Source organism: Burkholderia gladioli (assembly GCF_000959725.1).
In the GTDB taxonomy this organism is placed as follows: domain Bacteria; phylum Pseudomonadota; class Gammaproteobacteria; order Burkholderiales; family Burkholderiaceae; genus Burkholderia; species Burkholderia gladioli.
The window spans coordinates 509,316-564,088 of sequence record NZ_CP009323.1 but is presented as its reverse complement, the minus strand read 5'-3'; the positions used below and the strand labels follow the sequence as shown (position 1 = coordinate 564,088).

Sequence of the window (54,773 nt, the reverse complement as noted above, 5' to 3'; positions counted from 1 at the left end):
TTCGACCGAGCCGCCGGGCTGGGCGACTTCATAGGGGCTCATGGTGGCGTCGCCCACGAAGATCAGCTTGTAGTCGGCGCTGAACTTGTGGATCACGTCCCAGGTGGGCGTGCGCTCGGCGTGGCGACGCCGGTTGTTCTTCCACAGGTAGTCGTAGACGCAGTTGTGGAAGTAGTAGAACTCCAGGTGCTTGAACTCGGCCTTGGCCGCCGAGAACAGCTCCTCGGTGCGCGCGATGTGGTCGTCCATCGAGCCGCCCACGTCGAGCAGCATCAGCACCTTCACCCTGTTGTGCCGCTCGGGCACCATGCGCAGGTCGAGCCAGCCGGCATTGGCGGCCGTGCTGCGGATGGTGCCGGGCAGGTCGAGCTGGTCGGCCGCCCCCTCGCGCGCGAAGCGGCGCAGCCGGCGCAGCGCGACCTTGATGTTGCGGGTGCCGAGCTCGACCGAATCGTCGTAGTCGCGATAGGCGCGCGCCTCCCAGACCTTCAGCGCGGTGCGGTTGCCGTTGGACGGCCCGCCGATGCGGATTCCTTCAGGGTTGTAGCCGCCATGGCCGAACGGCGAGGTGCCGCCGGTGCCGATCCACTTGTTGCCGCCTTCGTGGCGCGCCTTCTGTTCGTCGAACAGCTCGCGCAGTCGCTCCATCAGCTTGTCCAGGCCGCCGAGCGCCTCGATCTGCGCCTTTTCCTCGGCCGTCAGTTCGCGCTGCAGCTTCTTCTCGAGCCAGTCGGCCGGGATCTCGAAGGCCTCGGCCGGCAGGGCCGCGACGCCGTGGAAGTAGCGGCCGAAGGCTTGGTCGAAGCGGTCGAAATACTGCTCGTCCTTCACCAGGGTCATGCGCGCGAGGTAGTAGAAGGCGTCGATCGACGGCGGGATCACCTCCTGGCGCAGCGCGTCGAGCAGCATCAGGTATTCCTTGACCGAGACCGGCAGCTTGGCCGCGCGCAGGGAATAGAAGAAGTCGATCAGCATCGGCGCGCTCCGGGTTCGGCCGCGCGCGCTGGCGCCCGGCCGGGAGAACCGGCCAGGCGGAGGAAGATGGAGCGGGGCGCGCGGGACATGAAGGGCTAGGGGCCGGGTTGGCGGGTTCAGCGATTGTGCCGGTTCATCTGCACCAGTCGCTCGAACAGGCTCAGATCCTGCTCGTTCTTGAGCAGCGCGCCGGCCAGCGGCGGCACCACCAGCTTGTGGTCGGTCGAGCGCAGCGCCTCGGGCGGGATGTCTTCGGCCAGCAGCAGCTTGAGCCAGTCGAGCAGTTCGGAGGTCGAAGGTTTCTTCTTGAGCCCCGACACGCCGCGCAGCTCGAAGAAGCTCTCGAGCGCGGTGCGCACCAGCGCCTGCTTGATGCCGGGGTAGTGGACCTCGATGATGCGCTGCATCGTCGAGGGATCGGGGAACTGGATGTAGTGGAAGAAGCAGCGGCGCAGGAAGGCGTCCGGCAGCTCCTTCTCGTTGTTCGAGGTGATGATCACCAGTGGCCGGTGCCTCGCCTTCACCAACTGGCGCGTTTCATACACATGGAATTCCATGCGGTCGAGCTCGCGCAGCAGGTCGTTGGGGAATTCGATGTCGGCCTTGTCGATCTCGTCGATCAGCAGCACGCAGGGCTCGTCGGCCTCGAAGGCCTGCCACAGCACGCCGCGCACGATGTAGTTGGCGATCTCCTTGACGCGCTCGTCGCCGAGCTGGGAATCGCGCAGCCGCGAAACCGCGTCGTATTCGTAGAGACCCTGCTGTGCCTTGGTGGTCGACTTGATGTGCCACTGCAGCAGCGGCATGCCGAGCGCGGCGGCCACTTCCTCGGCCAGCATGGTCTTGCCGGTGCCGGGCTCGCCCTTCACCAGCAGCGGGCGCTGCAGCGTCAGCGCGGCGTTGACGGCGAGCTTCAGATCGTCGGTGGCGACGTATTGCGAGGAACCTTCGAAGCGCATGGCGGCTTGTTTCCCGGCGAAAAATCCCAGTATAAGTCAAAGCCGCTGTTGCGTCGGCGCATCGCTTGGTACTGTAGCGGGCGCTGCGGCGGCGGCCTCCGGCGGGCCTTCGAGGGGTGTCCCGGGGCCGTCGCGGGGCAGGGCCGGCGCGGGTGGACTGCGTCGTCGGCAGCGCGGTACAATCGGGCCGACTTTCGGCCTGCGTGTCTCACCTATAAGCAAAATGACGCGGTCCGTTGCCTTACCGGGCGACAGGTTTTCCCCTCAAGCTAGGTACAAGCTATGAACAATTTCGTCGGCAAACAGGTCGTGGCCGCGGCGCTCATGGCGCTTCTGGCCACCGCATCGCAGGCGGCTGGGGCGGCGGGCAACCCGAAGGACGGGGCCAGCAAGGCTGCGATGTGCATCGGCTGTCATGGCATCGAAGACTACCGCACGGCGTATCCGGAGGTGTACCGGGTACCGCTGCTCGGCGGACAGAATCAGCAATACCTGGAAAACGCGCTCAAGGCGTATCGCAAGAAGGACCGGCATTTCGCGTCGATGAACGCCATCGCCGCCTCGCTGAGCGACCAGGACATCGCGGACCTCGCCGCGTACTACGCCTCCCAGAAGCCCGATTCGAAGATCAATCCCTACAAGTAAAGCCCGCGCTGGCGTTTGCTCAGCAGGACAGGAGCCCTCATGAACAAGCATCAACCGGCATTGCGCATTGCGGCGGCGTTCGCGCTGGCCGCCTGTTTCGCGACGGGCGCCGCGCATGCGGCCGACGCGGCTCGGGGCAAGCAGCTGGTCGAATCGCACAACTGCGCCGCGTGCCACGGCACCAAGTTCGACAATCCGATCAACGCCGAGTACCCGCGCCTGGCGGGCCAGCGCTCCGACTACCTGGTCTGGGCCATGCGCCAGTACCAGATGGGGCTCGACAACCCGCTGCTGGGGCGCGACAACGCCATCATGCGCGCCCAGGTGCAGAGCCTGTCGATCAGCGACATGCAGGACATCGCCGCCTACCTGGAGTCGCTGCCGGGCAGCCTGGTGTTCAAGAAGTGACGGCCTGAGCGGGCGCCTCGCGTTCGCGTCGTCGAGAGCCGCGGGCAGGGCGCGCGCGGCATGCCCCGCTTTGGCGGGGCATTTTTTTGCGTGGAGCCTGGCGCCGGCGCCGTGCGCAGGTCCGCGCCGGTGCCCGCCGGCCTCAGTCGCGCGAGGCGCGGCGCAGGATTCGTTGCAGGTAGGCGTCGGTGTCGGGCGGCGTATTGGTGCGCTGCGCTTCCCAGATCGTCTCGCCCAGGCAGTCCATGATCGCGTGCTGCGCGTCGTGCGCCGAGGGCAGCCGCGCGGCCAGCTTCTCGTGCGCGGCGCGAATGCCCGGCGGCTGGTCGATCGACAACTGCTCGCTGATCGCCAGGTGCATCGACAGGTGCAGGAACGGGTTGGTGCGGCCCGCCTCCGGCGAATACTCGCGCGAGGCGGCGCCTTCGCCCTCGTCGAGCTCGGCGTGGTATTCGGGATGCTCGACGATCCAGTCGGCGGCGATCGCTTCCAGCGGCGTGAGGATCTCGCCCTTGCGCTGCTTGCGGCGGGCGTCGATGAAGAAGCGACGGACTTCGTCGCGGCTCGGGTTGAACATGATTCGGGGGACGTTGGGGCGCGGCGGCGTGCTGCGGAAGCGGCCATTCTACGCCGGCCGGCGGGAGGCTGCCTCCGGGCGGGGCAGGCCGCGGGCGGGGCCGGGCAGGTGCCTGCCGCGTGGATCGGCATTGTTCCCGACTATCGGGGCGCGAGCGCGCTCGCTAGAATCGATCGCTTGCCGTTGCGCTGCCGCGGCTTCCCCTCATTTCGTTCGCTCAGGCCCATCCATGGTCACCGCCCTTGCCCAGGCCCCGTCGTCCGCTGCCGTTCGCGGCGCCCTGTTCGTCGCGCTGTCCGCCGTCGCATTCGGCGCGATGGCGATCTTCGGCCGCTACGCCTACGCGGCCGGCGTCGACGTGCTGGGGCTGCTGATCGTGCGCTTCGGCATCGGCGGCGCGCTGCTGGCGCTGATCGCGTGGCGGCGCGGCGTGGCCTGGCCCGGCGCACGCGCGCGAGTGCGCATCGCCGCGATGGGCGCGCTCGGCTACGTCGGCCAGTCGTTCTGCTATTTCACCGCGCTGCAGCATGCGCAGGCCAGCCTGGTGGCGCTGCTGCTCTACCTGTACCCGGCCTTTGTGACCCTGCTCGCGGCCTGGTGGCTCGGCGAGCGGCTGACCCGCGTCAAGGCGATGGCCCTGGTGCTGTGCGTGGCCGGCTCGGCGCTGATGGTGGGCGGCGGGCATGGCGAGCCGCTCGGCATCGCGCTGTCGCTGGCGGCGGCCGTGATCTATTCGCTCTACATCGTGGCGGGCACGCGCGCCACGCGCGGCGTGGACCCGCTCGCGACCACCGCGATCATCTGCATCGCCGCCACGCTGATGTTCACGCTGATCGCCCTGGCGCGCTGGGCTGCCTTCGGCGTCGCGCCGCAATGGCCGCAGGCGGGTTCGGGCTGGCTCGCGCTGGTGGCGATCGCCCTGGTGTCGACGGTCGGCGCGATGCTGGCCTTCTTCGCCGGGCTGTCGCTGCTGGGCGCGGCGCGCACCGCCATGCTCTCGACGCTGGAGCCGGTGGTCACGGTGGCGCTGGCCGCGCTGCTGTTCGGCGAGGCCTTGTCGCCGATGCAGTGGGCGGGCGGCGTGGCGATCCTGGTGGCCGTGCTGTGGCTGGTGAAGGCGGGCGGCAAGGCCGACGACGCGGCGACCGCCACCGCGAATGCCTGATCTGCGCGGCGGGCGGATTCTTTAACGATGCCGCGCAACGCATCGCAGTGCGAATCAATCGGCGCGGGGCGCGGCGAGGTCGGGCCGGCGTGATGCAGACTGGACGACGCGGTGCCCGGCAGGCGCGCACCGCGCCGGTCTCATTCGAGCGGCGCCGGCGTCTTGGGCTTGAAATCGCAGAGCGGTTCGATCGCGCAATGCCAGCATTCGGGCCGGCGCGCCTTGCAGACGTAGCGGCCGTGCAGGATCAGCCAGTGATGCGCATCCTGCAGGAATTCCGCCGGCGTGAATTTCTCCAGCGCGATCTCCACCGCGCGCACGTCCTTGCCCGGCGCGAGCCCGGTGCGATTGGCGACGCGGAAGATATGCGTGTCGACGGCGATGGTCGGATGGCCGAAGGCGGTATTGAGCACCACGTTCGCGGTCTTGCGACCGACCCCGGGCAGCGCCTCGAGCGCCTCGCGATCGGCCGGCACCTCGCCTGCATGCTGCTCCAGCAGGATCCGGCAGGTCGCGATCACGTTCTTCGCCTTGGTCTTGTAGAGCCCGATGGTCTTGATGTAGTCGGTCACGCCGGCCTCGCCGAGCGCGAGCACCTGGCTGGGCGTGTTCGCCACCGGGAACATGCGCCGCATCGCCTTGTTGACCGACACGTCGGTGGCCTGCGCCGACAGCATCACCGCGATCAGCAGCTCGAACGGCGTGCTGTATTCGAGCTCGGTGGTCGGGTTCGGATTGAGGCTGCGCAGCGTTTCGTAGATCGCGCGTCGTTTGGTGGCGTTCATGCGTTGCGTGGCGGTTTGGTCGGCGAATCGTCGCCGGGTTGGCCCTTCACGGGTTGGCCCTTCGATTCGTCGTCGGGTCGATCGCTGGCGCGCGGCGGCTCGCCACCTGTCTGTGCGGCCTGTTCGGCCGCGCGGCGTTCCTGCTCGATGCGCCGGCGACGTGCCTCGGCCGCGTCGATCTGCGCCTGCACGGCAGGGCTCACGTTCTCGGTGTTCTTCGGCGCCTCGCCGCTGGCGGCCAGTTCTTCCTTCTTCTTGCGCGCGCGCTCCATCGCCGCGGCGATGATCGCGCGTTTCTTCGCTTCGGGATCGTCGGCGGGCGCGGCGGGGCTCGATGCGGCCGGGGCAGATGCGGCGGCCGCGGCGGTTTGCGCGGCCTGCGCCGCGCTGGCCGCACGACGGGCGGCGGCGCGTGCCTCGGCGGCCTCGCGCTCGCGGCGCTGGCGCGCCACGTGGTGGTCGTGCCGCGCGCGCGCCGCGTCGGCCTGCTGCTGGGTCCAGGCATCCCAGCCGGTGTGCTCGCCGGTGACCGGGATCATCGCGATGCAGTCGACGGGGCAGGGCGCCACGCACAGGTCGCAACCGGTGCAGAGTTCAGCCACCACCGTGTGCATCTGTTTCGGAGCCCCGACGATCGCGTCGACCGGGCAGGCCTGGATGCACAGCGTGCAGCCGATGCAGAGCTGCTCGTCGATCACGGCCAGCGGCCGCGGGCGCTCCTCGCCATGCTCGACGGCCAGCGGGATCACCGGCTTGCCGAGCAGATTGGCGAGTCGCTCGATGCCTTCGTGGCCGCCGGGCGGGCATTGGTTGTAGTTGGCGCTGCCGTCGGCGATCGCCTCGGCATACGGACGGCAGCCATCGAAGCCGCACTTCGTGCATTGTGTCTGGGGCAGCAGATCTTCGATGCGATCCGCGAGTTTTCTGGTGTCGGTCACGGTGACGGCGGGGCTGGGCGCGCGCCAGGGCGGGGTGGATCGGCGCGGCCCGAATGGTTCGGCAAAGCGTAATTATCGCCGATTTCCCGCCTTGCGCTCGGCTGCGCCTGTGCGCATAATCAAGGCGCATTTTTTGCTCGACCGCAGCAGGTGCCGCCGCCTACCCGGCCGGTCGGCGCCCCCGGTGCCGGAGGCGTGTGAGGCGCGCCGGCAGTGCCGACAGGATCACGCGGGCCCAATTCATGAATCAGCCAAAAATCAAAAGAGATCCCGAAGGAACGCGGCGACGCATCCTGCAAGCCGCCGCCGAGGAATTCGCCAGCGGTGGCTTGTTCGGCGCGCGTGTCGACCAGATCGCCCGCCGCGCCGAAACCAACGAGCGGATGCTCTACTACTATTTCGGCAGCAAGGAACAGCTGTTCACGGCCGTGCTCGAGCAGGCCTTCTCCGCCCTGACCGAAGCCGAGCGCGTGCTCGATTTCGACGGCGTGCCGCCGGTCGAGGCCGTCACGCGGCTGGCTCATTTCATTTGGGATTACTACAGGGATCATCCCGAGCTGCTGCGGCTCATCAACAACGAAAACCTGCATGAAGCGCGCTACATTTTGAAGTCGCCGCGCACGCGCGAGATGATCTCGCCGCTGGTGCAGACGCTCGGCAACGTGCTGGCGCGCGGGCAGAGCGCCGGGCTGTTCCGCTCGGACGTCGATCCGTTGCGCTTCTACGTGACCTTGTCGGGCCTGGGCTACTACATCGTCTCGAACCGCTACACGCTGGCCGCGATGCTCGATCGCGACTTCAGCACGCCCGACGAGCGCGCCGAGATGGTGCGCATGAATACCGACATCCTGCTCGCCTACCTGCTGCGCCGCTGATGCCTCCCGGCGGCGCACCGCGCTTGCCGCGATTATCGTTTCCGAAAACAAGAACGCGCCGTTCGGCGGCATGAGCCGAACGGCGCGTTCTCGCGTCTGGCGACGCGGCTTGCCTCAGATCGTCTTGCGTGCGCGCGGCGCACGCGCCGGCGAAACCTTGGACGTGGCGGCGGGCTTCACCGTCTGCTTCGCGGATTTTTTCGCGGCGGCCGATTGACTGGCCGGCTGGGCGGCGGCGCGACGCGTGGCGGTCGAGCCGCGCTTGACCGCGGCGGCGCGTCCCGCGCTCGAGGCCGTATCGTGCGCGCTGGCGCCTGCCAGCGCTTCGGCCGCTGCCGGCGTGCCCTGGACACCGTTGCCGGTGCCATGGCCGCCGGCCGGATCGTCGCTGCCCGGCGTCACGGGTGCCGCATCGTCGGCGGTTTTCGCCGCCGGCTGATGCTCGCGGATGAATTCGCGCAACTGCGGGTAGATGATGGTGCGCCAGCGGCGGCCCGAGAAGATCCCGTAATGGCCGCATTTCTCGGCGGTCAGGCTGCGGCGATGCTCGCCGGGAATGCCGGTGCAGAGTTCCTGCGCGACGTGAGTCTGGCCGCTGCCGGAGATGTCGTCGAGTTCGCCCTCGATCGTCATCAGCGCGGTGGCCTTGATGTCGGCCGGCTTCACGCGCTCGCCGCGCACGTCCCAGGTGCCCTCGGCCAGGCCGAACTCCTGGAACACGATGCGGATGGTGTCCAGGTAGTACTCGGCGGCCATGTCGAGCACGGCGTTGTACTCGTCGTAGAAGCGGCGGTGCGCCTCGGCATCGTCCTCGTCGCCGCGCAGCAGGCTCTGGTAGAAATCCCAGTGCGATTGCGCGTGGCGTTCCGGGTTCATCGCCACGAAGCCGGTGTGCTGCAGGAAGCCCGGATAAACCTGGCGGCCCTCGCCCGGGTAGTTGGCCGGCACCGTGTGGATCACGTTGTTCTCGAACCAGGCCATCGAGTGATTGGTGGCCAGCGAGTTCACCGAGGTCGGGCTCTTGCGCGCGTCGATCGGGCCGCCCATCATCGTCATGGTGAGCGGGGTGTCCTCGCCGCGGCTGGCCATCAGCGAGATCGCCGCCAGCACCGGCACGGTGGGCTGGCACACCGAGATCACGTGCAGGTTGCGCGCGCCGATGTGGCGGATGAATTCCTGGATGTAGTCGACGTAGTCATCGAGATGGAACGCGCCCACCTCGACCGGCACCATGCGCGCGTCGATCCAGTCGGTGATGTAGACCTTGTGGTCCTGCAGCAGGGTGCGCACGGTGTCGCGCAGCAGCGTGGAATGGTGGCCCGACAGCGGCGCGCAGACCAGCACCACCGGCTCTTCCTTGAGCTGCCCCACCGCGGCGGAATCGTCCGCGTAGCGCTTGAAGCGCATCAGGCGGCAGAACGGCTTCTCGATGATGGTCTGCTCGACGATCGGGATCTGGTGGCCATCCTTCTCGATCTGGTGCAGGTCGAATTCGGGCTTCTCGTAATCCTTGCCGAGCCGGTACATCAATTCGTAGGCGGCGGCCCAGCGCGTGGCACCGGGCATCAGCGAGAGCGGGCTGGACGGATTCGCGAAGGATTTCGAGGCCGCCTGGGCCCAGGCGGTCAGCGGACTCAGCAGCGCCCGCTGGAACTCGTGCATTTGGTAAAGCATGAAGAAGGCTCCCGAGGGGAGGACGTCGCGGGGCATTGGAGGCCGCGGCGCGCGGTGGGGTCCGGGGCCGGACCGCGCGAGCGGCCGGCCAGTCGCGTCGATCATATCGGGTTCCATGTCATGCCGCAATGCAGCATTTTCCCCATGTCGGCCCGATCTTGCGAAGTTTGACGAATCGCGGTCTTGACTTCTTCTTGTCGCAAAACCCGCGGCCCAAACCCCTGCCGCGGCCTCAGCGGCCGTCGGTTTCGACCGCCACCGGCTGCCCGGCGGCCTGGGCCATTTCCTCCTCGTGGTGCATCAGGTTCATGGCCGTGTGGACCAGCGCGACGTGCGAGAAGGCCTGCGGGAAATTCCCGACCTGGCGGCCCTCGACGGGATCGTATTCCTCGGCCAGCAGGCCCAGGTCGTTGGCCAGCGACAGCAGGCGGCGGAACAGCCGATGCGCGTCGTCGATGCGCCCGAGCAGGGCGTAGTTGTCGACCAGCCAGAAGCTGCAGGCGAGGAAGGTGCCCTCGCCGGGCGGCAGGCCGTCGTCGAAATCGGTGGTGCGATAGCGCATCACCAGGCCGCCGTGCAGCAGCTCGCGCTCGATCGCCTCGACGGTGCCCACCACGCGCGGGTCGGACGGCGGCAGGAAGCCCACCAGCGGCAGCATCAGCACGCTGGCATCGAGTTCGTCGCTGCCGTAGCTCTGCGTGAAGGCCTGCTTGGCCTCGTTCCAGGCGTTGGTGCAGACGTCCTCGTGGATCGCCTCGCGCAGCGCGCGCCAGTGGTCGAGCGGCGCGGGCAGGCGGAACTGCTCGGCCGACTTGATGGCGCGGTCGAACGCGACCCAGGCCATGATCTTCGAGAAGGTGAAGTGCTTGCGGCCGCCGCGCGTCTCCCAGATGCCCTCGTCGGGCTCGCGCCAGATCTTCTCGAGATGGGTGAGCAGCGCGCACTGTACCGACCAGACCGTATCGTCGGCCTGCAGCCCGCCCACGCGCGCCAGGTGCAGCGCGGCCATCACCTCGCCGAACACGTCGAGCTGCAACTGGTTGGCGGCGTTGTTGCCGATCCGCACCGGCTTCGAATCCTGGTAGCCGGGCAGCCAGTCGAGCTCCATCTCGGGCAGGCGCCGCTCGCCGGCGATGCCGTACATGATCTGGATCTGCTCGGGCGAGCCGGCCATCACGCGGCCCAGCCAGGCGCGCCAGGCGCGCGCCTCGTCGTAGTAGCCGGCGCGCATCAGCGCGAGCAGGGTGATGGTGGCGTCGCGCAGCCAGCAGTAGCGGTAGTCCCAGTTGCGGGTGCCGCTGATGTGCTCGGGCAGCGAGGTGGTGGGCGCGGCCACGATGCCGCCAGTCGGCTCGTAGGCGAGCGCCTTCAGCGTGATCAGCGAGCGCCGCACCGCGTCGGCGTAGCGGCCCTGGATCGGGCAGCGCGAGGACCATTCGAGCCAGTGGTTCTCGGTGCGCGCCAGCATCGACAGCGGCTCGCGCGCCGGTGGCAGGCGCAGGTGCGAGGGCGCGTAGCCGAGCGAGAAGGGCACGCGTTCCTCGGCGTGCACGGTGAATTCGGCGACGGTGCGCAGGTTCTCGCCCGCGAGCGGCACCGGGGTGCGCAGCACCACCGTGTCGGGGCCGGCGATCGCCTTCATGCCGGCCTCGCGCGACAGGCGCGTGACCCAGGGGATCGAGAAGCCGTAGTCGAAGCGCAGCACCAGCTCCATCTGCATCGGCACGTGGCCGCGCTTGCCGATCACGATGCGCACCAGCTCGGACCAGCCGTTGCCGGGCGGCATGAAGTCGACCACGGTGACGGCGCCGGTCTCGCATTCGTAGTCGGTCTCGAGGATCAGCGTCTCGCCGCGATAGCGGCGCGAGCTGGCGGTGATGCGCGCCTCGGCGCTCGGGCGGATCAGCCAGCGGCCGTGATCGGGCGTGCCGACCAGGGCGGCGAAGCAGGCGCCCGAATCGAAGCGGGGCCAGCAGAGCCAGTCGACCGAGCCGTCGCGTGAAATGAGGGCAGCCGTGTGTCCGTCGCCGACGAGCGCGTAGTCTTCGATGAGGGCTGGCATGGTGGGCAAATTCTCCGTGATGCTGACGTTTGGCTTTCCGGGCCGGCGCCATCGGTCGACGGCGGCGCACATGGCCCCTTATACTGCGCACGGACGAGGCGGGCAGGGCCGCTCGCTTCGTCGGACAATCACAACACTTGAGGCGTTTCGGTGCAAGGAAGTTCCGACGGCCTGGCCGATCAGCACCGGCGCCGCGCCAAATTCGAGAGGTTCATGCGTATGTCATCGCTCAGGCTGGGTCACTGGATCAAGGGTTTCGCCGTGGTGCTGTCGCTGTCCGCGACGCACGCGTTTGCGCAGGATACCGCCAATGCGCCGAACGATGCCGTCTACAACCTGCTGGTCGGCACCTATACCGATTCCGGCAGCGACGGCATCTACGTCTACCGCTTCGATACGCGCACCGGCGACGTGTCGACGCCGATCAGCTCGATCAAGACGGTCAACCCCTCCTACCTGCTGCCGAGCCGCGACGGCCGCTTCGTCTATGCCGTCAACGAGCTGCCGGGCGACAACGGCCCGGCCAGCCAGCGCGGCGGCGTGAGCGCCTTCGGCTTCGACGCGAAGACGGGCGCGTTGAATTTCCTCGATCGCGTGTCCTCGGAAGGGAACGATCCCTGCTACCTGAGCCTGTCGCCGGACGGCAAGTACCTGGTGACCGCCAACTACTCGGTGGCGGCCGACCCGGGCGGCAGCTTCACGCTGTTCCCGATCGAGGCCGACGGCAAGGTGGGCGCCTCGGTGCTGAACGTGCATCACGAGGGCAGCGGCCCGGTGAAGGGCCGCCAGGACGGCGCGCACGTGCATTCGACGGTGTTCTCGCCCGACGGCAAGTACCTGTTCGTGCAGGACCTGGGCGCCGACAAGATCTTCGAATACCGCTACACGCCAGACGGCACGCGCGGCCTGATCGGGCCGACCGAGTCGCGCTACACCATCGTGCCGCCGGGCACCGGGCCGCGCCACATGGTGTTCTCGCGCAACGGCCGCTTCGCCTATGTGACCAACGAGCTGAAGGGCAGCGTCGACGTCTACGGCTATCACGACGGCAAGCTGAGCCACCTGCAGAACGTCAAGCTGTCCGCGCCGGATTTCCATGGCCAGGAAGGCGGCGGCGCGCTGCACCTGTCGCCGGACGGCCGCTTCCTCTACGCGACCAATCGCGGCGATGCCAACGAGATCGTCGCGTTCCGGATCGACGCGGCCAACGGCAAGCTCGCCTTCGCCAGCCGCCAGTCGACGCTGGGCAAGACGCCGCGCGAATTCCTGATCGATCCGACCGGCAAGTGGCTGATCGTCGGCAACCAGGAAAGCGGCAGCTTCTACGTGTTCCGGCGCGACGTGGCGAGCGGCAAGCTCGATCCGGATGCGCGCAAGGTGGCGCTGAGCAAGCCGGTCGATTTCAAGCTGGTGCCGGTGCAGCAGTAAGCGCGAGCGTCCCTGGACGAACGAAACGGGCGGGTCACCCTGGTGGGTGGCCCGCCCGTTTTTTTCATGGCTTGAGGGATCGCAAGGAAGGTTGCGGGCGCGAAGGTTGCGCGGGCAACGGTCGAGGGCGGTCGGTTGCCGACGATGCGCCGGAGCAATTCCGGTGCCTTGCCGGGCGCCTCGCGGCAAGGTCGGAATGGCCCGCTCGTCATCGCGGAACGGCGAGCGGAAGGCCGTCGACCGGACCGCTCGGCCCTTATTCCGGCTGCGGCGGCGCCAGCACCTCGCGGCTGCCGTTGATGCCCATCGGCGAGACCAGCCCCGCCGTTTCCATCTGCTCGACCAGCCGCGCGGCGCGGTTGTAGCCGATGCGCAACTGGCGCTGCACCGAGGAGATCGAGGCGCGCCGCGTGCGCACCACGAAGGCGACCGCCTCGTCGTAGAGCGGATCGGCCTCGGCGTCCGGCGCGTCGCCGAACAGGTCCTGCGCGCCGCCGCCATCCGAGGACGGGCCGTCGAGAATGCCTTCCTCGTATTGCGGCTCGCCGAACTGCTTCAGGTACTCGACGATCCGGTGCACTTCCTCGTCGGCCACGAAGGCGCCGTGCACGCGCTGGGGGTAACCGGTGCCGGGCGGCAGGAACAGCATGTCGCCCTGGCCGAGCAGCGACTCGGCGCCCATCTGGTCGAGAATCGTGCGCGAGTCGATCTTCGAGGACACCTGGAAGGCGACCCGGGTCGGGATATTGGCCTTGATCAGGCCGGTGATCACGTCCACCGAGGGGCGCTGGGTGGCGAGGATCAGGTGGATGCCGGCCGCGCGGGCCTTCTGCGCGAGCCGCGCGATCAGCTCCTCGATCTTCTTGCCGGCCACCATCATCAGGTCGGCCAGCTCGTCGATCACCACCACGATCAGCGGCAGCGGCGAGAGCGGCTCGGGATCCTCGGGCGTGAGCGAGAACGGGTTGCCGATCTTCTTTTCCTTGGCCGCGGCGTCGCGCAGCTTCTGGTTGAAGCTGGCGAGGTTGCGCACGCCCACCGCCGACATCAGCCGGTAGCGCTTCTCCATCTCGCCGACGCACCAGTTCAGCGCGTTGGCGGCCAGCTTCATGTCGGTGACGACCGGCGCGAGCAGGTGCGGGATGCCTTCGTAGACCGACAGCTCCAGCATCTTCGGGTCGATCATGATCAGGCGCACTTCCTCGGGCGTGGCCTTGTAGAGCAGCGAGGCGATCATCGCGTTGACCGCCACCGACTTGCCCGAGCCGGTGGTGCCGGCCACCAGCATGTGCGGCGCCTTGGCGAGGTCGGTGACCACCGGGTTGCCGACGATGTCCTTGCCCATCGCGATGGTCAGTTGCGAGGCCGAATGCTGGTACTGGCGCGAGGCGAGGATCTCGGACAGGCGGATCATCTGCCGCTTGGCATTGGGCAGCTCGAGGCCCATGCAGGTCTTGCCGGGGATGGTCTCGACCACGCGGATCGAGGTCAGGCCCAGGCCGCGCGAGAGATCCTTCATCAGGCCGACGATCTGGCTGCCGCGCACGCCGAGCGCGGGCTCGATCTCGAAGCGTGTGATCACCGGGCCGGCCGAGGCGCCGACCACCGTCACCGGCACCTTGAATTCCTGCAGGCGCTGCTCGATCACCTGGCCGGTCTGGGCCAGGTCGGCCTCGGAGATCGGCTGCATGTCGTCGGAGGCGGGCTCGAGCAGGTCCAGGCCGGGCAGCTCCACGTTCGAGGCGGCCGGGGCGCGGAACTCGAAGGCGTTCGGGTTCGGGGCGCGCGCCGCGGGTTGCGCGGGGGCGGGCGGGGCCGCCGGCGTTGCCTGGGCGGCGGCCGGCGCGGCGAAGGCGGAAGGCATGGCGAGCGGGGCTGCCGCGCCCGACGCGGGTTCGGTGCCGGTTGCGCCGGCGTTGCTTGGTGCCGGGGTGACGATGGTGAATTCGGACGTCGATGCCACCCAGGTATCGGTCGCGGTGCTGAAGCCCGACGGGCTCGCGATGATCGGCGCGGCCGGCGTCGCGCTGCCGGCGGGCGTGAAGATCGGCGCGCCGGCCGTGTAGGTGAAGCCGCCTTCGTCCGGGGCGGCTTCCTGCTCGATCGCAGGTTCGTCCGCCGGCGGTTGCGGCGCGGGGGACGGCGGCGTCGTGGCGAACGATGCGCTCGTCGTCATCGATGCCGTGGTGCCGGTCGGCGTGCTCGTGGCCGGGCTGATGACCGAGGACGTAGCCGGAGCGGTGGCTGCGGGCAGCGATTCCCATGGCGGGACCGCCGCGGCGTGTTGCGATGCCGACGACGACGTGGGGAGCGAAGGCGCATCCGGGGCGGAGGTTTCGCTCCGGTTGACCTGCGCCTGGGGCGTGTCGACAGCCTGCGGACTTGCCGATGCCGCGAACGGGGTCGACGCTGGCGCGGCGAAGGCCGGGCGCGCGGGGACCGGGATCGTCGCGGGCAGGATCGGGGCCGGCGTTGGCGTCGTAACGTGGACTTCCGTGGCAGCGGGCGCCGGTGCCGTCGTCGCGGTGGGTACCGCTGGGATGGGCTCGCTGGTGATGGCCGAAGCTTGCGTCGCCGTCGGTTCCGCTTCGGGCCTCGTCGCTGCGAACGGCCTTGCCGGCTCGGCCGGGATCGCCGGCGGCGAGGCCGTCGAAGCCGGCGAGTTGGGCGTCAGCGAAGCCGACGTCGATACCGCCGGCGCCGCGTTGCCGCTCGTCTCGGCCGGTGCCGTGCCGAAGGCGATCGGCGTTGCACGCGTGATGGACGCGTGGTCGGCGGGTTCGGTCGCCGGTTCGCTTGCAGCGGGCTCGGGCGGTGTCGTGCCAGGCGGCTTGTCTTCGAGCGACGCGAGCGGTTCGGCCGTCGTTTCGGCGATGACATCGGACGCGGAGGCGGCCCACGACGGCAGCGTCGGCGACAGCGCGTCGGCCGGCATGAAGGTGCTGATGTCGATCACCGCATCGCTGTCATCGGTCTGGTCGGCCGGGGCGGCGACGGGAGCCGCGGTGGCATCGGCCGATGTCGCCATCTCGAACGCGAGCGGTGTTTCAGCCAGCGGCGCCAGCGCGGTCGGAGCCTGTGCCGCTTCAGCGGCGGGCGCGGCCTCGAGCTCGGGCTGGGGCGCACGCGTGGTGAACATGCCGGCAGCCTGCGCGCTGCCCGCCGCGATTTCCGCGGCGGCGTCGCCGCGCGGTGCGACCGTGGTACCGGCCAGCGCGGCCCATTGCGCAGTGCTCGCGTCGATCGAGCGCAGCGTGTCCTGCAGGCTCGGCGAGGGTTCGACCGGCTGCACGGGTTTGTCGGTCCAGGCATAGAGCGGCGCGCGCGCCGGTTGCGCGACGCGCCGGCGCTGGGCGGCGTTGGCATTCTGCGTCGACGCGGCCGGACGCGCCGGCGTCCTGGCGGGCAGGTTCTGGGCCGCGGCGGGGCGGGCCGGCTGGGCGATCGGCGGCACCACCGGGCGGATCGGGGCGGCGGCCGGCGCGGCGCGGCGCGTGGACGGGTAGCGCTCCTGCAGCACCTTGACCGCCTGGGCGGCCTGCACCGCCGACGAGGCGAGATTGGGCGAAGCCGGCGGCATCGTCACCGAGGACGGCACGAAGGGCGGCGGCACGGGCGGCGCGGCCATGGCCGCGGCCGCGGAACCGGCGGTCGCGGCAGCCGAGGCGGCCTTGGCTGAGCTCGCGGCCGCCGCGCCCGCGGCGAGTCCGGCCGCGATGCCCGCCGTGCTGCCCGCCGTGCTGCCGCCGACGGTGCCGGAATTCTGCCGGCCGGCCTGGTTCAGCCAGCCTGCCGGCGCGGACGGCTCGACCATCGGCGCCCGCGTGGTGGGCGGCGGGGTCCAGCCACGCGGCTCCTCGCGGCGCGGCTCACGCCGCGCATCGCGCGCCGTGTCGCGCTTCGGATCGGGCCGCCACAGCGTCGGCCGCGCGAAGCGCCCGTTGCGCTTGGGCGCCATCGAGTTGATGGTGTTCGCCGTCGAGGGCTGCACGTCGCCGGCGCGCCGCACGCGGCGGTCCTCGTCGCGGTGCAGGGCGCTGCGCGGCAGGTCGGCCACCGAGCGCGGCTCGTCCTCGTCGCGCCGCGAGCCGCGGCCCAGGCGGAACCCGAAGGAGGCGTCGAGCCAGTCGTTGGTGGTGTGCCAGTCGAGCCCGAACAGCCAGGGCAGGCCGGCCACCAGCAACACCACCATCACCAGCGGCGTGCCGATATGGCCGAACACGTGCTCGAAGCCGGTGGCGAGCAACTGGCCGAAGCGGTCGGTGCCGGCGTCGCCGGGCAGGGCGGTGGCGAGCGTGCAGCTCGCGACGAACACGCTCGCGAAGCCGAGCCACAGACGGATCGAGCCGCCCTTGGCGCCACCCGGCAGCATGCCCTTGACGAGCCGCCAGACGAGGGGGATGAACCAGACGGCCGAAATACCGAACCAGCCGAAAACTACCGTATGCATACCTGGAAACGTGGGATCACGAAGACGGGCGCCGCGCGCGGCCCGTCGGGTTTGAGCGTCCGGTGCATCCGGCCCGCGCGCGCGGGCCGCGAGCCGGAAGGATCTTGTGCCTTGCCTGTTGTATTACCTGTTGCCGAGGCGCGTGATGCGGCCGCGCATCTCGACAGGATCACGGGGTGTCGCGACGGGAGAATGTCAGCGTCGCGCCATCCTGCGTGACCAGATAGAGCTGTTGCGGCGCCTGCATCTGCAGGCCGGCCTTGGTGACGTGCGCGAGCGCGTCGAGATACGGCGCCTCCAGCTTGCCGCCGGCGCTGTTCGGGCAGGCCATGCGCGTGCCGGCCAGCGGCCCGAAGCTGAGCAGCCCGTTCTTCACGGCATAGGTGCCGCCGAAGCGGTTGCAGCCCGAGAAGCCCGAGGCGCGGCGCACGCCGTCGGCGGTCGACAGCGTCAGCGTCGGCACGGCCGGCTGGCCGTTCGCGCCCTGATCCTGCGGCGGCAGCTCGCGCTGCGTGCCGTCGGCATTGCGCCAGCCCGCCAACTGCCAGCTGGTGTCGTCGATCAACTGGATCGCGGCGGGGTTGAACGGATCGGAGGGCGGGGCGGAGGAATCGGGGTGGGTCGGGATCGCGCAGGCGGCCAGCGCGGCCAGCGAGATCGCGGCCAGCGGCGCGCGCAGCGAACGGACGAAGCTGGGGCGCGTGCGCGCGGCCGCGGAAGGTTTATGCATGGCCTCGTTCCTCGAATTCATGGTGATGCTGGCAAAGGCGTAAGAGTAACGCAGTCGGAGCGCGCGAGGCGAGCCGACCATCGGCGGCGCGAAACGTTCTGTCGCCGGTTGCGTCGTCGCCTGCAGGCCGGTTCGCGCCGAAGCTGCGTGTTAACATCGCGCCTTGGTCGTATCCACGTCTTCACCCCAATCTTTTCAGCGGGAAATCTCATGCAGATCGGTCAGCGGCTCGGTACGCCGCTCTCGCCCTCCGCCACGCGCGTCATGCTGCTGGGCGCCGGCGAACTCGGCAAGGAAGTCATCATCGCGTTGCAGCGCCTCGGCGTCGAAGTGATCGCCGTCGATCGCTACGCGAACGCGCCTGGCCACCAGGTCGCGCATCGCGCGCACGTGATCGACATGACCGACGCGGCCGCGCTGCGCGCGCTGGTCGAGGCCGAGCAGCCGCACCTGATCGTGCCCGAGATCGAGGCGATCGCCACCGACGCGCTGGCCGCGATCGAGTCCGAGCGCCTCGCCGAGGTGATCCCGACCGCGCGCGCCACCCAGCTGACCATGAACCGCGAGGGCATCCGCCGCCTGGCGGCCGAGGAGCTCGGCCTGCCGACCTCGCCCTACGCGTTCGCGCAATCCATCGAGGAATTCCGCGCCGCGGTGGCCTCGATCGGTTTCCCCTGCGTGGTCAAGCCGGTGATGTCGTCCTCGGGCAAGGGGCAGTCGGTGCTGCGCGGCGAGGCCGATGTCGAGCCGGCCTGGCAGCATGCGATGGCAGGCGGGCGCGTGAACCACGGCCGCGTGATCGTCGAGGGTTTCATCGATTTCGACTACGAGATCACCCAGCTCACGGTGCGCGCGATCGACCCGGCCAGCAAGGAAACCCGGACCTATTTCTGCGACCCGGTCGGCCACCTGCAGGTCGCCGGCGACTACGTGGAATCCTGGCAGCCGCAGCCGATGAGCGCGATTGCCCGGGAACGTTCGCGCGAGATTGCACACCAAGTGACGACGGCCCTGGGCGGCCGCGGCCTGTTCGGCGTCGAGCTGTTCGTGCGCGGCGACGAGGTCTGGTTCTCCGAGGTCAGCCCGCGTCCGCACGACACGGGGCTGGTGACGCTGGCCTCGCAGCGGCAGTCGGAGTTCGAGCTGCATGCGCGTGCCATACTCGGCCTGCCGGTCGATCCGGCCCTCACGTCGCCGGCCGCCTCGGCGGTGATCTACGGCGGCCTGGACGAGGCCGGCATCGCCTTCGAGGGCGTGGCCGAGGCGCTGGCCGTGCCGGGCGTCGACCTGCGCCTGTTCGGCAAGCCCGAGAGCTTCACCAAGCGTCGCATGGGCGTGGCGGTGGCGATCGGCGCCGATGTCGACGAGGCGCGCGAGCGCGCCAAGCGGGCCGCCGCGGCGGTCCGGCCTGTGTCCGCGCGCTGAGGCGGCACGGCCGGGCTGGGGCGGGGCAGGTGCCGGCCCAGCCGGGCGAACGCGGGCGGTTAGCGTCGTCCCGTTGCCGGGAAGACGTCGTGGGATCCGGCCCGATTTCGCGCAAACCGTATCTAAGGCTGCGGCGGCCAAACGCTGCGGCCGAGGAGTCTCGAGATGAAATGGGTACTTATCGCGACGCTGTGCCTGGCGGTGTCGGGCTGCGGCCTGGCCGCGGCGCCGTGCCGGGTCGCGTCGGCCGGCCTCAAGATCGTGCCGGTGGTCGGCCATGTGGCGGCCGCGCCGACCGATGCCTGTGCCGACGTGATCGATCCCTGATCGAGTCGGCCAGGCATGGCAGCGCCCGGGCAGGGGCAAGGAGCACGCGCATGAAGCGCATCATTTTCGCCGCGGGCCTGCTGGTCGGCTTCGCGGGCATATCGGCGGCCCAGGCCGCGCAACTGACCGTCGAGGAAATCGATACCGACGCGCGCAGCTTCACCCGTTATCAGTGCGCGAACCAGGCGCGGCCGGTGCGGGTCGCCTACTGGCTGGCCCGCAACGGCCAGAGTTTCGCGCTGGTGCCGGTGAACGGCCGGCCGATGCTGTTCGTCGACACGCTGTCGGCCTCGGGCGCGCGCTACCAGGCTGGCCGCTACACCTGGTGGACCAAGGGGCCGGCCGCCACGCTGAGCGACGAGATCGCCGGCAGCTCGGCGCCGCCGCTGCTGGCGGACTGCCAGGAGATCCAGGGCCGCCGCAAGCGTCCCTGAGGCGCCGAGGGGTGCCGTCACGGGCCAGTGCTACAATACCGCCCTTTCCGTCGGCGTTCCGCCGCACGGGGCGGCGCGCCGGGTTCGACCCGGCGCCGTGGCGGCGTCGCGCGGCGCGTCGCAGCAGTTCCGTCATTCATTCCACCGTGTTGTTCGTGCGGCCACCGGCAATCGGCCCGGCCACACCCGAATTCCCGCCGCGCCACTTGAGCGAAACGCCAACCATGTCCGATTCAGCAGCCACGTCCGTCGACGCAACTTTCGATCAGTTCGGCCTCGCGCCCGACATTCTGAAGGCCATTGCGGAGCAGGGCTATACGACGCCGACGCCGATCCAGGCCAAGGCGATTCCGGTCGTGCTGTCCGGGCGCGACGTGATGGGCGCCGCGCAGACGGGCACCGGCAAGACCGCCAGCTTCTCGCTGCCGATCATCCAGCGCCTGTTGCCGCAGGCCAACAGCAGCGCCTCGCCGGCGCGCCACCCGGTGCGCGCATTGATCCTCACGCCGACGCGCGAGCTGGCCGACCAGGTGGCCGCCAACGTGCATGCCTACGCGAAGCACACGGCGCTGCGCAGCGCGGTGGTGTTCGGCGGCGTCGACATGAACCCGCAGATGGCCGAGCTGCGCCGCGGCGTCGAGATCCTGATCGCCACGCCGGGTCGCCTGCTCGACCACGTGCAGCAGAAGACGGCCAACCTCGGCCAGGTGCAGATGCTGGTGCTCGACGAGGCCGACCGGATGCTCGACATGGGCTTCCTGCCCGACCTGCAGCGGATCCTGAACCTGCTGCCCAAGCAGCGCCAGACCCTGCTGTTCTCGGCCACCTTCTCGCCCGAGATCAAGAAGCTGGCCTCGACCTACCTGAGCAACCCGCAGACCATCGAGGTGGCGCGCAGCAATGCGACGGCCACCAATGTCACGCAGGTGGTCTACGAGATCGCCGAGGGCGACAAGCAGGCCGCGGTGGTCAAGCTGATCCGCGATCGCTCGCTCAAGCAGGTGATCGTGTTCTGCAACAGCAAGATCGGTGCGAGCCGCCTGGCGCGCCAGCTCGAGCGCGACGGCGTGGTCGCCACGGCGATCCACGGCGACCGCTCCCAGAACGAACGGATGCAGGCCCTGGATGCCTTCAAGCGCGGCGAGGTCGAGGCGCTGGTCGCCACCGACGTGGCCGCACGCGGCCTGGACATCGCCGAGCTGCCGGCCGTGATCAACTTCGACCTGCCCTTCAACGCCGAGGATTACGTGCACCGCATCGGCCGGACCGGCCGCGCGGGCGCCTCGGGCGACGCGCTGTCGCTGTGCAGCCCGAACGAGCGCAAGCAACTGGCCGATATCGAGAAGCTGATCAAGCGCGACCTGCCGCTGCAGCCGCTCGCGGTCGACGCCCCGGTGCGCGCGCGCCAGGAACGTGGCGAACGCAGCGAGCGCAGCCGCGATCGCGACGAATCGCGCGGCCCGCGCCGTTCGCACGGGCACGGCGGCGAGCGCACGCATCACCATCATTCGCGTCGCGAGGCGCCGGTCGACGAGTTCTTCCTGAAGCCCTACGAGCCGTCGCCGAGCGCGCGCGAGCCCGAGGAGGCGACCAAGCAGCCGGCATCGAGCGAGAAAAAGTCGAAGCAGCCGCTGGCCGCGCTGCTGGGCGGCTTCGGCATGCCGCGCCGCACGTCGTCCTGAGCGGAATCCGGCCTGAAAGCCTGAAAACGGGCGGATGCGAGAGCATCCGCCCGTTTCCGTTTACCGGGAGAAAAACGCGGCGCGGCGTAAGGCGCGCTCAGCGCGCGCCGGGACCGAAACGAGCGGCCCAGGCGGCGGTGGCGGCCGAAAAGAAGACATCGCGCGAGGCACGCGCGGATGGCGCCAGCCCGAGCCCCAGGTGGTCTGCCGCGGCGTTCAGCGAGACCAGCGGCGCCGAGGCGTCGAGCGCGCTGGCGCCGGTCTGCTTGCTGAGCTTCTCGCCGTTCGCGTCGACCACCACGGGCACATGCAGATAGGCCGGCGTCGGCGCGCCGAGGCAGTGCTGGAGATGGATCTGCCGTGCCGTCGAATCGAGCAGGTCGACGCCGCGTACCACGTGGGTGATGCCGGCATCGCGATCGTCGACCACCACGGCGAGCTGGTAGGCCCATTGGCCGTCGGCACGCCTGAGCACGAAATCGCCGACCTCGGTGGCGAGATCCTGCGACTGCCGGCCCTGCCAGCGATCGTCGAAGCCGATCACGGCCGCCGCGCCGTCGGGCACCCGCAGCCGCCAGGCGCGGGCCGGCTTGCCATGCAGGCCGTCGCGGCAGGTGCCGGGATAGGCCAGCGTGGTGTGGCGCTCGTGCGCGGCGCGCAGCGAGTCGGCGATCTCCTTGCGCGTGCAGCCGCAAGGGTAGACATAGCCCGCCGCCGTCAACGCGTCGAGCGCGGCCGTGTATTCGGCGTCGCGCCGGCTCTGCCAGATGGGCGGTTCGTCGGGGTTCAGGCCGAAGGCGGCGAGCGTGGCGAGGATTTCCCGCGCGGCGCCGGGCACCGTGCGCGGGCCGTCGACGTCCTCGATGCGCACCAGCCAGTCGCCCGCGTGGGCGCGCGCGTCGAGCCAGCTGGCGAGCGCGCCGACCAGCGAGCCGAAATGCAGCGGGCCGGTGGGCGAGGGCGCGAAACGGCCGCGATAGCGTGGTGTCAAGCGAGACCCTGGCAGGGAGGGGAGGCGCGGCCCGGGCTCAGGCCGCCGGGCGGGCGGCCGGCTTGGCCGTGACCGGCTGGGCCGTCGCGCAGGCCGGGCAGGAGCGGCCCGGCACGTAGTGCGGCGATTGCTGGTCCTCGGCCGACACCACGGCGCGGCAGGCGAAGCAGGTCACGTCGGCGGTCGGCTCCAGTTTCGGGTTGAGCGCGGTGCGGTAGTCGAACACGAAGCAGTCGCCGTGGTAATGCGCGCCGCCGACTTCCTCGAAATACTTCAGGATGCCGCCCTCGAGCTGGTAGACGTGGTCGATGCCGATGTCCTTCATGTGGATCGCGGCCTTCTCGCAGCGGATCCCGCCGGTGCAGAACGACACCACGGTCTTGCCTTCGAGATCGGCGCGGTTCGCGTCGATCACGGCCGGGAATTCGCTGAACTTGTCGATGCGGTAGTCGAGCGCCTGGTCGAAGGTGCCGACGTCGACCTCGAAGGCATTGCGGGTATCGAGCATCACCACCGGACGGCCTTCGTCGTCATGGCCCCGGTCGAGCCAGGCCTTCAACGTGCGGGCGTCCACCGAGGGCGCGCGGCCCAGTTCCGGCTGGATCGCCGGCTTCTTCATGGTGATGATCTCGCGCTTGATGCGCACCAGCATGCGCCGGAACGGCTGCGAATCGGACAGGCTTTCCTTGAACTGCAGGTCGGCGAACTTGCCGGCGAACAGCGCATCCTCGCGCAGATAGGCGACGAACGCGTCGGTGGCCTCGCGCGGGCCGGCAATGAACAGGTTGATGCCTTCGGGGGCGAGCAGGATCGTGCCGCGCAGCCCGAGCGACTGGCAGCGCTCGGTGACGAGCGGTCGCCAGGCTTCGGGCGACTCGATCGTGACGAAGCGGTAGGCGGCGAGGTTGACGATGGACATGATGAACCGGGGATGAAGCGGGGCGGGCACGGCTCGCGCGGGCGCCGGGGGCCGGCGCAAATGGGGCGCGATACCGTGCGGCAGGCCGCCGCGTGAATGAGCAAACCCGTATTATCCCGCAAACGCGCCGGCAAACCAGTCGGCCGGGCCATGGAGGCAGGATGTCGCAGCCCAGGCCCGGCCTGGCCGGATGGCCAGCCGCGTCGATTTTTGCCGCGCGCGGGCGTTGCCTTCGTCGTGACGCGGCTACAATAACGCCCATGTCAGATCCCCGTTTCGTCCATCTTCGCGTTCACTCCGAATTCTCGATTGCCGACGGCATCGTGCGCCTCGACGACTTGGTCAAGGCGGCGGCCGCCGACGGTCAGGGCGCGCTCGCCCTCACCGATCTCGGCAATGCATTCGGTCTCGTCCGTTTCTACCAGGAAGCCCGCGGCAAGGGTGTCAAGCCGATCGCCGGCTGCGATGTCTGGATCACCAACCACGACGATCGCGACAAGCCCTCGCGCCTCTTGCTGCTGGTGCGCGACAAGGCCGGCTACCTGAACCTCTGCGAGCTGCTCTCGAAGGCCTGGCTCACCAACCAGTATCGCGGCCGCGCCGAGGTCGACGCGCAATGGCTCGAATCCGAGCTCGGCCAGGGCCTGCTGGCGCTGTCGGGCGCGCAGCAGGGCGACATCGGCATCGCGCTGGCGGCCGGCAACGCCGAGGCCGCGCGCCGCCATGCGCAGCGCTGGGCCCGCGTGTTCCCGGGCGGCTTCTACATCGAGCTGCAGCGCTACGGCCAGCCCGGCGGCGAGGCCTATGTGCAGGAAGCCGCCAAGCTCGCGGCCGAGCTGCAGCTGCCGGTGGTCGCCACGCATCCGCTGCAGTTCATGGGCGACGAGGATTTCACGGCGCACGAGGCGCGTGTCTGCATCTCGGAAGGCGACATCCTCGCCAACCCACGCCGCCAGAAGCGCTTCACCGTCGAACAACGCTTCCGCACCCAGGCCGAGATGGCCGAGCTGTTCGCCGATATCCCCTCGGCGGTGCAGAACACGGTCGAGATCGCCAAGCGCTGCAACCTCAAGCTCGAGCTCGGCAAGCCCAAGCTGCCGCTGTTCCCGACGCCGGACGGCATGTCGCTCGACGACTACCTGGTCCAGCTCTCGCAGGAAGGGCTCGAGAAGCGCCTGGTGCAACTGTTCCCCGACGAGGCCGAGCGGGACGCGCAGCGCGCGACCTACTACCAGCGCCTCGAATTCGAATGCAACACGATCAAGAAGATGGGCTTCCCCGGCTACTTCCTGATCGTGGCGGACTTCATCAACTGGGCCAAGAACAACGGCGTGCCGGTCGGCCCGGGCCGCGGCTCGGGCGCGGGCTCGCTGGTGGCCTATTCGCTGGGCATCACCGATCTCGATCCGCTGCGCTACAACCTGCTGTTCGAGCGCTTCCTGAATCCGGAGCGGGTCTCGATGCCCGACTTCGACATCGACTTCTGCCAGCACGGCCGCGATCGCGTGATTCAGTACGTGAAGGAGAAGTACGGCGCCGACGCGGTCTCGCAGATCGCCACCTTCGGCACCATGGCCGCCAAGGCGGCCGTGCGCGACATCGGGCGGGTGCTCGACCTCGGCTACATGTTCACCGACGGCGTGGCCAAGCTGATCCCGTTCAAGCCGGGCAAGCACGTCACCATCGCCGACGCGATGAAGGAAGAGCCGCTGCTGCAGGAGCGCTACGACAACGAGGACGAGGTCCATCAGCTGCTCGATCTCGCGCAGCGCGTCGAGGGCCTCACGCGTAACGTCGGCATGCACGCCGGCGGCGTGCTGATCGCGCCGGGCAAGCTGACCGATTTCTGCCCCTTGTACGCCCAAGGCGACGACGGCGGCGTGGTCAGCCAGTACGACAAGGACGACGTCGAGGCGGTCGGGCTGGTGAAGTTCGACTTTCTGGGCCTGACCACCCTGACCATCCTCGACTGGGCCGAGCGCTTCATCCGCCGGCTCGATCCGGCCAAGGCCGACTGGTCGCTGGCCCAGGTCCCGCTCGACGATCCCGCCTCGTTCCAGATCCTCAAGAAAGCGAACACGGTCGCCGTGTTCCAGCTGGAAAGCCGCGGCATGCAGGGCATGCTGAAGGACGCCCAGCCCGATCGCTTTGAGGACATCATCGCGCTCGTGTCCTTGTACCGGCCGGGCCCGATGGACTTGATCCCGAGCTTCTGCGCCCGCAAGCACGGCCGCGAGAAGGTGGAGTACCCGGATCCGCGCGTCGAGCCGGTCCTGAAAGAGACCTACGGCATCATGGTCTATCAGGAGCAGGTGATGCAGATGGCGCAGATCATCGGCGGCTACTCGCTGGGCGGCGCCGACTTGCTGCGTCGCGCGATGGGCAAGAAGAAGCCCGAGGAGATGGTCAAGCACCGCGAGATCTTCGCCGAGGGCGCCGCGAAGAACGGCCTCACGCGCGAGAAGTCGGACGAGATCTTCGACTTGATGGAGAAGTTCGCGGGTTACGGCTTCAACAAGTCGCACGCGGCCGCCTACGCGCTGCTCGCCTACTACACCGCCTGGCTGAAGGCGCATCACCCCGCCGAATTCATGGCGGCCAACATGACGCTCGCGATGGACGACACCGACAAGGTGAAGATCCTGTTCGACGACTGCGAGCTCAATGGCCTGAAGGTGCTGCCGCCCGATATCAATCAGTCCGAATACCGCTTCGAGCCGGTCGCGGAAGCCGACGGCAAGCGCTCGAAGACGATCCGCTACGGCCTGGGCGCCGTCAAGGGCAGCGGCCAGAACGCGATCGAGGAGATCCTGCGGGCGCGCAAGGAAGGCGGCGTGTTCAAGGACCTGTTCGATTTCTGCGAACGGATCGACCGCCGCCTCGTCAACCGCCGCACCGTGGAGGCGCTGATCCGCGCCGGCGCCTTCGACGTGCTGACGCCGAACCGCGCGCAGCTGATCGCCTCGGTGCCGCTCGCCATGGAAGCGGCCGACCAGGCCGAGGCCAACGCGATGCAGGCCGGCCTGTTCGACATGGGCGCCGAGTCGCCGCACGCGCATGCGCTGGTGGACGAACCGGCCTGGGACGAGAAGCGTCGCCTGCAGGAGGAAAAGGGCGCGCTCGGTTTCTACCTGTCGGGGCACCTGTTCGACGCCTATCGCGAGGAAGTCCGCCGTTTCGCGCGGATGAAGCTCGGCGAGCTGAAGGAAGGGCGCGACAAGCTGGTGGCCGGCGTGATCGCCTCGCTGCGCACCCAGATGACGCAACGCGGCAAGATGATCATCGCGCTGCTAGACGACGGCACCGGCCAGTGCGAGATCACGGTGTTCAACGAGCAGTTCGACGCGAACCGCGGCCTGTTCAAGGAAGACGAACTGCTGATCGTGCAGGGCCAGGCGCGCAACGACGCGTTCACGGGCGGGATCCGCTTCACGGCCGATGCGGTGATGGATCTCGAGCGCGCGCGCAGCCGCTACGCGCAGGCCGTGCGCATGACCATGAACGGCAATGCCGACGCGGCCGCGCTGCGTCGCGTGCTGGAGCCGCATGTGGCCAAGGCCGAACCCGCGCCGGCCGTCGCGGCACCGGCGCCGGCGCCGTCCCGCGGCGGGCGCGAGGGACGCGATGGCGGCCGCCGCGCGCCGATGCCGATGCCGAACGGGCTGGCCGTGCAGATCCTCTACAACAACGCGCGCGCGCAGGGCGAGATGCGGCTGGGCGACGCCTGGCGCGTCAAGCCGAGCGATACGCTGCTGGCCGAGTTGCGCGCCATCTTCGGCGACGGCACGGTGGAAATCGCCTACTGAGTCACGAAACCGGCCCGGTCATTCGACCGGGCCGATTCGCTGTGTCTCCCGCCGCTCGTTTTCATCCGCTGGCCTCGCCGCCGGTTCCGGCGCGTGCCGTGCCCGCTCCCCACGCGGGGCGCCGCGGAATCGAGTACAGTGCGAGCCTCGATCCCCACCACACCAGAACCCAGACCGTGGCCGCCCTGTTTCCCCCTGATCGCCGTCCCGAGAGCATCCTGGTCGTCGCGACGCGCCGCATCGGCGACGTGCTGCTGACCACGCCGATCGTCCGCTCGCTGAAGGCGCGCTGGCCCGATACGCCGATCGACATGCTGGTGTTTCGCGGCACCGAGGGCGTGCTCGAGGGCAATCCTGACATCCGTCGCGTGATCGTGGTAGCCCAGCGCGCCGGGCTCGGCGAGCGCCTGCGCGACGCGGCGCGGCTCTGGCGCCGCTACGACCTGGCCTGCGCGGCGCTCAGCTCGGATCGGCCGCGCTATTACACCTGGTTCGCCGGGCGGCGGCGCGTGGGCCTGGTCGATCCGAATCGCGTCAACCTCTGGACGCGTTTCCTGCTGAACCGGATCGCGATCAACGATCACCAGCACGAACACACCGTGATCAGCACGCTGGCGCTGGCGCCGGCAATCGGCGTCGAACCGGTGCCCGAGGTGGTCGCGCCGGGGCTCGGCGGCGATCCCGCGCAGCGCGAGCGCTTCGATGCGCTGCTCGCGAGCTCGCCCGCGATCGCCGCGGGGCAGCCGCTGGTGGTGCTGCACCCTTATCCGATGTTTGCCTACAAGCAATGGCGGCGCGATGGCTGGGTCGAGCTGATCGGCTGGTTGCGCGGCCTGGGCTACGCGATCGCGCTGAGCGGCGGTCCCGCCGCGAACGAGCGCGAATATGCCGAGCAGATCGCGACGGCGGCCGGCGGCGAGGTGCTGAACCTGGTCGGGCGCCTGTCGTTCGGCGAGAGCGCCGAACTGGTGCGGCGCGCCAGGCTGTTCGTCGGCCCCGATACCGGCGCCACCCACGTGGCCGCGGCCACCGGCACGCCCGTGATCGCGCTGTTCGGGCCGTCCGACCCGGTGCGCTGGGGCCCCTGGCCGCAAGGCTGGCGCGGCGTGGGCAATCCCTGGCCGCTGGTGGGTTCGGGGCGTCGCGGTCAGGTGTTCCTGCTGCAGGGCGAGGGCAGCTGCGTGCCTTGCCGCAAGGAAGGCTGCGAGCGTCATGTCGGCAGCTACAGCGACTGCCTGCTGCAGATGTCGACCGCGCGCGTGGCGGCGGTCGCGGCCGAGATGCTCGGCCTGCCGGCCGAGGCGGCGCGCTCGGCGCCTTCGCAGGTGGTCAACACCATCCACCTGGTGCGGCCGGCCGCCTGAGCGGGCGCCGGCCGCGCAGCGCCTCAGGCGCGTTCCAGGGCCGTGCGCGGCGCGCCTTCGGATCGATAGCCGCAGCCGATCAGGATCCCGGCCAGCAGCACGAACAGGTGCCCTTCCGAGAAATCGAGCAGCAGCGAGTTCGCGCCGCAGCCGATCGTGAAGATCGTGAGCCAGGCCAGCAGCAGATGGCGCGAGCGCGCGTCCAGCGAGCGGCTCGCGCGCCATGCTTGCACCAGCAGGTTGATGAAGAGCGCGAGGCCGAGCGTGCCGAGCTGCACGGCCATCAGCAGGTATTCGTTGTGCGGGTTCTCGGTCAGCCTGGCTTCGGCGAGGGTCTTGCCGGCCGCCAGGCGCTTGAATTCCACGCCGAGCCCGGCCACGCCGTAGCCGACCAGGGGGCGCTCGGCATAGAGCCCGAGCGCGCGCTGGTACCAGGCCAGGCGCAGGCCCGACGAGGTGGCCGCATCGGTCTGCCGGTAGGCCTGCACTTCTCCGGCGACCTGCATCAGGCGGCTGTCGTGGCGCGTCAGCACCGCGCCGGCGCCGGCCAGCGTGGCCAGCACGAACAGCAGCGCGGCCGCCGCCGCGAGCTTGGGCGAGCGGCGGCGCAGGCGGCCCAGCACGCGCCAGGCGATCACCGCCACCAGCAGCAGGCCGATCACCTGGCCGGTGCGTCCCTGCAGCATCACGTAGACATACACCAGCGCCAGCGCCGCGATCGCGCCCAGCGCGATCCGCGCGCGCGCGGCACGCGCGGCCAGCATCAGGTCGGCGGCCTGGTAGAACAGCAGCGCGCCGAACATGCCGGCCGCGATGTGGTTCTTGAACACCCAGGCGCGGGAAGTCGGCAGCCCGGCTTCATAGAGCGGGCCGATCCGGCTCAGGCCGAGGAAGTTGCTGGTGGCCAGCAGCAGCACCGCCACCAGGGTCGCGAACAGGCTCCAGCGCGCGATCGCGGCCCAGCTCGGCGCGGCATCGCGAAAGGCGAGCACCGCGAAGGGCAGCAGCAGGAGCTTGTCGTACTTGGCGACCCATTGCCAACCGTCGTGCGCCGGCGCGACCGACCAGGCCACGCTCGCGGCCAGCGCGGCGAGCAGCAGCAGGGCGGCCAGCGCGGCGCCCTGGCGTGGCAGCGCCGGCAGGCCGCGCCAGCATTCCGGCGCGCTCAGCACCGCCAGCGCGAAGAGGGCGCAGAACACGTTGGTCAGCGCGGTGGAGACGGGCACCATGCACATCGCGAGGATCGCGAGCGCGCGGGCGAGCGTCAGCCGGCGGCTCGGGAGCGCGGGCTGCGGGGCGATCGAGGACATCGGCGGGAACCTTCGCGGGAATCGGCGGCGCCGCGCGGGGATGGCGCGACGCGCGGGCAGGTCGGCGGGATCAGGAGAACGCGCGCTTGAGGCGCGAGCGCAGCAGCGCACGCTTGAGGCGGCCGTCGAGCGGCGGCTCGGCCAGCGCCAGCGTGGCACCGGCGGGCTGGCCGCGACGCAGGTAGTAGCGGTCGAAGGTGGCCTGCGTCATGCCCCACTTGTTGAGGAACTGGCGGCGGCCGTCGTTCTTCACGATCTTGCCGGTGCTCTTCTGCTGGAAGTGATAGACCAGGCTGTCGCCGACGCCGAGGAAGATCCGGCAGCCCGCATCCCACATCTTCATCGACAGGTCGTTGTCGCTGCTCATGCCCGGGCTCAGCTCGCTGCTGTAGCCGCCGACGCGGTGCCACCAGTCGCGATGCACGAGGGTCGGCGGCCAGGTCGCGCCGAGCCAGTCGGCGCGCTTCAGGCCCGGCGTGGCGGCGGCCAGCGCGTCGAGGTCGAGCGCGGCGGCGTCGCGGCCGAAATCGCGCACCACCACGCAGGGGTTGCCGGTGTCGACCGGCTCGACCATGGTGCCCGACAGCATGAACAGGTTCGAGGGCAGGCCTGCGATGCGGGCCGCCAGCGCCGTATCCCAGCCCGGGCAGACGGCCATGTCGTCGTTCATGTAGACGATGTACTCGCGCGTGGCGCGCGCCGCGGCCAGGTTCACCGCGTGGCAGATGCCGATGTTGGCGGGCGAGGCCGTGTGCTCGATGCCTTCCTGGCGAACCCAGTCGAGCGTGCCGTCCGAGCCGTCGTTGACGTGCACGATGATCTGGTGATCATGTGCCGAATGGCGGCGCAGGCTCGCGATCACGCATTGCAGGTACGGGAGGTTGTTCCAGGTCGGGATGAGGATGGAGAACATGGCGATCGGCTTCGGGAACGGAGGTCGGGCATGGCCGGCTCGGGCCGGCGTGCTGCGCGACGGGTGGCCCGCATTGTACCCGTCCCGTCGCGCGCGCCGCCGGCTCAGGCGCGGGGCGGCTTGCCGGCGGCGCGCGCGCCGAGCTTGAGGAAACGGTAATAGACCGTCTCGGCGTTGAATACCGCGATCATGAAGCCGGCGCGCCCGTCGAGGAAGCCGCGCCGCAGGAAGTAGGTGCGCACGAAGGCCCAGGCGCCGCGGCCCAGCGCCTTGCCGAAGCCGCCGCGCTGGCCGGCCGCGTGGCGTTGCCTGGCACCCGCGCTCGAATAGCTGTCGAGCTTGCGCAGCACCGATTCGAAGTCCTCGTAGGAGTAATGCAGCAGCTTGCCCGTCAGGCGCGCGGCCGGGCCGTCGTGGATCAGCCGTTCGTGCACCAGATCGTCGGAAAAGCGCGCCGTGCCGCGCCTGAACAGCCGCGGAATCCAGTCGGGATACCAGCCGCCGTGCCTGATCCAGCTGCCGCAGAAGCTCGACAGGCGGTCGATCGCGTACATGTCGGCGCCCGGCGCGCGGATCGCGGCGCGGATCGAGGCGGCCAACTCGGGCGTGACCACCTCGTCGGTATCGAGCGAGAGGATCCAGTCGGTCGACAACTGGGCGATCGCGCGGTTCTTCTGCGGCCCGAAGCCGGGCCAGTCGGGCTCGACCACCACGCGTGCGCCGTGGGCCCGGGCGATCTCGACGGTCGCGTCGGTGCTGCCGCCGTCGATCAGTACCACCTCGTCGGCGAAATCGAGCGAGGCGAGGCAGTCGGAGAGGCGGGCGGCGGCGTTCAGCGCGATCAGCGCGACGCCGAGAGTGGGTTCGGCCATGCGTGAGGGTCGGAAGCGAGACAGGCGGTGCGCGCGAGTATACCCCCCGGCGCCCGCGCGGCGGCCGCTTCCGGGCGCCGTCGCGGCGGCCCTCCTCCGGCCCCGGTTTCGGGATGGGCGGAAGGCTATAATGTTTCGCCAATTTTTTGATGTGCGGCGATTCGTCGTCGAGCATAGCGCCGCGAATTCGCGCGGCAACCTGGAAGGACCTGATTTGGAAACCCAGAACACCCTGCGCAAGTCGATCGGCACGGGCGCCAACACCTCGCCGCAGGCGGTGATGCGCCGCCTCTGGCCGTATATCCGCCCGCTGATCCTGATCATCGTGCTGGCGATCGTCGCGATGGGCGTGGTGGCGGCGACCGAGGCCGGGATTCCCGCCATGCTCAAGCCGCTGCTCGACCACGGCTTCGGCGCGCACAGCAGCGAACGCGCCAAGTGGTTCGTGCCGGCCGCGATCATCGGCCTGGCGCTGGTGCGCGGCGTCGCGCAATACGCCTCGAACTACCTGCTCAACTACGTCTCGAACCGGATCCTGCTGAAGCTGCGGCTGGAGATGTTCGAGCGCATGATCCACACCAGCGCCTCGTTCTTCCAGCGCGAGACGGCCAGCACCGTGATCAACGCGGTGGTGTTCGAGGTGAACCAGATCCTCAGCGTGCTGACCGGCGTGATGATCACCCTGGTGCGCGACTCGATGACGGTGATCTTCCTGCTCGGCTACCTGTTCTACCTGAACTGGCAGCTCACGCTGATCGTCGCGGTGATCCTGCCCGGCATCGGCTGGCTGGTCAGCAAGATCAACCGCCGCCTGCGGCGCCTGAACCGCGAGCACCAGACGCTGACCAACGAGCTGTCCTACATCGTTGAGGAGACCGTGGCCGGCTACAAGGTGGTCAAGACCCACAACGGCGAGCGCTACGAGATGGACCGCTTCACGGCGATGAGCAAGCGCCTGCGCGGCTACGCGATGCGCATGACGATCTCGGGCGGCCTGGCCCAGCCGATCACGCAGTTCCTGTCCTCGATCGCGCTGGCGATCGTGATCACCATCGCGGTGGTGCAGTCGGCCAACGACCAGACCACGGTGGGCGGCTTCGTGGCCTTCGTCACCTCGATGCTGCTGGTGATCTCGCCGCTCAAGCACCTGATCGACGTGAACCAGCCGCTGCAGCGCGGCATGACGGCCGCCGAGCTGATCTTCGGCCTGATCGACGAGCCGCTCGAGCCCAAGGGCGGCGGCCGGCCGCTGGCCCAGGCGCGCGGCGAGATCGAATACCGCGCGGTGTCCTTCGACTACGGCGCGAGCGAGCGCCCCACGCTCGACCGGATCTCCTTCAAGGTCGCGCCGGGCGAGATGGTGGCGCTGGCCGGGCCCTCGGGCGGCGGCAAGTCGACCCTGGTGAACCTGCTGCCGCGCTTCTTCGACGCCACCGACGGCGCGATCCTGGTCGACGGCGTGCCGATCGTCGACTACGACGTGCATGCGTTGCGCAGCCAACTGGCGATGGTCAGCCAGGACGTGGTGCTGTTCAACGACAGCATCGCGGCCAACGTCGCCTATGGCGGCACCCCGAATCGCGAGCGCGTGCAGGCCGCGCTCGAGGCCGCCAACCTGGCCGAGATGGTGGCGGCGATGCCCGAGGGCATGGACACGCTGATCGGCGGCAACGGCATGCGCCTGTCGGGCGGCCAGCGCCAGCGCCTGGCGATCGCGCGCGCGATCTACAAGGACGCGCCGATCCTGATCCTCGACGAGGCCACCTCGGCGCTCGATTCGGAATCCGAACGGCACGTGCAGGCCGCGCTGGAGCGGCTGATGGAAGGGCGCACCACGCTCGTCATCGCGCACCGGCTGTCGACCATCGAGCGCGCCGACCGGATCCTGGTGCTCGAGGCGGGCCGCATCGCCGAGGAAGGCAGCCACGACGAGCTGCTGCGCCGCAACGGGCTCTACGCGCACCTGCATCGCATCCAGTTCCAGCAGCAGGCCGCCTGAGCGCTTCGCCTACAGCTTTGGCATGGATCGCCGTTAGCCTTATGCATCAAGGTTTCCCGGCCACCCTGCTACACGGCTTTCAGGCCTGTGACCGAAGATTCCGGCGCATCCTGTGACCAAAGCGTGACCGCATCGGCATGGCGGGCCAGATGGTCCGGCGCGAGGTGCGCATAACGCAGCACCATGTCGTAGCTGGCCCAGCCGCCCAGCTCCTTCAGGCGCTCGAGCGGCGTGCCGCGCTGCACATGCCAGCTCGCCCATGTGTGGCGAACATCGTGGAACCGAAAGTTCTCGATGTTCGCGCGCGCGCAGGCGGCCACCCACTGGTCACGATCCCACGACACGATCGGATTGCCGTTCCGCACGAACACGAACCGGCTGTGACGCCCGATTTGCTTCCTGATGAGCGCTACAGCCTCATGGTTCAGCGGCACGCCGATCGGCTTCCTGGCCTTCGCCTGGTCCGGATGGATCCACGCGCGCCGGGCTACCAGGTCGAGCTGGGACCACTCCAGGCCGATGATGTTGGCCTGGCGCAGCCCGGTCGCGAAACCGAACGCGGTTACATCGCGCAACCACTCGGTATTGATCGCCCGGATCAGGCGCTGTGCCTCTTCCTGGGTGATCCACCGAATTCGCTTGTTGTCCTCGCGTTCCTCGGGCAGCTTCGGCGCGCGCTCGAGCCATTCCCACTTGCCGGCGGCGCGGTAAAGCATGCTGCGCAGCGTCCCGAGGTATCGGTTCCGCGTTGCTACAGTCGGGATGCCGGTACGCTCACCCCGATACAGCTTGTCCGGGAGGGCGGCCAGAATCTCGGCGGCCGTGATGCTGTCGAGATACCTTCCTGCGAAATACGTTCCAAAGTGCCGCAAATGCCGCACCAAGTTGGCGTAATCGCTCATTCTGGCCTGCTCTTTCAGGTATCGAACCACGGCCTCCTCATACTTGTGCCGCGGGCGCTCGCCAAGGCGATGCACGCGCCACAGTTCCGATTTCACCCGGTCGTGATACTCCTCAGCTTCCGTCCGGTCGGAAGTCCCACAAGTTCGGCGTATTCTTTCTCCACTTGGTGATCGCAGGTCGAGATAGTAGACGCCGTTGCGCTTTCGGATGGGCATAGTCTGTGTTCCTCATCGTCCGTCCGCGCCGGTCGGTCGGCATTGTAACCGGACGTGCGTTCCTTCAGGGTTTCGGGCCAGACGCGCCAGACGCCCCCGAGCTTGAAAAAGCCGAGGTCGCGGCGGCGCGGGTAGATGAACGAGTACGAGACGCCGAGCAGGTCGGCGGCTTCCTGGAGACTGAGGGCCTTGTTCATTTCCGGCTCCGTAGGCGTTTCAGGTTGCGCTCCTGCTGCTTGGCGGCGATCCGCTGCGCTGCATTCGGCGGCCGCGTGTAGATGAGTGCGCCGTCGGCCGTCGGCGGCTCCGACTTCACGCCACGCTTGGCGTTCTCGGCGTCGACGTACTCGTTCTTCACGCGATCGCGCTCGCGGTCGAAAAAGCGCTCGGCGTCGCGGCCGGCTATCACGGCATGGAGGAGAGTGAAGGGCTTCATGCTCCGCCTCCATTGTCTTGGGAGGCAAACCGGCCACCGAAATGCTTGTCGAGATCGCGAAAGTGGCAGAGTGCGTCACCGACGGCCTGATCGGCGTTGTCTGCCACGGTGCCGAACTGGTGATGCACTTGGCCGTGATCGACCGTCCAGTAGCCAGGCCGCGGATTTCGGACACGCAGCGCTCCATACGGCGAGGAAAACCAAACCTCCAGCACCGCGCGATCGGCTTCTCGCGGCCACGCCTTATGCGATGTCCAATCGTGGAAACGCATTGCGAACCGGCTGTAGCCTGTAAGGGGCATGAGAGGATGGGCGAGAGCGTCATGCACGGCAGCCCAGAACCAATTTTCTTTTCGGTTCGCGCATGCCTTGTTGGGGTCTAGCTTCATGCGGCACCCCCATCACCATCGCGCTTGCACGGCCCGTCGCCGCACCCCTGCGAGCATTCGGCATCGCTGATGAGGCACACACGCACGACAGCGGGCATGATGTAGGGCATCGGCTCGCGAACGTTGGTGAGCCCGGAAGGCATTGATTTCGCTCCAGAACTCGGATTCGAGTCGGGTGCGGTCGCGGCGGCGATCACCTTGCGGATTCGATAGCATGCTTCAGACGTACCAGCGTCGAAGAGGGTGCTGCCGGTCCTGGCCTCGAGGCGTTTCAGTTCGGCCTCGATAGCGCGCATCACATTTCCCGGGCCAGATACAAGGGGCATACACAGGGTCGCCCCGTATTTCATGCGCGCACGCTCTTCGCTCTCGAACGCAGAGCGAATCGCCGGCCGCCACTCCTCAAGCTGAGTTCGTGCGGGGCCTCGCTCCGGATCGTCCTGGAACGACCGGCGAATGGTGCGCCGCTCGCCGCAGATGATCGTGTCCCAGCGCGCGTGAATGCGCGATCCGAAGGGCAGCTTGAGGATGTCCACGACGCTGCATTCGAGGATGTCGCCGAGGATGACTTTCACGCAGCCGTGCAGGTCCTTGTGGTCAGGTAGCTGCATCGTTCTCACCTTGCTTCCAGAATTCGATTTGACGGTCGACCATCGATTTGACGGTCTCGAATTGCTCGATGGGAAAGGTCGCGGTGCACCAGGTGCGCGCGCCGTCGCCGTGGTATTCGAGCGTGATGTCGGGCCGCGCCCGCGAGGGGGCGGGAGCGCGGCCGTATTTGCTCCAGTCGATGACGTTGCTCATAGGCCGCTCGGGTTAGTGGACCTTCGGCGGCGCGCCGGCCACGAAGTCGGCGATATCCTCGGGCGACATGCCGCGGAGAATGAGCGCGGCGACCACGCTGGCGAGCGCCGCTTTCATCTCGTCGGCCAGGCCGTTGTACATCGCCGCCAGGCTGCGATGCAGCAGGTAGGCGATATCGCCGTCGTTCAGGATGTTGCCGTTCGCGAGCCATCGGCGCGTGTGCTCGGCGACGAGCTCGCAGGATCGGTCATAGCAGGGGTATTCGTCGATCTTCTTGTCGGCGAAGTTCGTGAGGAAGCTCATGATCAGTGCCCTGCGTTGATGAAGGGCATCGGCGCGCCGGGCGCGAGATAGACGGGAAGCTTGCCGTCCCAATGGTTGATGGCCTGCAGGCGCAGATATTCCTCACCACCGTTGGTCTTGATGGCAGTCGCCTGGATGGCGATCGCCTCGGCCTCGCCGCGGGCGGCCGCGATCTTCTGGTCGGCCTCGTACTTGACGCGCTGCAGGTCGCGCTCGGCTTGCTCGGCCTTCTGGCTGGCCGTCACCTTTGCCTCGATCGCGTCGTCGAATGCCTTGCTGAAGGCGAAGCCGGTGATGTTGATGTCGCGCACGATGAAGCCGTAGCCGGTCAGCTTCGCGATGAGGGCGTTCTGGATGTCAGTCGACACCAAGGCCCGCTTCGTCACCAGCTCCTCGGCGGTGTAGCGCGAGACGACGGCCTTGAATACCTCCTGCATGGCCGGCTGGACGTAGGCGCTCTCGTACTCGAGCGACGGCGCCATAGCGAACAGCGCGCGGGCCTTGGACGGGTCGACGCGGTAGTTCATGGTCAGGTCCGTGTGGACGGACTGCAGATCCTTCGATGCGGCCTGCGCCTTATCGACGCGCGCAACGTCGGTCCCGACGAAAACCTCATGGACCTGCGATACCGGCGCGACCAGGTGCGGCCCCTCGCCGAGCGTGTCAGCCTGGATCTTCCCGAAGGTGGTCACGATGCCGATATGCGACTGCGCCACCTGCGTGAAGCACGCGAAGAGAATGCCAAGGACGAACACGACCGCGCCGGCGCCGGCCCAGATGAGCGGCTTCGGTTGCCACGGCGCGCGAACGATAACCGGGACGATACGGACTGCGAAGGATACAAGCGCCGCGAGCAGCGCGATTGCGATGATTTGACCCATGGTGAAACTCCGTGTTGGTTAGGCCGTCGGCCGGGAGTGATGCCTGTTGGAAATGATCGAAACTAAATGAACAATCTGCGGACGGCCCGGGCCCGGAACTCGTTGTCCTGGCGGTAGCTGCCCTGGCTGCCGTTGCCGAAGTACTGGCACCACGCCCAGCCGGAATTCGACTCGGACTCCTCGCAAGACCAGTACGGCTCCTTCGCGAAGTGCTCGGGCAAGTTGGCGAAGAGCAGCGACTGCTCGCGTCGGCGGGGCAGCGAGTCGCCAGCTTGGGCACCCCACGCCATCGCATGTTTCCAGGCGAGCTTGGTGTCGCCGTCGACGAGGAACAGGTGGTAGTCGGTCGCGTCGCCCATGCCGCGCATGATGCCGGCGTAGATGCCGATGCTGTCGCCGTGAGCGTCGGTGGCGACCTCGCCGAGTTCGAAGAACGTCTCCGTGCTCACGGCGGGGCCGGAAACAACGGTGCGCGTGGATTCGGCCTGGTTATGCGAGTTGGAAGTCAGGCGAATGGTATCGCCCGAAATTTCGATGGTCAGCATGGTTAGAAGCTCCTGAGGTTGAAGAGTCGGAACAGCTTGGCGGTGAAGCGGCGGTTGATGATGCCGTGGTTGTAGGCGGCCATCACCAACCGCTTGAGAACGGTTCGCATGGGTTCACCAGTAGGCGAAGGGATCGGCGGCGCGCGGGCGGATCTCGCTCAACCAGGCCGCTTGCTCGGCGCGGTAGCGGTCGATCGAACGGATGTCGTCCGAGGCGAGCCAGGGCGAGACGCGCATGCGGTTCCCCGAAGCCCGATCGACGATAGCGACGCGGATACCGTCCTCGTCGTCGGCCTCGAGCGTGAGGTATATCCTCGGCAGCAGCACGAGTTTCGGCTCGGTGCGATAGCCGCGCTCGACGATCCAGGCCCGCACCCGATCGCGCGCGTCGCGCAGCTGCGCCGGGCCGGCCACCTGGCGCTGCACGCTCCATTGCGCGGGCAGCTTGAAATCGGCATAGCCCATGAGGCCGGCCGAATAGCCGACGAACACGGCGCACCATCCGGTAACGATCGTCTCCAGATGCGCATCGACGGGGTAAATGGTCTCGCCGATTTGCACGATCCGCGGCAGCTGCATGAGGCCGTGGAAGTGCTCGAAACTGATTTCGAGATCCACTTCGCGATCGGCGGCACTTTTCCGGGGTTCAGTCTTCATCGTCACGGGGCATTCCCTCGGGGTATTCAAGTTCGGTGGCGGCATCCCATTTCCCGATGACCGGCGTACCCAACCCCGTGATCACCGATCGAAGAAAAAGGGAGATCGCGTCGACGAAACCCTCGCGCTCAGGGAGCGAGAGCTGTGCGGATGCGGTTTCGATCAAGCAGGAGACGTCTTGGACGGTGAGGGGAGGGCCCGGGCGCGCGTGGTGGCGGGTGCCCGGGCCGATGTTGTCGGCGTCGAGGCGGCGCGCGATGGTCATGAAGGCCTCGACGCCAGCGCGGTATTCGGGCGACAGTTCACGCTTGAGCATCGCTGCCCCCTGCCGGGTCTTCCTCGTACCACCAGTCCGGGTCTTCCAGATCCCGCATCGGGCTCCAGGTGGTACCGCGAACGCCAGACTCCTCGATGAGCAGCCCCAGGGCGTCATAGAAGCCGCTGATCCATTCCTTGGACTTGCCCTCGACGGCCGACAGCAGCGCGGCCGAGACGTGGAAGAAGTAGATGCAGTCGGGATGTACCGAACCCAGGTCGGCCAGGAGTTTCACGAAAGCCTCGGCGCTGGCGCGGTATTCAGGGGCGAGGATGCGCTTAGCGTTTCGCTTAGCCATGCTTCGTCCCTCCGGCGCTTTCTGTGGCGCTTCGACGCGATTTGATGAAAAACGCCGCGTCACTTCCCACTTTGTTGACGATCGCGATTTCCGCGACCTGCCGGGAAATGAACCAGAGTAAGTGCGGAGTAGAGGAGTCCTGGAGTGCTCCGCTGGTGCCTTCGGCGATATCCTCCGCGATGAGACAGCCGATTCCCTCAACTACCTCGGCAAGTTCTTCGGCGGCGGTGGTTGCGGCAGTCGTTGCGTTTGCCAGCTGGGCCAGGTCTTCATCGGAAAGCGTGCTGAAGTCGATGCAGTCGCTGAGCGCTGCGATAACGCCGCCGATCGTGGACGGTGATTTAGCCATTTGCGCCGCCCTCCCGGATTTGGTCTGCGATCATTCCGAAGTTGTTGTAGCCGTTGCTGGTGAGCGTGCGGCCGATTTGCGCGAGAAGCTGCACGTCGCCCCCGTCGCCTTCATCGTTTCCGCGCTCGATCATCATGAAGAGGAGATTGAGCTGGTCGCAGAGTTTCGATGCGGCGGCGAGCGTGTCGCCGGCCAAGGCGAGGGTCGGTCTCGCGATCGTGATTTTGCTATCAGCCACTGTTCTTCTCCTCGGCCTGGTACTCCATGCGAAACACCGCCTGTTCCTCGGGCCGGACTGCGTTCGCGATCGCTTCCTCGGCAGACTGGATGAGGGCACGCGCTGTTGCAGCCGGGACGATCGCGCCGTAGACCTTGTCCTCATCTTCCGACATCGGCCAGAGCGTATTCAGCGCGATATCGAGCAGGTACCAGGCTTGCTGAGGCGCCGCGATGATGGGCTGGCCGCCGGCGACTTTGAGGCCGGCCGTGTGGCAGCCGCCGTCGATTTCCTTCTCGACGGTGACGATCGAGCGGATATCAACCACGGGTCACCTCCTTCGCCAGATTCTCGGCGCGCTGGGCGGCGAGGTTGGCGTGTTCACGGCCGAGCGCGGTCAACGAGATGAGATCGACCTGTTCCTCCTCGCCGTCGGCGATGGCGCGATGGATCACATCGAACAGCGCAGCGGCCTCGAAGAAAGCCGAGCACAGCCGATAGATGCCCTTGGCAATGTTGTCCGGATCGCTCACGCTCGCCGTGACGATATCCCCGATTTTCGGCCGAGGTGCCTCACCGGTAGCGAGCCAGCGCGCGTCGACGCCGAGCGCGTCGGCCAGCGAGAAGATTGCGAAGTAGTCGATTTGATTTCGACCGCATTCGAGAGCCGAAATCATGGTCTGGCTGACGCTAGCCGCATCTGCGAGCGCCTGTTGGCTCAGCTTCGAACGACCGCGACATTCGGCCAGGCGCTCCCCGAAGGGAGTGGGGGCATGCGCGGCCGCACGCGTTGCCTGGGTGACGGTCTTAGCCACGGCTCACCTCGTTCTTGTTCTGGCGGTCGTATTCGTTGTGGGCGCGATCGGCGAAAAACTCGATCTCGCCGGCGGCATAATCGGAAAGGCACACGAGAGCGTCGATGAGGCCGCCTTCGATGTTGCCGGCGACGATGGGCTGCCCACAGTCGTTGCCGATGCCGTTCGCCATCAAGACCTTGGCCACGGCGTTCATGGCGATCAACGCGCGGAATGTGTGATTCAGAAGGTTGATCGCGCGGCCGCTTTCGACAACGGCGGCGTGGGCCGGGTCGATGCGGTCGGAAGGGCGCTGCACCACTGGTTTGATTTCGGCTGCCCCGAGTGTAGAATCCGTTTTGCACATAGTCTGTGTCCTCAAGTAGTACGGTGCGCGTGCGGCTGGTACCCGCCGCGCACCACCTTCCAAATCCCGCAAATCGCGGGCGCAAAAATCCCCTAGATACTTCGGACTACGAAGTATTCGCGTGAAGAAATAGCCGCGCTGGGCGGCGTGGGTCAGAAAGTGAGCGTCCCCGGTTCGATGCCGTCGGCCAGCAGGTTCGCGGCGACACGATCGATCAAGGCGTTGATGAGGCGGTTATCGCGCGAGGCCTTCGAGAACCGGAAGCCGGCGGCGCGCATGACCGGTGCTGCGATGCGTGCCGAAGCGCGGCACAGCTTGTAGTGGATTTGCCAGAGTTTCATTTCTGCCTCGTTGTCTTGTGTGACGATGATCGGAGTTTATTGAACACTAAACTCAAGGTCAAGAAAAAATTGGCACGGGGCGAAAAATCTTAGAAGTCCTCGCTGCGCCAGATTTTCAGAATCCGACCAAAGACCTCGAAATCCATGCTGGGCGTGATATCCCACGGATCGTAGCTGGCGTTTTCCGACTTCGCGCGAATGATGAGGCCCTTCTCAGTCGGAATTCTCTGAAGGCGCTTTATGAAGCCCTCCGAACCGACCCGGAAAAAATATATCGCGTCGAACTCCACGATCTTCACCCCGATGTCTGCGATGAGAGGGTCGCCGGAGTTGAAAAGCGGGCGCATAGAATCACCAAAACCGGTGACCACAGCCAGATTCTCTACCGCGCTGTAGTTGCGGAGGTTCTTCGCGAGCCATTCGTGACTTACGCGCAGCGTCTCGATCACGCCAGGTTGATCACGCAGTTCTACTCCTTCGCCCATGGCGCCCCCGGTGTTGAAGCGCGGGATATGTATGCTGCTGTCCTGCGGAGCTATCTTCGCTAAGGCGTCGGCTGTCGATATGCCCAAGGGAAGGTCAAGGTAGCCCGGGTCCATTCCGTAGTCCCTTTCCAGGCGTCGAGCTGACCGCTCTCCGAAGGGGGCGGAACCGCTCATCAACTGAGAAAAGTAGCTCTTCTCACGGGGCGGGATTGAGCGCTTTTCGAACCACTGTCGAAGCCGCTCGCGGCGAATGTCTGCGATTTCCATGCGCGAGAGTTTGATTAGTTTTTTCTAAACTTGCAAGCTTGACGCCGAGGTTTAGTGTTCATTAAACTCTGTTGGCCCGAACACTTAACTTCTACTTGACTATGGACCTGAAGACCTACCTATCGAAGCTCGAGCGCGGCGGCGCGGCAAAGCTCGCTGACGAAATCGGTGTGTCGGCTTCGTTCCTCTCGCAGATGGCAGCGGGTACGGCGCCGATCTCTCCTGCGCGTTGCATTCGTATCGAGCGGGCGACAGGAGGGGCTGTCACTCGGTGCGACCTTCGGCCCATGGACTGGCGGGATATCTGGCCTGAATTCGTGCCCCCTTCCAGTGAAACGGCATCGGTGGACGAACCTGTGGCGGCTGGGGCGGCTCGATGATCTATCGCCTTCGCCCCACCATCCCGCCGCCTCGCGACGACGAGGCGCGCGAGGCGCGAATCGCGGCGTTCGGCCGCCTCGTGCTGCTGCCGACGATCAGTCGGTGCGGCCGCGTTCGCGCAGCCTACTGGCAGCGGGCCGAGATCCGTGCCCGTAGCGCCGAGCAGATCGCCCGCATGGAAAGCGCCTTGGCGGCGCGCATTTGCTTCCGGAGCAACACCCCCAATGCGTAACTACGGCAACATCCACGCCTCGTTTTGGACATCCAAGACGATCGGCGCGCTGTCGGACGACGGCCGCATGCTGGCCGTCTACCTGCTCACCTCCCCGCACGCCAACATGCTCGGCTGTTTCCGATTGCCGACAGCCTATGCCTGCGAAGATATCCGGTGGACCCCGGAACGGTTAGAGAAAGGGTTTGAGGAACTGTCTCGAAACGGTTTCGTAACGGTTAATGCCGATTCGAAATGGATCGTGATCGAGAAGTTCCTGAAGTGGAACCCGTTCGAGAATCCGAACGTCGGGAAGGCGGCCGCCAAGATGTACGCCCAGATCCCCGATGACTGTGGCGTGAAGAATGTCCTGGCCGATCGCCTTCGCGAGTTCGGAAAGAACCTCTCGAAAGACTTTTTGGACGGCCTTACTCCCCCTTCCGATACGGTCAACGGCGGGAAAAATAACGGTATCGATAGGGTTCCCGAAGACCCGCAGGAACAGTATCGAAATCCAGAACCTAACCAGAACCAGAACCTTAACCAGAACCACAGCCAGAACCAGAACCAACAGATATCGCCCGCCGAGTCGGGCGACGCATCCGAGGCGCCGAAGAAGCCCAAGGCGGCCTCGCGGAAAACAGCGCTGCCCGACGGCTTTGGCATCAGCGAGCGCGTGCGGGAGTGGGCGGCCGAGAAGGGACACCGACACCTGGAGCGTCGCCTCGAGCATTTCGTGTCGACCGCGAAGGCCAAGGGCTACCGCTACGTCGACTGGGATCAGGCGTTCATGAACGCGATTCGCGACGATTGGGCCCGCATTGGTGGGGCGCCCGATATCGACGACGGCGGCGCGCCGCAGGTGGTGCTGTGAAGACCTTCCACGACTTCAACATCGATCTCGGCAACAAGACGGGCGCCGAGGTGAAGGTTCCTTGCCCGCAATGCTCGCCGCACCGCAAGAAGCGGAACTACCCATGCCTGAACGTGAACACGGACAAGGGCGTGTGGAACTGCTGGCATTGCGGCTGGAGCGGCACGCTCAAGGGCGGCGAGTGGCAGCGGCCCGAGGTGCGCAAGGTGTACACGCGGCCCACGTTCGCGCCAGAGTCCCAGCCGGCCACCGCCGACAAACGGGCGATGATGCTCGAGTGGTTCGCCGGCCGCGGTATCAGCGAGGCGGTGGTGGAGCGCAACCGGATCGCGCTGGGGCGCGAGTACTTCCCCCAGGTCGAGGCGGAGCGCCGGTGCATCATGTTCCCGTACCTGCGCGGTGCCGATGTCGTGAACGTCAAGTACCGGACCAGCGACAAGCTTTTCCGGATGGCCGCCGGCGCCGAGCGCGTGCTGTACGGGCTGAACGACATCGATCCGGCAGTCGTCGTGTGGGTCGAGGGCGAGATGGACAAGCTGTCCGTGGAGATGACCGGGCTGCTCAGCTGCATCTCCGTTCCGGACGGCGCGCCCGCGCCGGATTCCAGGTCCTACGAGACGAAATTCGATTTCCTCGCGGATCCCGCCATCGAGGAGGTGGCGCTGCACATCATCGCCGTCGACAACGATGCGCCGGGCGTCCGTCTGCAGGAGGAGCTTGTTCGGCGGCTCGGCCGCGAGAAATGCCAGGTAGTCGTGTGGCCGGAAGGTTGCAAGGATGCGAACGACGTGCTGGTCAAGCATGGTGCCGAGGTGCTGGGCGATTGCCTCGGCAATGCGCGCCCGCTTCCGATCGAGGGCACGTATCACGTCGAGGACTTGATCGAGCAGATCCACAACGATTACGAGCACGGCCCAGCGCGCGGCGTGTCGACGTGCTGGCCGGAGATGGACGGCACCTATCGCGTGATGAGCGGCGAGTGGACGCTCGTAACCGGCATCCCGGGGCACGGCAAGTCGGAATGGATGGATGCGCTTGCGCTCAACCTCGCGCGCGCCTACGGCTGGCCCTTCGCGTTCTTCTCCCCCGAGAACCAGCCGATCGAGTACCACGTCGAGAAGCTGGCGGAGAAGTTCGTCGGCAAGCCGTTCAGCGAGGGGTTCACCGAGCGCATGAGCTACGGCGAAATGGCCGAGGCGTTGAAATTCATCAATGACCACTTCAGCTTCATGCTGCCGGAGGCGCCGACCGTCGAATGCCTGCTCGACACCGCGCAGCAGCTGGTGCTCCAGCGCGGCATCCGCGGCCTGGTGATCGATCCATGGAACGAAGTCGACACGACGCGCGAAAACGGTTTCAGCGAGACCGACTTCATTTCGCGCGCGCTGACGAAGATCCGGACCTTCGCGCGCCGCAACGGCGTCCACGTATGGGTAGTCGCGCACCCGACGAAGCTGCAGAAGATCAAGGACACCAACACCTATCCGGTGCCGACTCCCTATGACGTCAGCGGCTCGGCGCACTGGCGCAATAAGGCGGACAACTGCATCACGGTTTTCCGGGACGTGGCGAACGAGGACAACCCCGTTCAGGTTCACGTGCAGAAGGTGCGGAAGAAGTCGAACGGCCGGGCCGGCTGCGTCGAGTTTGTCTACGACAAGGTGTGCGGCCGCTATGCGCCGCATGTCCGCCGACCGCTTCCGAACACCTATTCGCTTCACAACGGCCCAAAGCCGAAATAGCCGGGAATCCGGCGATTTACCAACCGATGAGGACATGACGATGAAAGATTTGATGATGGGCCATGCCGCGGTGTATCCGGCGCCCGCTGTTGCTCCGCTGCCGGCCGCGATCACCGGCGCAACGCAGCAGAGCTGTCGCCTCGCGCCGTACACGCTCGCGCGGATCGAACGCGAGGCTCGCGCGATGCAGCTGACGCCCGACCAGTTGGTGGACCGCGCGCTGCTCGCGCTGGCCGACGAGGTGGACGCGGAGCGACGTTCGCGCGCAGCGCTGCCGCCGGGCGACGAGCGATGAGCTCATTCGTTGGGATGACCTTCGGCGCAGGCGTCGTCGTCATGCTCGACGGCAATGAGTTCGACCGCTGCACGTTCGATCATTGCCGCCTGATTTTCTGCGGCGGCCCGTTTGAGGTGATGAACTGCAGCTTTGCCGAGCCCCAGATCGTGTTCGACGGCGCGGCGGCGCGCACCCTGGCGTTCGTGCGCGAGATGGGCGGCATGGCCGGTTCGGCGGCCTGGTTCGAGGAGGTGATTGCTCGGCTGCGCGAGCGCGTCACGGTGGGCGCCGTGCCTTCGCCGCCGGTGCCGACCACGATGCACTGACCGTAGCGTTTCTGGACCGGGCCAGTTTCCCGGATAATCGTAGTAATCCTTATTTTCGGAGTGTGAAATGAAACGAACCTTTCTCGTTCGCGCGCTGCTCGGCGCCGCGATCCCGATGATGATGGCCGAGGACGTGCCGGCCGCAACCCAGGCCGCTCCGGAGGGCGGCGCGCCGGTGGGGGAGCCCGCTGCGTCCCAGCCCGATGCGGCTGTGACGGTACTGGAGTCGTCCGGCGAGGCGCCAGCCTCTGGTACTGCGGCTGCCCCGTTGGAGTCTTCCGGCACGAGCGCGATTCCGAGCGCCGCCGCCGAGAGCTCGACCATTTCCTCCTCCTCGGCTACGACCACGCTTTCGACGGCGGCGGCTCCCGATACGAACTCGATCGCGGGCCACCCGGTTCCGACAACGGCGGCGTTGCCATCCTTGCCCGCTGACGCGACGCTCGCGGATGCCGGCGGCATTCCGCCGACCGCGGCGCCCGCGCTCGATCCCGCGCTCGGGCAGATCCCGGCGCCGCCCGCCATCCCCGCCGAGGCGCCCGCCGGCCAGGCTGCCGCCTCGGCGTCGCAGCTCATGTTCGAGATCCACAGCGTGACGGAAAACGTCCCCCCGATTCGCATCTATGCCGACGGCACGGTCGACGGGCTGCCCGCTGGCTATCAGCTCGTGATCAATCGCGGCGCCGCGGTGGCGGCCGAGCTGGAGAACCTGAAGGCGGATGACCGTCACCTGTCGCTGCTGGCGTCCTGGCACAAGGAAATGGAAGTGCTCGGCCGCGGCCTGTCCGGTGAGGTGACGCGGCTGCTCGGCGAGACGAAGAAATACCTGGAGGATGTCCTGTGATCGAGCTGCGGACTTACGTGGTGAGCACGCCGACGGGGCCGATTGTCATCGAGGCGGAAAGGTACCAGATCGACAGCCAGACTCCCGAACGGCCCCGCCTTGCTCTCACGGCCGATGGCCGAACCGTCGCGGAATTCGTCCATTTCGCGGGCATCTGGGAGCAGGTGCGGCAGAAGGCCTAACGGCACGCGCCGGGCTCCGCGCCCGGCGTATTTCCATGTGGGAAGGGAAGGATGGCGGAAGAGAAGGAAAAGCCCGATTGGGAGCGGATCGAGGCCGAATATCGGGCCGGCGTGCTGTCGCTCCGGGAAATCGCGAAAGCGCATCCCGGCGTGAGCCATGTAACGATCAAGCGGCGGGCCGACAAGGAAGGATGGACCCGCGACCTTGCCGAACGCATACAGGCCAAGGCGGAGGAGCTTGTAACAAAGCAGGCTGTAACGGAGGATGTAACGCGGCAACGTGCCGTTACGGAACGCGAGGTGATCGACGCGAACGCGGCTCGGATCGCCCAGGTGCGCGGCGAGCACCGAGCGGACATCGCCCGCGCCCGGCAGCTCGCCATGACGCTGCTGGCCGAGGTCGAGGCCGAGACGAGCGGGATCGAGCACCTGCAGGAGCTGGGCGTGTTGCTGTTCAGCCCGGATGAGCGCGGCCGCGACCGGCTGAACGAGATTTACCAGAAGGTGATTTCGTCGGCCGGCCGCATCGATTCGATGAAACGCCTGTCGGAAACCCTCCGCCACCTCATCGCGCTCGAGCGGGAGGCCTACGGGCTGAAGGAAGCGGAGAAGCCTGGCAGCGGTATGGTGGGCGTTCCTGTCACGCCGGCGGATGAGCGTCTGTGACGATCAAGCTTGAATTCCACCTGACCGCGCGCCAGCAAGAGGCGCTTGGCGTCGCGGGCGGGGCGGCCACGCATGTGATGTTCTTCGGGGGCTCGCGCTCCGGGAAAACGTTCCTGCACTGCCGCAATATCATGATGCGCGCCGTGATGGCGCCCGGCAGCCGGCACCTGATCGCCCGCTTCCGCTTCAATGCGGCCAAGACTGCGATCGCGCTCGACACGTTCCCGAAGATGGCGAAGCTATGCTTTCCGGACGTGGAGCTGCACCTCGACAGGTCCGATTGGTATTTCACGCTGCCGAACGGTTCGGAAATCTGGATCGCCGGCTTGGATGACGGCAAGCGCCTGGAGAAGATTCTCGGGAAGGAGTACGCAACCGTCTACCTGAACGAGTGCAGCGAAATCTCTTACTCGGCGCAGCAGCTGGTGCTCACGCGCCTGGCGCAGAAGGTCTATGTGCAGTTGGAGGGCCGCGCGCCGTTCCTGCTGCCGATGCGCTACTACTACGACTGCAACCCGCCCAGCAAGGCGCATTGGACCTACAAGCTGTTTGTGCAGAAGGTGAATCCGGACGACAACAAGCCGCTGGCGAAGCCGGACGACTACGTGCGGATCCAGATGAACCCGGAGAGCAATTCGGAGAATCTGGCCGCCGGCTATATCGAGAATCTGCGCAACATGGCGGCGCGCATGCGCAAGCGGTTCTACGACGGGGATTTCGCCGAGGCGAACCCGAATGCGCTGTTCGTGGATACGGACGTCGAGAAATGGCGCGTGCTGGACGGCGACGAGCTGCCGGACATGCAGCGCATCATTATCGCCGTGGACCCGTCCGGCGCCGACGAGCAGAACAACGAAGGGAACGATCCGATCGGCATCGTCGCGGTGGGGCTGGGCACGGATGGGAATGCCTACGTGCTCGAGGATGCGACCGTGCTGGCCGGCCCGCGCGTCTGGGGCAATGTCGCGGTCACGGTGTGGGAACGGCTGGAGGGCGATGCTATTGTCGGCGAGGTGAATTTCGGTGGCGCCATGGTGGGATTCGTCATCCGCACCGCGGCGCAGCATCTCGACCGCCGGCCGCTGTACAAGCAGGTGCGGGCTAGCCGCGGCAAGGTGGTGCGAGCCGAGCCGTTCAGCGCGCTCTACGAGCTCGGCCGCGTGCGCCACGTCGGGCATTTCCCCGAGCTGGAGGAGGAGATCTACGCGTTCTCGACGAACGGCTACACCGGCGAGCGGTCCCCGAACCGGGCCGATGCGCTGTTCTGGGCGCTGGCCGAGCTGTTCCCGTCCTTGGTGGCGCCGAAGAAGAAGGAGGAGCAGCAGCCGGCCCAGCCGCCGGCGCTGGCCGGTCACTCGGATGGGTGGATGGCTGGATAGGCTAGAATTCGTTCGCAGTGCAGATGTTTTGCTGGCATAGCTCAGTTGGCAGAGCGGCCCACGTAATTGCTGACCGGGATCGTCGCGCCCGGGCGTGGGCAGGCGCGGGTTCGAGGCCCGCTGCCGGCTCCTCACGCATGGCGGCCGGTCGGTGTCCGGGACGATGGTGCAGCCCGGGGGTGGGAGAAGATAGCCCAGCAAAGCCCAGCTCTGGCCGATCAGCCTACGGCGCGGTGGTTCGAATCCATCCATCGGCCGCCAGTCGTGAGGATCAAAGCGCACCGGGCGCCTTCCCGGGGTAGTCGGCGTGTCGGCCTCGCCAGCCACGGATTGGGATTTCTCCGATGGACGGCGATGATCACTCGTTGGATGACGAGCGCGGCACCAGCAATGCTGCCGTGCTCGCGCGCGTCAAGCGGCGCTGGAAGCGCTGCCGCGATTGGGAGGGCGAATCGCACGACCTTGGGCTGCGCGACATGCAGTTTCTCGTCGGCGATTCGGACAACGGTTTCCAGTGGGACGATCTGATCCGGACGGCCCGTCAGTCGGACAAGAAACCGTGCCTCACGATCAATAAGACCCACGTGCACTGGCTGTCCGTCGTCAATGACGGGAAGGCGCAGAAACCCTCGGTGAAGGTGCATCCGGTATCGAACGGGGCAACCTACGAGTCGGCGCAGGCGTTTGAATCCGTGATTCGTCATATCGAATACCTGAGCAATGCCCAGACGGCCTACGATCGCGCGCTGGAGTTCCAGGTGGGCGGCGGCATTGGATTCTGGCGGATCCAGACCGACTATATCGACGACAACGCTTTCGACCAGCAGATATTCATCCGCCAGGTGGATGACCCGTTCTCGGTCTACATGGATCCCGACATCAAGGAGCAGGACGGCTCCGACTCGATGTTCGCGTTCCTGTTCAGCGACATCCCCGATGAGGAGTATCTGGAGAAATACGGCCGGGAAGGGCTCGGCGTGACTACGACGATCGAGACCGATCCGAGCGTCACGGGCCGCATGGGCTACACGCGGATCCTCGAATATTTCGAAGTCGTCGAGAGCAAGGATTGGATGTACGCGTTCCGCGCCGGCGCCGAGGTGCGCACGGTACGGTGGTCGCAGATGGACAAGCAGCTGCGTGAGCTGGTGCGCAAGGCCGAGGAAAGCGGCGTCGAGCTGCACAAGCGCCGCATCAAGGACCGTCAGGTGTGGTGGTATCTGATCGCCGGCGAGCAGGTGATCGAGCGCCGCCGGTGGGCCGGCAAGTACATCCCGTTGGTGCGCTGCATTGGCGAGGAGTTCGTGTTGGACGGGAAGCTCGAGCGCAAGGGGCTGGTGCGCTACCTGATCGACCCGCAGAAGATGTACAACTTCAACGCGAGCTCGCAGTCGGAGTTCGTCCAGGCTCAGGGAAAGACGCCCTGGATCGCGTCCCCGCAGGCGATCGCCGGCTACGAGAACTACTACAAGACCGCGAACCATATCAATCACGCCTGGCTGCCATACAACGCCTATGACGACGCCGGGCAGCCGCTGCAGCCGCCGGTGCGTGCCCAGCCTCCGACGATCTCGCCGGCCTACGAGGCGGGCATGGAGGCGGCCGCGGAGCAGATGAAGATGGCGAGTGGGCAATACGATGCCTTGATGGGCGCGCCGTCGAACGAAACCACCGGCGTAGCGATCGATCGGCGCGCGCGCCAGGGCGAGCGGGCCACCTACCATTTCATCGACGGCCAGGCGAAGGCTATCCGCTTCACGGGCAAGATCCTCATCGACCTGATTCCGAAAGTCATGTCGACGGAACGCGTCATCCGCACGCAGGGCGAGGACCAGAAGGAGACGACGCTGGAGATCGCGCCGACATCGCCGCTGGGCATTTCGAAGCGCGGGGACGTGAGCATTTTCAACCCAAGTGTCGGCACGTTCGACGTGGTGGCGGATGTCGGGCCGAATTTCCAGACGCGGCGCGCCGAGGCGTTCAACGCGTTCAAGGAAATCATGTCCCAGAATGCCGAGCTGGTGTCCGTGGCCGGCGACCTGTTCCTGCGCGCGGCGGATTTCCCGATGGCCGACGAGCTCGCGGAGCGCCTGGAGAACTGGATCCGCGTGTCGAATCCGGCTGTGCTCGGCGAGGCACCGTCGCCGCAGGTTCAGCAGCTGCAGCAGCAGGTTCAGCAGCTGAGCCAGCAATTGCAGGCCGCCCAGCAGGCGCTCACCGACAAGGGGGAAACGCATCGCCTCCAGCAGCAGCGCAACGATATCGATTACCTGAACCACCTGGCGCTGCGCACCGACGAGGACCACCAGAAGGCCGTGAACGCCTACAAGGCCGTCACGGAGCGGCTGAAGGCGCTGGGGATTATCAGCCCCGAGGTGTCGGCCGAGACCGTCGCGGACGCTTTGCGGGATCCGCTGCCGGGCGTCGAACATGCCGCAGGCGACCCGATGAACGAGGCGAGCCAACTGCCGAGCTGGCTGCCGGCCGCCGCTCAGCCAAGCCAGCCGGGATTTCCAGCCGGCGGACAGGGGTGATTGTGCTGTTTTGAAATTACTTCGGACTTCTGACTATAATTTCGTCATCCGCGATGAGCGGAGTTCCCAAACATGACCCAAGGCGATCATGGACCCCAAGCAGGAAAACGGCGACGCGTCCGATAACGCGGTGCAGCAGCCCGAGAATCAGGATGGTCCGCAGGGCACGGACGGAAGCCGGCGCGGCGAGCCCCCTCCCAAGTGGGCGATGACGCGGATCGGCGAATTGACCCGGCAACGCCGGGAGGCCGAGCAGAATGCCGAGCGTCTGGCGGCCGAGAATGCCCGCCTCCTGCAGCAAATCGGCGCTGGCGGCGGTGGTGATGGCGGTGATGGTGGTGGTAACGGGGAGGGCGGTGGTCGAGCCGGCGGCGCTGCCCCTTCGCAGCAGGCGGTCGAGGAAATGGCGGAGCGCATTGCAGCACGGCGCATCGCGGAGCGTGAATATCTGGCCTCCATCCAGAAAACGGAGCAGGCGGGTCGGAAGGAGTTCCAGGACTTCGACCAGGTGGTGCAGCAGTTCGGAGCGATCGGCGGCATCCCAGCGCCGATGTTCCAGGCGATCAACCGCCTGGAGAACCCGCACCGGGTGCTGTACAGCCTCGGGAACGACCTCGAGCTGGCATCGCGTCTGACGTCGATGGACCCGATTCTGCTCGGCGTCGAGCTCGCGCGGCTGTCCGGCGCGATGCGGCCGATGGCTGTCGATGAAGCGGGGAATCGGTTGCCGCCGCCGATCGAGCCGCCCTCGGGGCGTTCGTCGGGCGGCGGCGGTGGTGGTGGTGACGTGGATCTCGACGACAACCTGTCGGACGAGCAATGGCATGCGGCGCGGGACCGGCAACGGCGCGCGGCACGCTGAGCAGGACGGGCGACACCGACCCGTAATCGGTGGTCAACCTACCGGGCCACAAGCCCGGGCGCAGTAAAGCTGCTCGCGCACAGTCTTGCGTGTGAAGTATCGGGGTGAGTCCCGCATGGGGCGATTGACGGCTACCCGGCCGTAGCTGTCAGGCGATTTCCGCCTGGCAAACGTCAATCGATCCATGAGGGATAAGCCGTGGCAGCGAACCAACTTCTCACAATCAGCAAGATCACGCGCGAGGCCGTTCACCGATTCGTGAACAGCAATGCGCTGCTGGGCATCATCAACAAGCAGTACGACGATCAATTCAACGGGACCGGCGCGAAGATCGGCGACACCGTGCGCATCCGCTATCCGGTGGATTATGTGGTCGGCGACGGCGCGACCATCGTTCCGCAGGCGACGAACGAAGCGCAAACCACGCTGACGCTCTCCAACCAGAAGAACGTGCCGGTGTCGTTCACGCAGGCTGATCTCACCCTGAAGCTGGACGACTTCAGCGAGCGGATCCTCAAGTCGGCGATGAACAACCTGGCCGGCGCGGTGGCCACCACCGTGATCGGCGTGTCGGAGATGGCCTCGGCCGCCGTGGCGAATTTCGATTCGAACGGCAACATCATCAAGCCGGACGCGCAGACGTTCCTCCTCGCCGGCGCGAAGCTGACGACCAACAGCGCGCCGAAGGGCGATCGGTATGCCGTGCTGGATCCGATGACGCAGGCGACCGCGGTTGCGTCGCTGGCAGGCCTGTTCAATCCGCAGATCAAGCTGAGCGAGCAGTACCGCACCGGCATGCTGTCGAAAGACACGTTGGGCCTGGACTTCTATGAAGACCAGACGATCATCACGCATACGGCCGGCACGGCGACCACCGCCACTGTCAACGGCGCGGGCCAGACGGGCAATACGCTCCTCATCAACGCCCTGTCGGGCACGCTCAACGCGGGCGACATCATCTCGATTCCTGGAGTGTATGCGCTTAACCGCGTGACGAAGCAATCGACGGGCGAGCTGCAGCAATTCGTGCTCACCGCGCCGGCGGCCAACGGCGCCACGTCGCTGTCGATCTATCCCGCGATCACGCCGGGCAACGTGCAGTACGGCACCGTCACGGCTTCGCCGGCCAACAACGCGCCGATCACGCCGTTCCTCCCGGCCGGCGGAACCTTCCGCAAGAACCTGGTGTTCCACGAGTCGGCAATGACCGTCGCCTCGGCCGACATCCTCCTGCCGAAAACCGGCGTGATCGAGTCGGCGCACTCCACGTACAAGGGCATGTCGATCGCCTACGTGAAGGGCTTCGACATCGTGAATTACCAGGAAATCTCGCGGATGGACTGCATCTTCGGCCAGACGATGGTGCGGCCGGAATGGTGCTGCAGCGTGTTCGCGCCGATCCAAGTGTCGTAACCCGCTCGGGGCGCGCTTCGCGGCGCGCTCCGACTTCATCTTTCCGGGAAAACCATGAGCAATTTGGACGAGCGCAATCCGCACTACAAGCGGGATCCGCGCAACTATGTCTCGCCGTACACCTATTCCGAGTACCCCAAGTACGTGACGCTGCCGGACGGCCGCGGCGTGACGGTCGAGAACGAGCTCGAGGAAGCCGCAGCGCTCGGCGAGATCGACGAGAACGGCGACCCTCGCGGGCCGGAGGGTGGCGGCCCGGAAGGTGGCGCGCCCGAAGACGCGCGCGACAGCGGCGAGGAAGTCGCCACGGCACCGGGCACGACTGCTCAGGGCACCGTGATCCGCAAGGCCCGTCAGCCTGGGCGACCGGGCCGGCCGTCGAATGCCGAGCGGGCGGCGCGCGCTGCCGCCGAGGCCGCGGCGTCCGGGGCCGGTGCCGGCAACCAGGGGAGCTGACGTGCCGACCACCCAGACGACGCCGAAGAAGCTCATCACGCGTGCGCTGAAGCGGGCGAACGTGCTGGGTGTCGGCCAGACGGCCAGCCCCGAGGACGTGAACGACGCATTCGACGAGATGGTGTCGATGCTCGCCGAATGGCAGACCGATCGCTACCTGGTATATCAGACCGTCGATGTCGTCGCGATGTCGACGGGCAAGCAGTCGTACACCATCGGGCCGGGCTGCGACTTCAACATCGCGCGACCGGAGCGCATCGAGCAGGCGTTCGCCCGCCAGCTGGCGACGGGCGCGCAGTCGGCGATCGACTACCCCCTCGACCCGCTGTTCGCGCGCGAGGACTAC

The 54,773-nt window shown here is 67.4% G+C and carries 60 protein-coding genes and 1 tRNA gene (2 of these 61 cut by a window edge); 28 read left to right on the top strand and 33 right to left on the bottom strand.

Going from position 1 to position 54,773, the window contains the following annotated elements; all coding sequences use genetic code 11:
- Together BM43_RS19495 and BM43_RS19490 are read right to left on the bottom strand one after the other, a co-directional pair.
- On the bottom strand, window positions 1-975 hold the 5' portion of the coding sequence (locus BM43_RS19495; protein WP_036049678.1) for a vWA domain-containing protein. Its footprint begins 201 nt before the window's first position; the window shows 975 of its 1,176 coding nt (coding positions 1-975); its start codon is at window positions 973-975; its stop codon lies beyond the left edge, outside the window.
- A gap of 116 nt (window positions 976-1,091) precedes the next feature.
- Window positions 1,092-1,934, bottom strand: a complete 843-nt coding sequence (locus tag BM43_RS19490) for an AAA family ATPase (RefSeq protein ID WP_013698955.1) — start codon at window positions 1,932-1,934, stop codon at window positions 1,092-1,094.
- 282 nt (window positions 1,935-2,216) lie between these two features.
- On the opposite strand from BM43_RS19490, the gene BM43_RS19485 reads away from it, so the two are divergent.
- Both BM43_RS19485 and BM43_RS19480 read left to right on the top strand, forming a co-directional pair.
- Window positions 2,217-2,579 carry a c-type cytochrome gene (locus tag BM43_RS19485; RefSeq protein WP_013698954.1) on the top strand — a complete coding sequence of 121 codons (363 nt, stop codon included), beginning with the start codon at window positions 2,217-2,219 and terminating at the stop codon, window positions 2,577-2,579.
- 39 nt (window positions 2,580-2,618) lie between these two features.
- Entirely contained in the window at window positions 2,619-2,987 is a 369-nt protein-coding gene (locus BM43_RS19480; protein ID WP_025096534.1) for a c-type cytochrome, read from the top strand.
- 142 nt (window positions 2,988-3,129) lie between these two features.
- Here the strand turns inward: BM43_RS19480 and BM43_RS19475 are convergent, their stop codons facing one another.
- The gene (locus BM43_RS19475; protein WP_013698952.1) at window positions 3,130-3,564 is read right to left on the bottom strand and encodes a DUF1841 family protein; all 435 of its coding nucleotides are present in this window, start codon (window positions 3,562-3,564) and stop codon (window positions 3,130-3,132) included.
- Between the two features lie 229 nt (window positions 3,565-3,793).
- Between BM43_RS19475 and BM43_RS19470 the strand changes: the two genes are divergently transcribed.
- Complete coding sequence (locus BM43_RS19470) at window positions 3,794-4,729, top strand: DMT family transporter (RefSeq protein ID WP_036049681.1); 936 nt, start codon at window positions 3,794-3,796, stop codon at window positions 4,727-4,729.
- Between the two features lie 140 nt (window positions 4,730-4,869).
- Here the strand turns inward: BM43_RS19470 and nth are convergent, their stop codons facing one another.
- Both nth and rsxB read right to left on the bottom strand, forming a co-directional pair.
- Complete coding sequence (nth, locus tag BM43_RS19465; RefSeq protein ID WP_036049683.1) at window positions 4,870-5,514, bottom strand: endonuclease III; 645 nt, start codon at window positions 5,512-5,514, stop codon at window positions 4,870-4,872.
- Window positions 5,511-6,452 (bottom strand): electron transport complex subunit RsxB, encoded by a 942-nt coding sequence (gene rsxB / locus BM43_RS19460; RefSeq protein ID WP_036049685.1) that lies wholly within the window; start codon window positions 6,450-6,452, stop codon window positions 5,511-5,513. The genes nth and rsxB overlap by 4 nt, the downstream gene beginning before the upstream one ends.
- Window positions 6,453-6,694: 242 nt before the next feature.
- Between rsxB and BM43_RS19455 the strand changes: the two genes are divergently transcribed.
- Window positions 6,695-7,327, top strand: a complete 633-nt coding sequence (locus BM43_RS19455; protein WP_025096530.1) for a TetR/AcrR family transcriptional regulator — start codon at window positions 6,695-6,697, stop codon at window positions 7,325-7,327.
- 114 nt (window positions 7,328-7,441) lie between these two features.
- On the opposite strand, the gene BM43_RS19450 is transcribed toward BM43_RS19455, so the two are convergent.
- Window positions 7,442-9,001, bottom strand: coding sequence for a polyhydroxyalkanoate depolymerase (locus BM43_RS19450; protein ID WP_036049686.1), 1,560 nt, complete (start codon window positions 8,999-9,001; stop codon window positions 7,442-7,444).
- A 232-nt stretch (window positions 9,002-9,233) separates the two neighbouring features.
- Window positions 9,234-11,063 (bottom strand): glycoside hydrolase family 15 protein, encoded by a 1,830-nt coding sequence (locus tag BM43_RS19445; protein WP_036049688.1) that lies wholly within the window; start codon window positions 11,061-11,063, stop codon window positions 9,234-9,236.
- A 219-nt stretch (window positions 11,064-11,282) separates the two neighbouring features.
- Here BM43_RS19445 and BM43_RS19440 point away from each other — a divergent pair, with 219 nt between their 5' ends.
- On the top strand, window positions 11,283-12,491 hold the full coding sequence (locus tag BM43_RS19440) for a lactonase family protein (RefSeq protein ID WP_013698945.1): 1,209 nt from the start codon (window positions 11,283-11,285) through the stop codon (window positions 12,489-12,491).
- Window positions 12,492-12,747: 256 nt separating this feature from the next.
- Here the strand turns inward: BM43_RS19440 and BM43_RS42310 are convergent, their stop codons facing one another.
- Entirely contained in the window at window positions 12,748-16,941 is a 4,194-nt protein-coding gene (locus BM43_RS42310) for an FtsK/SpoIIIE family DNA translocase (RefSeq protein ID WP_036049691.1), read from the bottom strand.
- 169 nt (window positions 16,942-17,110) lie between these two features.
- Window positions 17,111-17,671, bottom strand: a complete 561-nt coding sequence (locus tag BM43_RS19430) for an META domain-containing protein (protein ID WP_036053043.1) — start codon at window positions 17,669-17,671, stop codon at window positions 17,111-17,113.
- Between the two features lie 210 nt (window positions 17,672-17,881).
- Here BM43_RS19430 and purT point away from each other — a divergent pair, with 210 nt between their 5' ends.
- The 4 genes from purT to BM43_RS19410 all read left to right on the top strand — a co-directional run bounded on the left by purT (window position 17,882) and on the right by BM43_RS19410 (window position 21,539).
- Window positions 17,882-19,096, top strand: a complete 1,215-nt coding sequence (purT, locus tag BM43_RS19425; RefSeq protein ID WP_025096524.1) for a formate-dependent phosphoribosylglycinamide formyltransferase — start codon at window positions 17,882-17,884, stop codon at window positions 19,094-19,096.
- A gap of 165 nt (window positions 19,097-19,261) precedes the next feature.
- Window positions 19,262-19,423, top strand: coding sequence for a DUF6726 family protein (locus BM43_RS41740; protein ID WP_013698941.1), 162 nt, complete (start codon window positions 19,262-19,264; stop codon window positions 19,421-19,423).
- Between the two features lie 50 nt (window positions 19,424-19,473).
- Entirely contained in the window at window positions 19,474-19,857 is a 384-nt protein-coding gene (locus BM43_RS19415; protein ID WP_036049693.1) for an MliC family protein, read from the top strand.
- A 224-nt stretch (window positions 19,858-20,081) separates the two neighbouring features.
- A complete protein-coding gene (locus BM43_RS19410) occupies window positions 20,082-21,539 on the top strand; it encodes a DEAD/DEAH box helicase (protein WP_017919512.1) in 1,458 nt (485 codons plus the stop codon).
- Between the two features lie 97 nt (window positions 21,540-21,636).
- Here BM43_RS19410 and gluQRS read toward each other — a convergent pair whose 3' ends face one another.
- Both gluQRS and BM43_RS19400 read right to left on the bottom strand, forming a co-directional pair.
- Window positions 21,637-22,530 carry a tRNA glutamyl-Q(34) synthetase GluQRS gene (gene gluQRS / locus BM43_RS19405; protein WP_036049696.1) on the bottom strand — a complete coding sequence of 298 codons (894 nt, stop codon included), beginning with the start codon at window positions 22,528-22,530 and terminating at the stop codon, window positions 21,637-21,639.
- 37 nt (window positions 22,531-22,567) lie between these two features.
- Window positions 22,568-23,449, bottom strand: coding sequence for a sulfurtransferase (locus tag BM43_RS19400; RefSeq protein WP_036049697.1), 882 nt, complete (start codon window positions 23,447-23,449; stop codon window positions 22,568-22,570).
- Window positions 23,450-23,709: 260 nt separating this feature from the next.
- Between BM43_RS19400 and dnaE the strand changes: the two genes are divergently transcribed.
- Both dnaE and BM43_RS19390 read left to right on the top strand, forming a co-directional pair.
- Window positions 23,710-27,255: a DNA polymerase III subunit alpha gene (dnaE, locus tag BM43_RS19395; protein ID WP_036049700.1), complete on the top strand. Its 3,546-nt coding sequence runs from the start codon at window positions 23,710-23,712 to the stop codon at window positions 27,253-27,255.
- Between the two features lie 176 nt (window positions 27,256-27,431).
- On the top strand, window positions 27,432-28,619 hold the full coding sequence (locus tag BM43_RS19390) for a glycosyltransferase family 9 protein (protein ID WP_036049702.1): 1,188 nt from the start codon (window positions 27,432-27,434) through the stop codon (window positions 28,617-28,619).
- Window positions 28,620-28,642: 23 nt separating this feature from the next.
- Here BM43_RS19390 and BM43_RS19385 read toward each other — a convergent pair whose 3' ends face one another.
- The 3 genes from BM43_RS19385 to BM43_RS19375 form a co-directional block, all read right to left on the bottom strand.
- The gene (locus tag BM43_RS19385) at window positions 28,643-29,929 is read right to left on the bottom strand and encodes an O-antigen ligase family protein (RefSeq protein ID WP_036049704.1); all 1,287 of its coding nucleotides are present in this window, start codon (window positions 29,927-29,929) and stop codon (window positions 28,643-28,645) included.
- 70 nt (window positions 29,930-29,999) lie between these two features.
- The gene (locus BM43_RS19380) at window positions 30,000-30,842 is read right to left on the bottom strand and encodes a glycosyltransferase family 2 protein (RefSeq protein ID WP_036049707.1); all 843 of its coding nucleotides are present in this window, start codon (window positions 30,840-30,842) and stop codon (window positions 30,000-30,002) included.
- A 104-nt stretch (window positions 30,843-30,946) separates the two neighbouring features.
- Window positions 30,947-31,714: a glycosyltransferase family 2 protein gene (locus BM43_RS19375; RefSeq protein WP_025096515.1), complete on the bottom strand. Its 768-nt coding sequence runs from the start codon at window positions 31,712-31,714 to the stop codon at window positions 30,947-30,949.
- 214 nt (window positions 31,715-31,928) lie between these two features.
- Between BM43_RS19375 and msbA the strand changes: the two genes are divergently transcribed.
- Window positions 31,929-33,713 carry a lipid A export permease/ATP-binding protein MsbA gene (gene msbA / locus BM43_RS19370; RefSeq protein WP_025096514.1) on the top strand — a complete coding sequence of 595 codons (1,785 nt, stop codon included), beginning with the start codon at window positions 31,929-31,931 and terminating at the stop codon, window positions 33,711-33,713.
- A gap of 68 nt (window positions 33,714-33,781) precedes the next feature.
- Here the strand turns inward: msbA and BM43_RS19365 are convergent, their stop codons facing one another.
- The 19 genes from BM43_RS19365 to BM43_RS19280 form a co-directional block, all read right to left on the bottom strand.
- Window positions 33,782-34,711: a tyrosine-type recombinase/integrase gene (locus BM43_RS19365; RefSeq protein ID WP_227742923.1), complete on the bottom strand. Its 930-nt coding sequence runs from the start codon at window positions 34,709-34,711 to the stop codon at window positions 33,782-33,784.
- Window positions 34,708-35,028, bottom strand: coding sequence for a helix-turn-helix domain-containing protein (locus BM43_RS42305; RefSeq protein ID WP_227742924.1), 321 nt, complete (start codon window positions 35,026-35,028; stop codon window positions 34,708-34,710). Before BM43_RS42305 ends, BM43_RS19365 begins: the two co-directional genes overlap by 4 nt.
- A complete protein-coding gene (locus BM43_RS19355) occupies window positions 35,025-35,267 on the bottom strand; it encodes a hypothetical protein (protein ID WP_036049713.1) in 243 nt (80 codons plus the stop codon). Before BM43_RS19355 ends, BM43_RS42305 begins: the two co-directional genes overlap by 4 nt.
- A complete protein-coding gene (locus tag BM43_RS40610; protein ID WP_127841022.1) occupies window positions 35,264-35,656 on the bottom strand; it encodes a hypothetical protein in 393 nt (130 codons plus the stop codon). Before BM43_RS40610 ends, BM43_RS19355 begins: the two co-directional genes overlap by 4 nt.
- On the bottom strand, window positions 35,653-36,267 hold the full coding sequence (locus tag BM43_RS19350) for a hypothetical protein (protein WP_036049716.1): 615 nt from the start codon (window positions 36,265-36,267) through the stop codon (window positions 35,653-35,655). The genes BM43_RS40610 and BM43_RS19350 overlap by 4 nt, the downstream gene beginning before the upstream one ends.
- On the bottom strand, window positions 36,254-36,460 hold the full coding sequence (locus BM43_RS19345; protein WP_036049719.1) for a hypothetical protein: 207 nt from the start codon (window positions 36,458-36,460) through the stop codon (window positions 36,254-36,256). Before BM43_RS19345 ends, BM43_RS19350 begins: the two co-directional genes overlap by 14 nt.
- Before the next feature lie 12 nt (window positions 36,461-36,472).
- Window positions 36,473-36,763 carry a hypothetical protein gene (locus BM43_RS19340; RefSeq protein WP_036049721.1) on the bottom strand — a complete coding sequence of 97 codons (291 nt, stop codon included), beginning with the start codon at window positions 36,761-36,763 and terminating at the stop codon, window positions 36,473-36,475.
- A gap of 2 nt (window positions 36,764-36,765) precedes the next feature.
- Window positions 36,766-37,644: a prohibitin family protein gene (locus BM43_RS19335; RefSeq protein WP_052409240.1), complete on the bottom strand. Its 879-nt coding sequence runs from the start codon at window positions 37,642-37,644 to the stop codon at window positions 36,766-36,768.
- Window positions 37,645-37,706: 62 nt separating this feature from the next.
- Window positions 37,707-38,189: an Lcl C-terminal domain-containing protein gene (locus tag BM43_RS39160; RefSeq protein WP_052409241.1), complete on the bottom strand. Its 483-nt coding sequence runs from the start codon at window positions 38,187-38,189 to the stop codon at window positions 37,707-37,709.
- Window positions 38,190-38,303: 114 nt separating this feature from the next.
- A complete protein-coding gene (locus BM43_RS19325; RefSeq protein ID WP_127841023.1) occupies window positions 38,304-38,891 on the bottom strand; it encodes a hypothetical protein in 588 nt (195 codons plus the stop codon).
- A complete protein-coding gene (locus tag BM43_RS19320) occupies window positions 38,836-39,162 on the bottom strand; it encodes a hypothetical protein (protein WP_036049724.1) in 327 nt (108 codons plus the stop codon). Before BM43_RS19320 ends, BM43_RS19325 begins: the two co-directional genes overlap by 56 nt.
- Entirely contained in the window at window positions 39,149-39,460 is a 312-nt protein-coding gene (locus BM43_RS19315) for a hypothetical protein (RefSeq protein WP_036049726.1), read from the bottom strand. Before BM43_RS19315 ends, BM43_RS19320 begins: the two co-directional genes overlap by 14 nt.
- Window positions 39,453-39,809, bottom strand: coding sequence for a hypothetical protein (locus BM43_RS19310; RefSeq protein ID WP_036049728.1), 357 nt, complete (start codon window positions 39,807-39,809; stop codon window positions 39,453-39,455). Before BM43_RS19310 ends, BM43_RS19315 begins: the two co-directional genes overlap by 8 nt.
- The gene (locus BM43_RS19305) at window positions 39,802-40,047 is read right to left on the bottom strand and encodes a hypothetical protein (RefSeq protein WP_127841024.1); all 246 of its coding nucleotides are present in this window, start codon (window positions 40,045-40,047) and stop codon (window positions 39,802-39,804) included. The genes BM43_RS19310 and BM43_RS19305 overlap by 8 nt, the downstream gene beginning before the upstream one ends.
- Window positions 40,040-40,354 (bottom strand): hypothetical protein, encoded by a 315-nt coding sequence (locus BM43_RS19300; RefSeq protein ID WP_036049733.1) that lies wholly within the window; start codon window positions 40,352-40,354, stop codon window positions 40,040-40,042. The genes BM43_RS19305 and BM43_RS19300 overlap by 8 nt, the downstream gene beginning before the upstream one ends.
- Window positions 40,347-40,841, bottom strand: coding sequence for a helix-turn-helix domain-containing protein (locus BM43_RS19295; protein WP_036049735.1), 495 nt, complete (start codon window positions 40,839-40,841; stop codon window positions 40,347-40,349). The genes BM43_RS19300 and BM43_RS19295 overlap by 8 nt, the downstream gene beginning before the upstream one ends.
- Window positions 40,834-41,187, bottom strand: coding sequence for a hypothetical protein (locus BM43_RS19290; protein ID WP_127841025.1), 354 nt, complete (start codon window positions 41,185-41,187; stop codon window positions 40,834-40,836). Before BM43_RS19290 ends, BM43_RS19295 begins: the two co-directional genes overlap by 8 nt.
- A 152-nt stretch (window positions 41,188-41,339) precedes the next feature.
- A complete protein-coding gene (locus tag BM43_RS19285) occupies window positions 41,340-41,528 on the bottom strand; it encodes a hypothetical protein (RefSeq protein ID WP_036049740.1) in 189 nt (62 codons plus the stop codon).
- Window positions 41,529-41,617: 89 nt separating this feature from the next.
- Window positions 41,618-42,280: a S24 family peptidase gene (locus tag BM43_RS19280; RefSeq protein ID WP_036049742.1), complete on the bottom strand. Its 663-nt coding sequence runs from the start codon at window positions 42,278-42,280 to the stop codon at window positions 41,618-41,620.
- Window positions 42,281-42,381: 101 nt separating this feature from the next.
- Between BM43_RS19280 and BM43_RS39155 the strand changes: the two genes are divergently transcribed.
- The 16 genes from BM43_RS39155 to BM43_RS41380 form a co-directional block, all read left to right on the top strand.
- Window positions 42,382-42,660, top strand: a complete 279-nt coding sequence (locus tag BM43_RS39155) for a transcriptional regulator (RefSeq protein ID WP_080742188.1) — start codon at window positions 42,382-42,384, stop codon at window positions 42,658-42,660.
- Window positions 42,657-42,893 (top strand): hypothetical protein, encoded by a 237-nt coding sequence (locus BM43_RS19275; protein ID WP_036049744.1) that lies wholly within the window; start codon window positions 42,657-42,659, stop codon window positions 42,891-42,893. The genes BM43_RS39155 and BM43_RS19275 overlap by 4 nt, the downstream gene beginning before the upstream one ends.
- Window positions 42,886-43,746, top strand: a complete 861-nt coding sequence (locus tag BM43_RS37615) for a hypothetical protein (RefSeq protein ID WP_052409243.1) — start codon at window positions 42,886-42,888, stop codon at window positions 43,744-43,746. Before BM43_RS19275 ends, BM43_RS37615 begins: the two co-directional genes overlap by 8 nt.
- Entirely contained in the window at window positions 43,743-45,488 is a 1,746-nt protein-coding gene (locus tag BM43_RS19265) for an AAA family ATPase (RefSeq protein ID WP_045577484.1), read from the top strand. The genes BM43_RS37615 and BM43_RS19265 overlap by 4 nt, the downstream gene beginning before the upstream one ends.
- A 40-nt stretch (window positions 45,489-45,528) precedes the next feature.
- Window positions 45,529-45,783, top strand: a complete 255-nt coding sequence (locus tag BM43_RS19260) for a hypothetical protein (protein WP_127841026.1) — start codon at window positions 45,529-45,531, stop codon at window positions 45,781-45,783.
- Complete coding sequence (locus tag BM43_RS19255) at window positions 45,780-46,091, top strand: hypothetical protein (protein WP_127841027.1); 312 nt, start codon at window positions 45,780-45,782, stop codon at window positions 46,089-46,091. Before BM43_RS19260 ends, BM43_RS19255 begins: the two co-directional genes overlap by 4 nt.
- Window positions 46,092-46,158: 67 nt before the next feature.
- Complete coding sequence (locus BM43_RS40605) at window positions 46,159-46,935, top strand: hypothetical protein (RefSeq protein WP_042286049.1); 777 nt, start codon at window positions 46,159-46,161, stop codon at window positions 46,933-46,935.
- Window positions 46,932-47,117 (top strand): hypothetical protein, encoded by a 186-nt coding sequence (locus BM43_RS19245; RefSeq protein ID WP_036049752.1) that lies wholly within the window; start codon window positions 46,932-46,934, stop codon window positions 47,115-47,117. Before BM43_RS40605 ends, BM43_RS19245 begins: the two co-directional genes overlap by 4 nt.
- A 51-nt stretch (window positions 47,118-47,168) precedes the next feature.
- Entirely contained in the window at window positions 47,169-47,783 is a 615-nt protein-coding gene (locus tag BM43_RS19240; protein WP_042286051.1) for a hypothetical protein, read from the top strand.
- Window positions 47,780-49,162 carry a phage terminase large subunit gene (locus BM43_RS19235; RefSeq protein ID WP_052409244.1) on the top strand — a complete coding sequence of 461 codons (1,383 nt, stop codon included), beginning with the start codon at window positions 47,780-47,782 and terminating at the stop codon, window positions 49,160-49,162. Before BM43_RS19240 ends, BM43_RS19235 begins: the two co-directional genes overlap by 4 nt.
- Before the next feature lie 30 nt (window positions 49,163-49,192).
- Window positions 49,193-49,291: transfer RNA gene (locus BM43_RS19230), tRNA-OTHER, on the top strand.
- A gap of 215 nt (window positions 49,292-49,506) precedes the next feature.
- The gene (locus BM43_RS19225) at window positions 49,507-51,696 is read left to right on the top strand and encodes a portal protein (protein ID WP_036049755.1); all 2,190 of its coding nucleotides are present in this window, start codon (window positions 49,507-49,509) and stop codon (window positions 51,694-51,696) included.
- An 88-nt stretch (window positions 51,697-51,784) separates the two neighbouring features.
- Entirely contained in the window at window positions 51,785-52,558 is a 774-nt protein-coding gene (locus BM43_RS42300; protein ID WP_036049758.1) for a hypothetical protein, read from the top strand.
- 198 nt (window positions 52,559-52,756) lie between these two features.
- Window positions 52,757-53,971, top strand: a complete 1,215-nt coding sequence (locus BM43_RS19215) for a P22 phage major capsid protein family protein (RefSeq protein WP_042286053.1) — start codon at window positions 52,757-52,759, stop codon at window positions 53,969-53,971.
- Window positions 53,972-54,025: 54 nt separating this feature from the next.
- Complete coding sequence (locus BM43_RS19210) at window positions 54,026-54,427, top strand: hypothetical protein (RefSeq protein WP_036049761.1); 402 nt, start codon at window positions 54,026-54,028, stop codon at window positions 54,425-54,427.
- A 1-nt stretch (window position 54,428) separates the two neighbouring features.
- Window positions 54,429-54,773: the start of a hypothetical protein gene (locus BM43_RS41380; protein ID WP_036049764.1), read on the top strand. 387 nt of this gene lie beyond the right edge of the window; 345 of the gene's 732 nt are visible here — the first part of the coding sequence; the start codon lies at window positions 54,429-54,431; the stop codon falls past the right edge of the window.

What these genes read in the sequence shown, in the direction of transcription:
- BM43_RS19290 (WP_127841025.1), bottom strand. Translation starts at nt 41,187, where the DNA reads ATGTGCAAAACGGATTCTACACTCGGGGCAGCCGAAATCAAACCAGTG.
- BM43_RS19210 (WP_036049761.1), top strand. Translation starts at nt 54,026, where the DNA reads ATGAGCAATTTGGACGAGCGCAATCCGCACTACAAGCGGGATCCGCGC.
- BM43_RS19260 (WP_127841026.1), top strand. Translation starts at nt 45,529, where the DNA reads ATGAAAGATTTGATGATGGGCCATGCCGCGGTGTATCCGGCGCCCGCT.
- BM43_RS19450 (WP_036049686.1), bottom strand. Translation starts at nt 9,001, where the DNA reads ATGCTTTACCAAATGCACGAGTTCCAGCGGGCGCTGCTGAGTCCGCTG.
- BM43_RS19240 (WP_042286051.1), top strand. Translation starts at nt 47,169, where the DNA reads ATGGCGGAAGAGAAGGAAAAGCCCGATTGGGAGCGGATCGAGGCCGAA.
- BM43_RS19375 (WP_025096515.1), bottom strand. Translation starts at nt 31,714, where the DNA reads ATGGCCGAACCCACTCTCGGCGTCGCGCTGATCGCGCTGAACGCCGCC.
- BM43_RS19350 (WP_036049716.1), bottom strand. Translation starts at nt 36,267, where the DNA reads ATGCAGCTACCTGACCACAAGGACCTGCACGGCTGCGTGAAAGTCATC.
- BM43_RS42300 (WP_036049758.1), top strand. Translation starts at nt 51,785, where the DNA reads ATGGACCCCAAGCAGGAAAACGGCGACGCGTCCGATAACGCGGTGCAG.
- BM43_RS19275 (WP_036049744.1), top strand. Translation starts at nt 42,657, where the DNA reads ATGATCTATCGCCTTCGCCCCACCATCCCGCCGCCTCGCGACGACGAG.
- BM43_RS19400 (WP_036049697.1), bottom strand. Translation starts at nt 23,449, where the DNA reads ATGTCCATCGTCAACCTCGCCGCCTACCGCTTCGTCACGATCGAGTCG.
- BM43_RS19415 (WP_036049693.1), top strand. Translation starts at nt 19,474, where the DNA reads ATGAAGCGCATCATTTTCGCCGCGGGCCTGCTGGTCGGCTTCGCGGGC.
- BM43_RS19355 (WP_036049713.1), bottom strand. Translation starts at nt 35,267, where the DNA reads ATGAAGCCCTTCACTCTCCTCCATGCCGTGATAGCCGGCCGCGACGCC.
- BM43_RS41740 (WP_013698941.1), top strand. Translation starts at nt 19,262, where the DNA reads ATGAAATGGGTACTTATCGCGACGCTGTGCCTGGCGGTGTCGGGCTGC.
- BM43_RS19285 (WP_036049740.1), bottom strand. Translation starts at nt 41,528, where the DNA reads ATGAAACTCTGGCAAATCCACTACAAGCTGTGCCGCGCTTCGGCACGC.
- BM43_RS19480 (WP_025096534.1), top strand. Translation starts at nt 2,619, where the DNA reads ATGAACAAGCATCAACCGGCATTGCGCATTGCGGCGGCGTTCGCGCTG.
- BM43_RS19445 (WP_036049688.1), bottom strand. Translation starts at nt 11,063, where the DNA reads ATGCCAGCCCTCATCGAAGACTACGCGCTCGTCGGCGACGGACACACG.
- BM43_RS40605 (WP_042286049.1), top strand. Translation starts at nt 46,159, where the DNA reads ATGAAACGAACCTTTCTCGTTCGCGCGCTGCTCGGCGCCGCGATCCCG.
- BM43_RS19380 (WP_036049707.1), bottom strand. Translation starts at nt 30,842, where the DNA reads ATGTTCTCCATCCTCATCCCGACCTGGAACAACCTCCCGTACCTGCAA.
- BM43_RS39160 (WP_052409241.1), bottom strand. Translation starts at nt 38,189, where the DNA reads ATGCTGACCATCGAAATTTCGGGCGATACCATTCGCCTGACTTCCAAC.
- BM43_RS19340 (WP_036049721.1), bottom strand. Translation starts at nt 36,763, where the DNA reads ATGAGCTTCCTCACGAACTTCGCCGACAAGAAGATCGACGAATACCCC.
- BM43_RS19345 (WP_036049719.1), bottom strand. Translation starts at nt 36,460, where the DNA reads ATGAGCAACGTCATCGACTGGAGCAAATACGGCCGCGCTCCCGCCCCC.
- BM43_RS19325 (WP_127841023.1), bottom strand. Translation starts at nt 38,891, where the DNA reads ATGCCGCCACCGAACTTGAATACCCCGAGGGAATGCCCCGTGACGATG.
- BM43_RS19225 (WP_036049755.1), top strand. Translation starts at nt 49,507, where the DNA reads ATGGACGGCGATGATCACTCGTTGGATGACGAGCGCGGCACCAGCAAT.
- BM43_RS19385 (WP_036049704.1), bottom strand. Translation starts at nt 29,929, where the DNA reads ATGTCCTCGATCGCCCCGCAGCCCGCGCTCCCGAGCCGCCGGCTGACG.
- BM43_RS19485 (WP_013698954.1), top strand. Translation starts at nt 2,217, where the DNA reads ATGAACAATTTCGTCGGCAAACAGGTCGTGGCCGCGGCGCTCATGGCG.
- BM43_RS39155 (WP_080742188.1), top strand. Translation starts at nt 42,382, where the DNA reads ATGGACCTGAAGACCTACCTATCGAAGCTCGAGCGCGGCGGCGCGGCA.
- BM43_RS19440 (WP_013698945.1), top strand. Translation starts at nt 11,283, where the DNA reads ATGTCATCGCTCAGGCTGGGTCACTGGATCAAGGGTTTCGCCGTGGTG.
- BM43_RS37615 (WP_052409243.1), top strand. Translation starts at nt 42,886, where the DNA reads ATGCGTAACTACGGCAACATCCACGCCTCGTTTTGGACATCCAAGACG.
- BM43_RS19455 (WP_025096530.1), top strand. Translation starts at nt 6,695, where the DNA reads ATGAATCAGCCAAAAATCAAAAGAGATCCCGAAGGAACGCGGCGACGC.
- BM43_RS19320 (WP_036049724.1), bottom strand. Translation starts at nt 39,162, where the DNA reads ATGCTCAAGCGTGAACTGTCGCCCGAATACCGCGCTGGCGTCGAGGCC.
- dnaE (WP_036049700.1), top strand. Translation starts at nt 23,710, where the DNA reads ATGTCAGATCCCCGTTTCGTCCATCTTCGCGTTCACTCCGAATTCTCG.
- BM43_RS19430 (WP_036053043.1), bottom strand. Translation starts at nt 17,671, where the DNA reads ATGCATAAACCTTCCGCGGCCGCGCGCACGCGCCCCAGCTTCGTCCGT.
- BM43_RS19475 (WP_013698952.1), bottom strand. Translation starts at nt 3,564, where the DNA reads ATGTTCAACCCGAGCCGCGACGAAGTCCGTCGCTTCTTCATCGACGCC.
- BM43_RS40610 (WP_127841022.1), bottom strand. Translation starts at nt 35,656, where the DNA reads ATGAAGCTAGACCCCAACAAGGCATGCGCGAACCGAAAAGAAAATTGG.
- BM43_RS19315 (WP_036049726.1), bottom strand. Translation starts at nt 39,460, where the DNA reads ATGGCTAAGCGAAACGCTAAGCGCATCCTCGCCCCTGAATACCGCGCC.
- BM43_RS19335 (WP_052409240.1), bottom strand. Translation starts at nt 37,644, where the DNA reads ATGGGTCAAATCATCGCAATCGCGCTGCTCGCGGCGCTTGTATCCTTC.
- purT (WP_025096524.1), top strand. Translation starts at nt 17,882, where the DNA reads ATGCAGATCGGTCAGCGGCTCGGTACGCCGCTCTCGCCCTCCGCCACG.
- BM43_RS19470 (WP_036049681.1), top strand. Translation starts at nt 3,794, where the DNA reads ATGGTCACCGCCCTTGCCCAGGCCCCGTCGTCCGCTGCCGTTCGCGGC.
- BM43_RS42310 (WP_036049691.1), bottom strand. Translation starts at nt 16,941, where the DNA reads ATGCATACGGTAGTTTTCGGCTGGTTCGGTATTTCGGCCGTCTGGTTC.
- nth (WP_036049683.1), bottom strand. Translation starts at nt 5,514, where the DNA reads ATGAACGCCACCAAACGACGCGCGATCTACGAAACGCTGCGCAGCCTC.
- BM43_RS19280 (WP_036049742.1), bottom strand. Translation starts at nt 42,280, where the DNA reads ATGGAAATCGCAGACATTCGCCGCGAGCGGCTTCGACAGTGGTTCGAA.
- BM43_RS42305 (WP_227742924.1), bottom strand. Translation starts at nt 35,028, where the DNA reads ATGAACAAGGCCCTCAGTCTCCAGGAAGCCGCCGACCTGCTCGGCGTC.
- BM43_RS19410 (WP_017919512.1), top strand. Translation starts at nt 20,082, where the DNA reads ATGTCCGATTCAGCAGCCACGTCCGTCGACGCAACTTTCGATCAGTTC.
- BM43_RS19310 (WP_036049728.1), bottom strand. Translation starts at nt 39,809, where the DNA reads ATGGCTAAATCACCGTCCACGATCGGCGGCGTTATCGCAGCGCTCAGC.
- BM43_RS19255 (WP_127841027.1), top strand. Translation starts at nt 45,780, where the DNA reads ATGAGCTCATTCGTTGGGATGACCTTCGGCGCAGGCGTCGTCGTCATG.
- BM43_RS19490 (WP_013698955.1), bottom strand. Translation starts at nt 1,934, where the DNA reads ATGCGCTTCGAAGGTTCCTCGCAATACGTCGCCACCGACGATCTGAAG.